Origin of the sequence: Botryobacter ruber (assembly GCF_003347595.2) — a bacterium.
GTDB lineage: Bacteria > Bacteroidota > Bacteroidia > Cytophagales > Hymenobacteraceae > Pontibacter > Pontibacter ruber_A.
The window spans coordinates 1-49,032 of the sequence record NZ_QCZK02000044.1; the positions used below are offsets into that span (position 1 = coordinate 1).

At 51.0% G+C, this 49,032-nt stretch carries 36 protein-coding genes; 19 read left to right on the top strand and 17 right to left on the bottom strand.

Translation table 11 applies throughout. The annotated features are described in order from the left end of the window. Window positions 1–292: 292 nt before the first annotated feature. Together DCW36_RS14425 and gltB are read right to left on the bottom strand one after the other, a co-directional pair. Window positions 293–1,747: a glutamate synthase subunit beta gene (locus tag DCW36_RS14425; RefSeq protein ID WP_114783644.1), complete on the bottom strand. Its 1,455-nt coding sequence runs from the start codon at window positions 1,745–1,747 to the stop codon at window positions 293–295. Next, window positions 1,747–6,264 carry a glutamate synthase large subunit gene (gltB, locus tag DCW36_RS14430; RefSeq protein ID WP_114783646.1) on the bottom strand — a complete coding sequence of 1,506 codons (4,518 nt, stop codon included), beginning with the start codon at window positions 6,262–6,264 and terminating at the stop codon, window positions 1,747–1,749. Before gltB ends, DCW36_RS14425 begins: the two co-directional genes overlap by 1 nt. 405 nt (window positions 6,265–6,669) lie before the next feature. Here gltB and DCW36_RS14435 point away from each other — a divergent pair, with 405 nt between their 5' ends. Next, window positions 6,670–6,957 (top strand): hypothetical protein, encoded by a 288-nt coding sequence (locus DCW36_RS14435; RefSeq protein WP_128396980.1) that lies wholly within the window; start codon window positions 6,670–6,672, stop codon window positions 6,955–6,957. Window positions 6,958–7,028: 71 nt separating this feature from the next. Here DCW36_RS14435 and treZ read toward each other — a convergent pair whose 3' ends face one another. The 4 genes from treZ to DCW36_RS14455 all read right to left on the bottom strand — a co-directional run bounded on the left by treZ (window position 7,029) and on the right by DCW36_RS14455 (window position 13,654). Continuing rightward, window positions 7,029–8,879 (bottom strand): malto-oligosyltrehalose trehalohydrolase, encoded by a 1,851-nt coding sequence (treZ, locus tag DCW36_RS14440; protein ID WP_114783648.1) that lies wholly within the window; start codon window positions 8,877–8,879, stop codon window positions 7,029–7,031. 187 nt (window positions 8,880–9,066) lie between these two features. Then, window positions 9,067–10,680 (bottom strand): alpha-amylase family glycosyl hydrolase, encoded by a 1,614-nt coding sequence (locus DCW36_RS14445; protein ID WP_114783650.1) that lies wholly within the window; start codon window positions 10,678–10,680, stop codon window positions 9,067–9,069. 367 nt (window positions 10,681–11,047) lie between these two features. Then, window positions 11,048–12,019, bottom strand: coding sequence for a Gfo/Idh/MocA family protein (locus DCW36_RS14450; protein WP_114783652.1), 972 nt, complete (start codon window positions 12,017–12,019; stop codon window positions 11,048–11,050). 162 nt (window positions 12,020–12,181) lie between these two features. Beyond that, window positions 12,182–13,654 carry a M48 family metalloprotease gene (locus DCW36_RS14455; RefSeq protein WP_114783653.1) on the bottom strand — a complete coding sequence of 491 codons (1,473 nt, stop codon included), beginning with the start codon at window positions 13,652–13,654 and terminating at the stop codon, window positions 12,182–12,184. Window positions 13,655–14,144: 490 nt separating this feature from the next. On the opposite strand from DCW36_RS14455, the gene DCW36_RS14460 reads away from it, so the two are divergent. Continuing rightward, window positions 14,145–14,945, top strand: coding sequence for a M48 family metallopeptidase (locus DCW36_RS14460; protein WP_449374879.1), 801 nt, complete (start codon window positions 14,145–14,147; stop codon window positions 14,943–14,945). 52 nt (window positions 14,946–14,997) lie between these two features. Continuing rightward, on the top strand, window positions 14,998–15,639 hold the full coding sequence (locus DCW36_RS14465; RefSeq protein ID WP_125185493.1) for a hypothetical protein: 642 nt from the start codon (window positions 14,998–15,000) through the stop codon (window positions 15,637–15,639). Window positions 15,640–15,709: 70 nt separating this feature from the next. Here DCW36_RS14465 and DCW36_RS14470 read toward each other — a convergent pair whose 3' ends face one another. After that, the gene (locus tag DCW36_RS14470) at window positions 15,710–16,522 is read right to left on the bottom strand and encodes a 3'-5' exonuclease (protein WP_114783659.1); all 813 of its coding nucleotides are present in this window, start codon (window positions 16,520–16,522) and stop codon (window positions 15,710–15,712) included. Between the two features lie 8 nt (window positions 16,523–16,530). Next, on the bottom strand, window positions 16,531–17,919 hold the full coding sequence (locus DCW36_RS14475; protein ID WP_114783661.1) for a UDP-N-acetylmuramate--L-alanine ligase: 1,389 nt from the start codon (window positions 17,917–17,919) through the stop codon (window positions 16,531–16,533). Window positions 17,920–18,088: 169 nt separating this feature from the next. Here DCW36_RS14475 and dnaB point away from each other — a divergent pair, with 169 nt between their 5' ends. The 3 genes from dnaB (at window position 18,089) to DCW36_RS14490 (ending at window position 21,543) form a co-directional block, all read left to right on the top strand. Next, window positions 18,089–19,669 (top strand): replicative DNA helicase, encoded by a 1,581-nt coding sequence (dnaB, locus tag DCW36_RS14480; protein ID WP_114783663.1) that lies wholly within the window; start codon window positions 18,089–18,091, stop codon window positions 19,667–19,669. Window positions 19,670–19,847: 178 nt separating this feature from the next. Then, the gene (gene mgrA, locus DCW36_RS14485) at window positions 19,848–20,837 is read left to right on the top strand and encodes an L-glyceraldehyde 3-phosphate reductase (RefSeq protein WP_114783665.1); all 990 of its coding nucleotides are present in this window, start codon (window positions 19,848–19,850) and stop codon (window positions 20,835–20,837) included. Window positions 20,838–20,940: 103 nt separating this feature from the next. Continuing rightward, window positions 20,941–21,543: a DUF1684 domain-containing protein gene (locus tag DCW36_RS14490; protein ID WP_114783667.1), complete on the top strand. Its 603-nt coding sequence runs from the start codon at window positions 20,941–20,943 to the stop codon at window positions 21,541–21,543. A gap of 25 nt (window positions 21,544–21,568) precedes the next feature. Here DCW36_RS14490 and DCW36_RS14495 read toward each other — a convergent pair whose 3' ends face one another. The 6 genes from DCW36_RS14495 to DCW36_RS14520 form a co-directional block, all read right to left on the bottom strand. After that, window positions 21,569–22,537, bottom strand: a complete 969-nt coding sequence (locus DCW36_RS14495) for a fatty acid desaturase family protein (RefSeq protein WP_114783669.1) — start codon at window positions 22,535–22,537, stop codon at window positions 21,569–21,571. Further along, window positions 22,500–23,255 (bottom strand): lysophospholipid acyltransferase family protein, encoded by a 756-nt coding sequence (locus DCW36_RS14500; protein ID WP_114783671.1) that lies wholly within the window; start codon window positions 23,253–23,255, stop codon window positions 22,500–22,502. Before DCW36_RS14500 ends, DCW36_RS14495 begins: the two co-directional genes overlap by 38 nt. Then, window positions 23,240–24,214: a class I SAM-dependent methyltransferase gene (locus DCW36_RS14505; protein ID WP_114783673.1), complete on the bottom strand. Its 975-nt coding sequence runs from the start codon at window positions 24,212–24,214 to the stop codon at window positions 23,240–23,242. Before DCW36_RS14505 ends, DCW36_RS14500 begins: the two co-directional genes overlap by 16 nt. A 90-nt stretch (window positions 24,215–24,304) precedes the next feature. After that, complete coding sequence (locus DCW36_RS14510; RefSeq protein WP_125185494.1) at window positions 24,305–25,312, bottom strand: hypothetical protein; 1,008 nt, start codon at window positions 25,310–25,312, stop codon at window positions 24,305–24,307. After that, complete coding sequence (locus DCW36_RS14515; RefSeq protein WP_114783677.1) at window positions 25,245–27,728, bottom strand: PEP/pyruvate-binding domain-containing protein; 2,484 nt, start codon at window positions 27,726–27,728, stop codon at window positions 25,245–25,247. The genes DCW36_RS14510 and DCW36_RS14515 overlap by 68 nt, the downstream gene beginning before the upstream one ends. Further along, entirely contained in the window at window positions 27,728–28,237 is a 510-nt protein-coding gene (locus tag DCW36_RS14520) for a cytidylyltransferase family protein (RefSeq protein ID WP_114783679.1), read from the bottom strand. The genes DCW36_RS14515 and DCW36_RS14520 overlap by 1 nt, the downstream gene beginning before the upstream one ends. 367 nt (window positions 28,238–28,604) lie before the next feature. On the opposite strand from DCW36_RS14520, the gene DCW36_RS14525 reads away from it, so the two are divergent. From DCW36_RS14525 to DCW36_RS14540, 4 genes are all read left to right on the top strand, one after another. Beyond that, window positions 28,605–29,144, top strand: coding sequence for a TPM domain-containing protein (locus DCW36_RS14525; RefSeq protein ID WP_114783681.1), 540 nt, complete (start codon window positions 28,605–28,607; stop codon window positions 29,142–29,144). 929 nt (window positions 29,145–30,073) lie between these two features. Next, the gene (locus DCW36_RS14530; protein ID WP_114783685.1) at window positions 30,074–32,353 is read left to right on the top strand and encodes a pectate lyase family protein; all 2,280 of its coding nucleotides are present in this window, start codon (window positions 30,074–30,076) and stop codon (window positions 32,351–32,353) included. A 197-nt stretch (window positions 32,354–32,550) separates the two neighbouring features. Next, complete coding sequence (locus tag DCW36_RS14535) at window positions 32,551–33,945, top strand: MATE family efflux transporter (RefSeq protein ID WP_114783687.1); 1,395 nt, start codon at window positions 32,551–32,553, stop codon at window positions 33,943–33,945. Between the two features lie 95 nt (window positions 33,946–34,040). Next, a complete protein-coding gene (locus tag DCW36_RS14540) occupies window positions 34,041–34,958 on the top strand; it encodes a DUF5996 family protein (protein WP_114783705.1) in 918 nt (305 codons plus the stop codon). 69 nt (window positions 34,959–35,027) lie between these two features. Here DCW36_RS14540 and DCW36_RS14545 read toward each other — a convergent pair whose 3' ends face one another. Both DCW36_RS14545 and DCW36_RS14550 read right to left on the bottom strand, forming a co-directional pair. Beyond that, window positions 35,028–35,753 carry a hypothetical protein gene (locus DCW36_RS14545; protein WP_114783689.1) on the bottom strand — a complete coding sequence of 242 codons (726 nt, stop codon included), beginning with the start codon at window positions 35,751–35,753 and terminating at the stop codon, window positions 35,028–35,030. 809 nt (window positions 35,754–36,562) lie between these two features. Beyond that, on the bottom strand, window positions 36,563–37,876 hold the full coding sequence (locus DCW36_RS14550; RefSeq protein WP_114783707.1) for an ammonium transporter: 1,314 nt from the start codon (window positions 37,874–37,876) through the stop codon (window positions 36,563–36,565). Window positions 37,877–38,194: 318 nt separating this feature from the next. Between DCW36_RS14550 and DCW36_RS14555 the strand changes: the two genes are divergently transcribed. Next, window positions 38,195–38,386, top strand: a complete 192-nt coding sequence (locus DCW36_RS14555; protein ID WP_114783691.1) for a cold-shock protein — start codon at window positions 38,195–38,197, stop codon at window positions 38,384–38,386. A gap of 461 nt (window positions 38,387–38,847) precedes the next feature. Here DCW36_RS14555 and DCW36_RS14560 read toward each other — a convergent pair whose 3' ends face one another. Then, window positions 38,848–41,148, bottom strand: a complete 2,301-nt coding sequence (locus DCW36_RS14560) for a nitric-oxide reductase large subunit (protein ID WP_114783709.1) — start codon at window positions 41,146–41,148, stop codon at window positions 38,848–38,850. A gap of 279 nt (window positions 41,149–41,427) precedes the next feature. Between DCW36_RS14560 and DCW36_RS14565 the strand changes: the two genes are divergently transcribed. From DCW36_RS14565 to DCW36_RS14600, 8 genes are all read left to right on the top strand, one after another. Continuing rightward, window positions 41,428–41,970, top strand: coding sequence for a c-type cytochrome (locus DCW36_RS14565; protein WP_240676189.1), 543 nt, complete (start codon window positions 41,428–41,430; stop codon window positions 41,968–41,970). Between the two features lie 23 nt (window positions 41,971–41,993). After that, complete coding sequence (gene nosZ / locus DCW36_RS14570; RefSeq protein WP_114783693.1) at window positions 41,994–44,018, top strand: Sec-dependent nitrous-oxide reductase; 2,025 nt, start codon at window positions 41,994–41,996, stop codon at window positions 44,016–44,018. An 85-nt stretch (window positions 44,019–44,103) separates the two neighbouring features. Further along, the gene (locus DCW36_RS14575) at window positions 44,104–44,736 is read left to right on the top strand and encodes a hypothetical protein (RefSeq protein WP_240676190.1); all 633 of its coding nucleotides are present in this window, start codon (window positions 44,104–44,106) and stop codon (window positions 44,734–44,736) included. A gap of 32 nt (window positions 44,737–44,768) precedes the next feature. Then, window positions 44,769–45,194 (top strand): nitrous oxide reductase accessory protein NosL, encoded by a 426-nt coding sequence (locus tag DCW36_RS14580; protein ID WP_240676191.1) that lies wholly within the window; start codon window positions 44,769–44,771, stop codon window positions 45,192–45,194. Beyond that, window positions 45,178–46,455, top strand: a complete 1,278-nt coding sequence (locus tag DCW36_RS14585) for a nitrous oxide reductase family maturation protein NosD (RefSeq protein WP_114783697.1) — start codon at window positions 45,178–45,180, stop codon at window positions 46,453–46,455. Before DCW36_RS14580 ends, DCW36_RS14585 begins: the two co-directional genes overlap by 17 nt. After that, window positions 46,430–47,137, top strand: a complete 708-nt coding sequence (locus tag DCW36_RS14590; RefSeq protein ID WP_114783699.1) for an ABC transporter ATP-binding protein — start codon at window positions 46,430–46,432, stop codon at window positions 47,135–47,137. Before DCW36_RS14585 ends, DCW36_RS14590 begins: the two co-directional genes overlap by 26 nt. A gap of 2 nt (window positions 47,138–47,139) precedes the next feature. Beyond that, window positions 47,140–47,907 (top strand): ABC transporter permease, encoded by a 768-nt coding sequence (locus DCW36_RS14595; RefSeq protein WP_114783701.1) that lies wholly within the window; start codon window positions 47,140–47,142, stop codon window positions 47,905–47,907. Between the two features lie 417 nt (window positions 47,908–48,324). Continuing rightward, entirely contained in the window at window positions 48,325–48,915 is a 591-nt protein-coding gene (locus DCW36_RS14600) for a hypothetical protein (protein WP_114783703.1), read from the top strand. The last annotated feature ends 117 nt before the right edge of the window (window positions 48,916–49,032 follow it).

A 49,032-nucleotide genomic window follows, 5' to 3' on the forward strand; every position in this document is an offset into this window, starting at 1 on the left:
ATACAGGAAGGAGATTCCTTGTGGTCCATATCACCAAGTGTATGTAGATTCCCTATAGTTACCTTCCTGCATCTGTCTTTTAAAAGTATATAAAATTTGTACTGTATACGCTTGTGGTAAAGGTATGAGATCCCCTACGGGGATGACAAAGGGAGGAATAGTGCTTAAATACTGGCTGGTATAATCATTACCCTCTTAAAATCTTCTGCAGCTGCCTCCATAGCCTCTGCTTTTGTTTTGTATAAAAAAAGGCGGACTTTGCAGCCCGCCTTTTCAAAGGAAGTTATTTTACTTAAACCAGCTTCAGTTTAGAGATGCTCTTGGATGGAAGTTCTGACTCACCCATCAGGTAAATGTCCATGGCACGGGCTGCTTCGCGTCCGTCGGAGATAGACCAAACTACCAAAGACTGACCGCGGTAGCAGTCGCCGGCGGCGAAGATACCTGGTACGCTTGTCTGCCAATCTGTTACTTTAAAGTTACCTCTGTTGTCGAGTTCAAAATCAAAGTTGGCCTGGAAGGCATCATGTACCGGACGCATGTAACCAATGGCGATCAGGGCCAGGTCGCATGGCAGTATCTTTTCGCTGTTTGGCTTTTCGGTGTATTCCAGTGAATTTTTCCACTCCAGTTCCACTACTTTCAGACCTTTTACAAAGCCGTTCTCGTCAGCGATAAACTCTTTGTTCAGCCAGCCCCAGCTACGCTCACAGCCTTCCTCATGCGAAGAAGAAGAGGAGAACGTGGCAGGCCATTCTGGCCATGGGTTGTTCGGGCTGCGCTCCGTAGACGGCATGTTGCGGTACTGCAGCTGCGTAACAGACTTGGCGAACTGACGGTTGGCTGTACCAACACAGTCAGAGCCAGTGTCACCACCGCCGATTACCAGCACATGCTTGTCGCGGGCATCAATGTCGTCAGCATCATCAATAGTTTCGCCTGCTACCTTGCGGTTCTGCAGTGTCAGGTAATCCATGGCAAATTCAATACCTTTCAGGTGGTTACCCGGAATGGTAAGTTCACGTGGCTTGCTGGAGCCGATGCAAAGCAGTACGGCATCATATTTCCGGTGCAGCTTTTTCAGCGTCACCTCTTTGCCAATTTCTACATTGTATTCAAAACGGATACCTTCTTTTTCCAGGATTTCTACGCGGCGTTCGATTACCCACTTCTCCAGTTTGAAATCCGGAATACCGTAACGCAGCAGACCACCCGCTTTGTCGTCTTTTTCGTACACCGTTACCAGGTGTCCTGCCTGGTTCAGCTGAGCCGCAGCGGCAAGACCTGCAGGTCCTGATCCTACTACAGCTACTTTTTTTCCTGTTCTTTTCTTCGGCGGGTTCGGTTTTACAAGACCCAGCTCAAAAGATTTCTCGGCAATAGATTTCTCGATGTGCTCGATCGTTACAGCCGGCTTGTTGATGGACAGCACGCAGCTTGCCTCGCAGGGAGCAGGGCAGATACGGCCGGTAAATTCTGGGAAATTATTGGTGCTGTACAGGATGCTGGCAGCAAGCTCCCATTCGCCCTCGTACACGGCATCGTTAAAATCCGGAATCATGTTGCCCAGCGGACAGCCATTGTGGCAGAAAGGAACACCGCAGTCCATGCAGCGCGCTGCCTGCTGACGTGTTTTTGCTTCCGGGAACTCTAAATATATTTCGTTTGAATCGTGTATTCTTTCTTTCGGATCGCGATATGCAGGTAACTCACGACCGTATATTAAAAAACCATCTAACTTACCCATCAGGCTAATACGTTTAATGTTTCATTCTTTTTTACTTGCATGGCCAGTTTCAGGTCATGTGGCATCACTTTCACAAAAGCAGCTTTGTTTTCGTTCCAGTTAACCAGTATTTCCTGCGCCAATACGCTACCTGTATAAGCATAGTGCTCATTCAGTTTCTGCTCTATCCAGGCCAGATCTTCTTCTTCAGGTTGCTCCAGGTCTACCATTTCGGTATTGCACTGGCCTGCGAATAAGCTTTTGGTATCGTAAATGTAGGCCATACCGCCACTCATACCGGCACCGAAGTTTTTACCAACTTCACCCAGGATCAGCACTTTACCGCCAGTCATGTACTCACAGCCGTGGTCACCGATGCCCTCTACAACGGCCTCGGCACCTGAATTACGCACGCAGAAGCGTTCGCCGGCCATACCGTTGATGAAAGCCTGACCGGAAGTCGCGCCATACAGGGCCACGTTACCGGTAATGATGTGCTCATGCGCTTTGTAAGTACTTTCCTTGAACGGCTGCAGGATAAGCTTACCGCCTGAAAGGCCTTTGCCCAGGTAGTCGTTCGACTCACCTACCAGACGGAAGGTGGCACCCGGCGCCAGGAAGGTACCAAACGACTGACCTGCAGAGCCGTGGAATTCAGCGGTAAAGCTGTTTTCCGGAAGTCCGGCTTTCCCATGCTCTTTCGAAATTTCATAAGAAAGCATAGCGCCAACCGAGCGGTCAATGTTATGGATCTTGTACTGGTTTACACCTTCTTTTCCTTCTTTGAAGTCGCGGATCAGCTGGCGGTCCAGTACATTCTCAATTTCGTGGTCCTGTGAAATCTGGTGGTAAGCACCTACGTTTTTACCAACGGTTTCCTGGTGCAGGATTGGAGACAGGTCCAGGTTGCGCAGTTTCCAGTGGTTCAGGTCGGTACGTACTTTCAGTACATGCGACTGCCCAATCATCTCGTTTATTGTTCTAAAACCAAGCGAGGCCATTACCTGACGCATTTCCTCTGCCATAAAGGTAAAGAAGTTAACCAGGTGATCCGGATCGCCGGTGAACAGCTTGCGCAGTTCAGGGTTCTGCGTGGCAATACCTACAGGGCAGGTGTTTGTATGGCACTTACGCATCATGATACAGCCTTCTACAATCAGGGCAGCTGTGGCAATACCATATTCTTCTGCACCCAGCAAAGTAGCAACAGCCAGGTCGTAACCGGTCATCAGTTTACCGTCTGTCTGCAACACCACACGGCTGCGCAGGTTGTTTTTCATCAGGGTCTGGTGTGCTTCGGCCAGGCCAAGTTCCCAAGGCAAACCAGCGTGGCGGATAGAGCTCAGCGGGCTGGCTCCTGTACCACCGTCGGCACCGGAGATCATGATGGCATCGGCTTTCGCTTTGGCCACACCTGCTGCAATCGTACCTACACCTGCTTCGGCTACCAGTTTCACGTTGATACGTGCGTCCGGGTTTGCATTTTTCAGGTCGTAGATCAGCTGCTTCAGGTCCTCGATCGAGTAAATATCGTGGTGCGGAGGAGGTGAAATAAGACCTACGCCCGGAGTTGAGTGACGCACGCGGGCAATCCAGTGGTCAACTTTATGGCCAGGTAACTGACCACCCTCACCAGGCTTGGCACCCTGCGCTACTTTAATCTGAATTTCATCGGCATTCGCCAGGTAGTGGCTGGTTACCCCGAAACGGCCGGAAGCTACCTGCTTCACAGCTGAGCGCTCGGAGTCGCCGTTTGGTTTTACAATGAAACGTGCTTCGTCTTCGCCACCCTCACCGCTGTTACTCTTACCGCCGATTCTGTTCATGGCGATAGCAAGCGTAGTGTGTGCTTCGTGCGAAATAGAGCCAAATGACATAGCCCCCGTAGCAAAACGCTTCAATATATTTTTGGCTGGTTCAACTTCCTCCAGCGGCACCGACTGGCGCTTGCGGAATTCGAACAGGCTACGCAGCGTGATGTGTGCATCCTGTTGCGCACGTACAGCCTTCGAGTATTCTTTGTACAGCAGGAAGTCGTTCAGGCGGGTAGACTTCTGCAGGTTGTGTATAACCTCTGGCTGCAGTAAGTGAACTTCGCCTCTTCTTTTCCATTGGAAGAAACCGCCGGTTTCCAGCACGCCGTCCAGGTGTCCGGCTTGTTGCGGGAACGCAGCTTCGTGCTTGATCAGGCATTCTTTTTCCAGGTCTTCGAAGTTCAGGCCTTCCAGGCGGCTGAGCGTGCCTTTAAAGCATTTCTGTATTACTTCCTGACCGATACCCAGGATTTCAAAAATCTGTGCTCCCTGGTACGACTGCAGCGTACTGATACCCATCTTCGAGAGGATCTTCAGCAAGCCGTTGCCTACGGCATAGGTGTACTGCTTCACATAGTGTGACAATGGCAACGATGTATCCAGTTTCTCCTGGTCGATCAGGCTCTGGATAGTATCATACACCATGTAAGGATACACGCAGCTGGCGCCAAAACCAATGATCGTGGCATAGTGATGTGTTTCCCAGGCATCTCCGGCTTCTACTACCAGACCGGTTTTGGCGCGAATGCGTTTCTCGATCAGGTGATGGTGAATAGCGCCTACGGCCAGCAGCGATGGAATAGCCGCCTGCTGTGGTCCGATGTTGCGGTTGGAGATAATCAGTATTTTATGTCCTGCTCTGGCTGCTGCTTCGGCGTCGGCACAAATTTCATCCAGTCTTTTCTGTAAGGAGCCCGGTTCTTTCGTAGAGAAAGTAGCATCTATGCGCTTCGGATCATAACCTTCCGCTTTCAGGTTGAAGAGCTTGTGGAAATCTTCGTGGCTCAGTACCGGGTGTGAAATATGGATCTGGCGCGTATGGTAAGGTGTTTCGTCCAGGATGTTCAGCGATTCGCCCAGACGGGTGAACAGCGACATTACCAGTCGCTCCCGGATCGGGTCGATGGGCGGGTTACTTACCTGCGCAAAGTGCTGCTTAAAGTAATAAGAAATATGCTGGCTCTGCTGCGAAAGCACGGCCAGTGGCGTATCAGAACCCATACTTCCTACCGGTTCTTTACCGGTAGTTACCATCGGCTTGATGATCAGTTTCAGGTCTTCGGAGGTATAACCGAACGCTTTCTGCTTCTGACGGAGATCTTCCGGCTTCACCCTTGGCAGCGTTAGCTCAGGCTCAGGGCACAGGTGCAGTTTAATACGGTGCTCCTGTATCCAGTCGAAGTACGGCTTGTCGTTGCAAACAAGCTGCTTTATTTCATCGTCGTCGTAGATTTTGTTCTGCGCAGTATCTGCCAGCAGCATTTTACCTGGCTGCAGACGACCACGCTTGATAACGTCGGCTGGGTCTACGATCAGGGCGCCTGTTTCAGAAGCCATAATCAGACGGCCGGACTTGGTGATGCAGTAACGCACCGGGCGCAGGCCGTTTCGGTCGAGGGTAGCACCAATCTGGGTACCATCTGTAAAGAACAGGGCAGCAGGACCATCCCAAGGCTCCATCAAAGAAGCATGGAATTTATAGAAGGCCTTACGGTAGGTATCCATTTGCTGGTTATCCTGCCAGGCTTCCGGTACCAGCATCATCATTACGTGCGGCAACGGACGACCTGCTAAGGTCAGCAGTTCCACCATCGCATCGAGGTTGGCCGAGTCTGAGTTCTCAGGATTGGTAATAGGCAGAAGCCACTTTAATTCTTCTTCCGTAAAGAAAGGAGAAGTCATCAGGGCCTCTTTCGATTTCATTTTGTTCACGTTCCCCTTAATGGTATTGATCTCACCGTTGTGGGCGATGAAACGGAAAGGCTGCGCCAGTTTCCAGTTCGGGAAGGTGTTGGTGGAGAAGCGTGAGTGCACAATGGCCAGCGCCGACTTAAAGTCAGGGTGGTTCAGGTCGTGGTAGTATTTACCCACCTGGTCTGTTTTCAGCTGTCCTTTATATATAATAGTGCGCGAAGAAAGGCTTACCATAAAATAGGTGCCGTTTTCGCCGCTTACACTCTGCTTTACCTCATGCGAGATCAGGCTGCGCAGCACATAGAGCTTGCGCTCCAGGTCTTCGCCCCTGAGGTTGCTGTCGGTAGGCTTAATAAATACCTGTTCAATATATGGTTCAACAGCCTTGGATTCGTGCCCGGGAACCTGTCCGTTTACAGGCACAAGGCGGTAGCCCAGCAATTCAAATCCTAGCTGTCGTACACAAAGATTTACGGCTTTACGGCATTTTTCCCGCACTTCATAAACCTGTGGGAAGAAAATCATACCCACGCCATAGTTGCCTGGTTCAGGCAGGTCGATCGCAAATTCCTGTAGCTCCTTTTTGAAGAACTCATGGGGTAACTGCACACTAATACCCGCACCATCGCCTGTCTCAGGATCGCTGCCGGTGGCGCCACGATGCTCCATATTGGTAAGCATGGTAAGAGCGTCTTTTACAATACTGTGAGACTTCTTGCCATTTAAATTCACCACACACCCAACTCCACAGGAGTCGTGTTCCATTTCAGGCGAGTAGAGGCCTCTTTGTGGATTATCTCTTTGAATCATGTATTAAACTAGTATTGTGATTTTATGCTTTTTTACTGGGAGAACTCAAAATTTAGGGACATAAATTTACAAAACAAAATGACCTAAATTGCCATTAGAACAGTTGTTAGTCTTCTTTTTTGTAAAAATAGCAAAAAAAATGATAAAAATTTCGCTTGTCGCTAAATGCAAGGTTTTAAAAAAAGTTATTATTAAGAATTTATTAAATTTCTGAAGCAGAAATATTTTAAAAAATTTTTAACAAACTTTTAAAAAAGTAGTCGATTTAATAAGAAGCACCAATACTTTTTAAAACTAAAGAAATAAAAGTGAGCTCCTGTTACAAAGTTTAAACCTTGTTAAATTCCGTAGTTCCACTGCTGTATAGACAGGTTTTTTTTTGTGAAAGTTCATTTCCCCTAAAATTTGACCTGTCCGAACGGCGGAGCAACCTACAAAGATACAAGTATTTCCGGTATTACAGAAATGGGCGCTGAGAAACAGCCGGAGCGGGGGGAGGGAGTGGGGTGGTCGTGCATCGCACCTGTTTATTTATCATCGCTTACGAGCAGTGAATGTGGTGGCAGGGGCAGCAAAACTCAAACAGCAAAAGAAGCTTCGAAGCAGGCAGGTAGAATTGATTTCGTAGAATGGCTGGCACTCCGGAAAATAGCTCTGCACCTGCCACCACTCCCGCTGCTCCTTCATTTTTAACATGCAGGTGCTGGAACATCAGCCCGGCAAGCAAAGCCAGTGCGTTGACTTTACTTTCCGGGCTGATGATATCAGCTTTTTTCTTCAGAAGCGTATACTGCCACACTGAGCGGCGGAATTTCCTGTGCTGCTGCGGCCTTTACCTTATCGGGCATCAGTTTCCGGATGGTGCTCTTTTTGGGTAACCAGTTTTCTTCTTTAGAGTCCAGGATCTTCTGCCAGTTCACATCCCACTCCGGAAAGGTATAGCTGATGCGCTTCTGGGAGAGGTTAAAGAGGCAGATCAGGTGCTGGTCTTCGTTTTCGCTGCGCCTGATGAGCACAAAGCCTTTTTGCCCGAGCGTGTGTACCTGCACCGCATCTTTATTGAAGTTCTGCAGCACCGGATTGGAGCGCCGCAACCGGATCAGTTCCCGGTACCATTTCAGCATGATGCAGTACTTTCCTTTTTTTCGCTTTTCCCAGGCCAGTTTCGAATTGTTAAATGTTTCTTCGGCCTGCGGATCGGGCGGGTCGGTTGGCCAGTTAAATTTGGAAAACTCTCTTTTCCGGCCTTCCTGCACCGATTTGATCAGGTTTTCGTCGGAATGGCTTACAAAATAATAGAAGGGCGCATCTTCGGCATATTCTTCGCCCATAAAAAGCATGGGTACATAGGGTGCCAACAGTATAGCTGCTGCACCAATTTTCAGCTGCTCAAAGTTTACCAGCGACGATAACCGCACGCTGCCGACGTGGTTGCCTACCTGGTCGTGGTTCTGTGTGAACACGATAAACTTATCGCCGGGAACTCCTGCAGAGGAAGCCCCATGTTTCCGGCACCGGAACGACACGAATTCGCCGCTGTGCACAAACCCGTCGGTGTAGCCTTTTGCCAGCTGCTCCATCTGCCCGAAATCGGTGTAATATTTTTTGCCTTTGTCGTGCAGCAGCACATACAGGGCATGGTGGAAATCGTCGAGCCATTGCGCATCAAAACCGTAGCCGCCTATTTCCGGCGATTTGGTAACCCGGGGGCTGTTGAAATCGCTTTCTGCGGTCATGTAAAGCGCGCGGCCCAGTTTCTGTTCCAGCAGTTTTATTTTGCCGTAGGTCAGTTCCCAGAAACTGATGGCGCCTTTATCGTACAGGGTGTGGATGGCATCGAGCCGAAGCCCGTCTATGTGGTAATGCTCGAACCAGTGGAGCGGGTTGTTGGAATAATATTCCCGCACGCCATCCGACCAATCGGCGTCGAAATTGATGGCATCGCCCCAGGGGGTGGAGTATTTATCGGTGAAGTAAGGGCCAAACATGCTGAAATAATTGCCTTCCGGCCCCTGGTGGTTATACACCACATCCAGGAACACCGCAATGCCGCGCATGTGGCAGGCATCTACCAGCGCTTTCAGTCCGTCGGGGCCGCCATAGGAGTTTTGAACGGCATAAGGATAGGTGCCATCGTAGCCCCAGTTGCGGCTGCCCGGAAACTGGCTGACAGGCATCAGTTCGATGGCGTTTATGCCGGTTTCGGCCAGTTCGTCGAGCCGCGGGATAATGGCTTTGAAGGTGCCTTCCGGCGTAAAAGTGCCGACGTGAATTTCGTACAGGATCAGGTCTTTGAAAGGCAGGCCGTGCCAGTGCTCGTCGTGCCACACATAAGCGCTGTGGTCCACCACCTGCGACGGCCCGTGTACCCCCTCCGGTTGAAAATGCGAAGCCGGATCCGGAAAATCTTTTTCGCCATCGGGCATAAAATAATACAGGGAGCCGGGCGCGACTTTATCAACTTCTGCCCTGTAAAAGCCCAGTTTATCTTTTTTCATTTTTACCTTCTGCTTCCGGGGCGACACCAGGTGCACATACATGCTGTCTTTTTCGGGTGCCCAAACAGTAAAGGCGCAACGGTTATTACCCCGGTACTCCGCACCTAAAGTATTCATCAATAAGAGTGATTAGTTTTATATAAGGGAATTGATTTTTCTGGCACAGCAAACGCTATTGATGCTGACGGATGCAGTATTGCGCTCCAGCACGTTACTGCTTTGTGAGCGGGACATCCGTCAGCATGTTTGCTGTGTTAAGCTGGCATTAATGCGTAATGTTTCCTTTGAAAATGGCTATGGTTTTTTAGGTCCCCTCTTCCAGTCGTACGATGATGCCTTCATCACCCCCCAGGCTGAAATAGTCTTCCACGGTATTGCCTTCGCGTTCCGGAGCCGTAGCCAGGATGACCGTGCCTTTCAGCGTCATGTTTTTCACCCGGAAATAGCTGGGCCTGTGGGTCAGGTTCAGGACTACCAGCAGGCGCTGCTCGTGGTACTGCCGGATAAAGGCCAGCACCTGCTTGTCGGAATACACCGGCACATAGTCGCCTACGTTCAGGGCTTTTTCTTCGTGCCGGAGCTGGATGAGCCGCCTGTACAGGGTCAGCATCGAATAGGGGTCGTTTTGCTGTACTTTTACATTTTTCCGCCTGTAGTACTCTGGCAGCCGGAGCCAGGGTTTCGCATCTGAGAAACCGGCATTTGTTGCGTCTTCCCACTGCATGGGGGTGCGGGCGGGGTCGCGGCTCAGGTTGAGGTCGGGCATGTTGAGGCCCTGTGGGTCCTGTACTTCATCCGGGGGAATGGGCACATCGCGCATGCCAATCTCATCGCCGTAGTAAATGGTGGGCGTGCCGCGGAGGGTCAGGAGCAGGATGGCTGCAATTCTGGCCTGTGCTTCGCCGACCCGGCTGGTAATGCGGGGCTGGTCGTGGTTGCTCAGTACCCAGTTTGGCCATCCACCGTCGGGCAGGGCGCCTTCGTAAATCGCTATTTCGCTGGCTATGTGCTCCGAGTTCCACGGAATAGACAACAGCAGGAAGTTGAAAGGCAGGTGTGCCCCATCGTTTTCTGAACCATAGTAGGTCATGAGCTTGTGGATGGGGAGGTAAATTTCGCCAATCATCATCCGCTCGTCGTACGAATCGAGCACCCGCCGCATTTCACGCACAATGTCGTGCACCTCGGGCTGGTCGGTTGAAAAAACAGGCATTAACTGCTCGTAGGTAGCCATGTGCGGCTCGTAGTTCGGGTTGGGCGGGTTGTCGCGGAACTGTTCATCCTGCACCATGTGCCACATCACATCTACCCGGAAACCATCTACGCCTTTGTCGAGCCAGTAGCGCATTACGTCGTACATGGCCTCATGCACTTCGGGGTTGCGCCAGTTCAGGTCGGGTTGCTCTTTCAGGAAAGCGTGGAAATAATATTGCTGTGTGGTTTCGTCCCACTCCCAGCCGCTTCCGCCGAAAACGCTCAGCCAGTTGTTTGGGGGTGAGCCGTCGGGTTTGGCATCTTTCCAGATGTACCAGTCGCGTTTGGGATTGTCTTTGGAAGATTTCGATTCAAGAAACCAGGGGTGCTGGTCGGATGTGTGATTCGGTACCAGGTCCAGGATGAGTTTCATGCCGCGGGCGTGCACTTCTTTCAGCAGTTCGTCAAAATCATCCATGTTGCCAAAAAGCGGATGGATGCCTGTGTAATCTGCGATATCATATCCATAATCAGCCATGGGCGACGGATATATAGGTGAAATCCAGACGGCATTGATGCCAAGCCATTTGAGGTAATCCAGTCTTTTAATGATACCTCGCAAATCGCCTACGCCATCGCTGTTGCTGTCCTGGTACGACCTGGGGTAAATCTGGTAAAAAACTCCTTCCTGCCACCACAGGTGTTTTGTCTGTTCTTCTTTCATAGTTTGTTAAGTTTTAGAAGGGCTGTGTAGCACAGCACATAACTACTATATAGGGATGTAGTATGTACGGAGAAAAAGGGCAGGGGATAGTATTTTTCTTGTTTTTACAAGAGTGGAGGTGCAGGCGCTGCACCAGTGGCGGATGCGGTGCTTACTTTTAACTGTTTTCGGCAGCAGGAGAGGCTTTGGAGGGAGCTGCAGTTAACCTGGAAACGGAGGTTTTATTTCAGCGCAACTTCCGTCGGCTCGGGCTAGCAATACTAACTGCCGTTGCACACAGTTGTACAGCAGAAGGAAAAGTCCCTGCCATCGAAAGAGGACAATAAATCGCTTGCGAAACAGCAGATAATAAAAATGACTTCGGCTGTTACCCGACAATCTGGTCCATTACCCAGGCGGTGCGTGCTGCCGAAATGCCGGTGCTGGGGCAGGTGCCGTGGCCGGTGAGGTCGTCTACTACCGTCTGGATGAGGGGTTGCTGCACGTGAGCCGGCGGGGGCAGCAGGAATTCCTGCACGCCGTCTGCTGTGTACAGTTTTACAGGATCGTTGCTAAAAGTGGGGTAGGTGATCTTGCCCCGGCTTCCGATAATGGTTGTTTCGTCAGTTTGCTGTTCTGCTGCTACACTAAAGCACCAGGTACCACTGCCCAGCACGCCACTTTCGAACCGGAACTGCGCTGTCACAATATCTTCGGCAGGATATAAGCCGGCCTGGTTTTCTTTCTGACCGGAGGCTGCCGTAATCGGTCCCAGGAAGTAATCGAGCAGGTCGAGCTGGTGGGCGGCCAGATCAAAAAACAAACCGCCGCCTGCAATTTCGGGCTGAACGCGCCAGGGCAGGTTCTGCTGGTCGAGCTCAGGGTGTGGTGGCTGGTAGAGCTGAATGTTTACCAGGCGCACATCGCCGATGGCGCCGGCATCGAGCAGTTCTTTTACTTTCAGGAAAGCAGGAAGGCAGCGGCGGTAATAGGCAACATACAGCGGCACCTGTGCCTGCTGGCAGGCTTCCAGCATCTGGCGGCTCTGGGCGTAATTCAGTGCCATGGGTTTTTCCACATAAACCGGTTTGCCTGCCGCAGCAACGGCCATCGCATAGTAGGCATGCGAATCGGGGGGAGTGGCAATGTACACGGCATCCACTTCCGGGTCCAGGATGAGGTCCTGGGCTTTGCTGTGCCACTTGGGCACGCCGTGCCGTTGGGCGTAGTCGCGGGCTTTTTCGCTGTTGCGGCGCATCACCGCTACCAGCCGGGAGTTGCTGCACTTGTTAAAGGCAGGGCCGCTTTTAATTTCGGTTACGTCGCCGCAGCCAATAATGCCCCATCGTACTTCCTGCATGCCTGTGGTTAGTGTGATGTTTAATTTTTACCTGTTGTGCCTCCGCCAGACCGGAGCGCGTAGCAAAGGTGGTAAATATTTTCTTTTTGTGCCCAAAAAAAGTCTGCTGCTGCTGCCTCCATAGCCTCAGTTCCTGCTCCCGACCTGGGGTTACCGGGTTGCTTATTGGCCTATAATTTTGATGAGTGTTCCCTGCTGCAGCTGGTCGGTGAGTTGCATGCCATTTAACATGGCCAGTTCTTCGAGCCTGTTGTCGGGCATGTTGTTGGCCCGGAGTGCCTGTGCCAGCGTACTGTTTCGTGCTACCGTTACGATTCTGATGCGTTCGGCCTGTTTGTTGAGTTTGGAGGCATCGGTTAAGTTCTGGAAGCTTTGCATGGAGTTGGTAAACAAAGGCATGTAGGAATTAAAATCGTTGACGGCAGTTACGCCTACCAGGTTGTAGATGTAGTTGCCGTGCTGAATAAAGTACAGGAGTGCTCGTATCTGCTGCTGTTGCTGTTGCTGTTGCTGTTGCTGCTGCTGCTGCTGCTGCGGATCTGCTACCACGGCCAGGGCAGGCAGGCCATTTACGGTCACGCTTTTAGAGTCTACAGCCTGCAGCCCGTAGTTCTGCAGCGACTGCTGGGCAGCAGCCTGCAACGATTCTCCTTTTGCCAGCATCAGCACCATCATGGCTTTGCCATCTTTGGAAGCCATCTGGAACTGCGAGGGGCTGTTCTGGTGCTGCCAGTTGGCAGGAATCTGGAACTGAAACCGGAGCTCCGGGTGGTAAAAAATGCTGTTCTCTACAAAGCCTTGCCTGGGGTCTTCGCCATACACGAGGCCATCGATCATTTTAAGATAGGAGTTCCGGTTTACCTGCGGATTGTTCAGGTTCGTTTTCTGCTTCCACTCTGCCGCCAGCTGGTGCACAGTTTCGTAGCGGTCTTCGGGGTTCGGGTGGGTAGACAGGAAGTCCGGAAGCGCCGCGTTTCCGCTGCTTTGCTGCTCCCGCTGCAGCGTGATAAAGAAATCGGCCATTTCTTTGGCATCGTACCCAATCTTAGTGGAGTATTCCACGCCCAGCCTGTCGGATTCCCGTTCATCGTCGCGCCCGAATTTCAGGAAGAGCAGGCCCAGCCCCTGCGAAGCGGCCTCACCAAACTGCGCCAGCTCCGGCGATATCACCATGGTGGCGATCAATCCCACCTGTGCCAGTATGGATTTGCTTTGCTGCTGTGCCGAGTGGCGGGCGGTAATGTGCCCGATCTCGTGGCCCAGCACCCCGGCAAACTGCGCTTCGTTGTTAAAGTGCGCCATAATGCCCCGCGTAAAGTAAACATAGCCGCCCGGCACGGCAAAGGCGTTTATCACCGGGGAGTCTACAATTTTAAACTCGTATTTCAGGTTGCTGCGGTGCGAGATAGCCGCCATTTGCTGGCCCTTCTCGCTGATGAAGCGTTGCAGGGCCGGGTCCTGGTATAACCCGTACTGGGCTACAATCTCCGGGTCGGCCTGCTGCCCCATGGCAATTTCCTGTTCTTCAGACATAAATATAATGTCCTTTTTACCGGTTACCGGATTGGTCGCGCAGGAGTTGAAAAGGAGCACAACAGCCACTATAAAGCTGGAGAGGATGCTTTTTTCCATCATATTATCAGTTAATTTTAAAGCTAAGGAGTATTATGCATTATTCAGATGCAACGGTAATGCAGGTGAATGGTTGCGAAAGCAGTGTTGAGCTGTCTGCACCTGTCACCACAGCCACTGCTGCGCTTAGTTGCCTGAGCTGCAGCAGGAATGGAGGCAATGGCAGCAAAGTAATATTTTTCGGCCTTTCGTGCTGTGCCGCCTGATTATTTGGGATATTTTGTATGCTGCCGCAGCCACCACTCCCTTACCTGCCGGTGCGCCAATGCTTTACCCTTTGTGGGCTCTGCCGTATACTATAACATTTTATATCTGGTAAGACGTATACTGTTGTGTTTATTGCACTCTGTCCGGCGGATTGTACAGTTACTTGCGCTGTTCCGGTTACCGCTGGTCATAAATAAGTTTTTAATTAAAGTCGGACACATGAAAAAAATAATTTAAGTTTGGTCCGAATTTTGAAATATTCAAAAAAGGAAATTTAATATTCAGGATGATGTATAAAAAAGTAATTACCGTTTTGATGGCTGTCGTGATGCTGGCAGCCTGTACTACCGTGCCAATTACAGGTCGCAGGCAGCTGAGCCTGGTGTCGGATGCGCAGATGATGGCGCTCAGTTACGATGCTTATGACCAGTTTTTAAAAGAACACAAACTCTCGAACGATGCCCAGGCTACTGCCATGGTAAAAAGAGTAGGCCAACGTATTCAGGGTGCCGTGGAGCGGTATATGGCCCAGAATAATATGTCGGGTGAGCTCGAAGGCTACCAGTGGGAATTTAACCTGATCCAGGATCCACAGGTAAATGCCTGGGCGATGGCCGGCGGTAAAACCGTCGTATATACCGGCCTGCTGCCCGTAGCGCAGAACGAAACCGGACTGGCCGTGGTAATGGGCCACGAGATTGCCCACGCTATTGCCAAACACAGCAGCGAACGCATGAGCCAGCAGCTGGTGCAGCAGTACGGCGGACAAACCCTCTCTGCGTTGGCCGGCTCGCAGCCGCAGGCAGCCCAGGCCCTGATCAATACCATTTATGGCGTTGGTTCCGGTTTAGGCATGTTAAAGTATGGCCGTACGCAGGAGTCGGAGGCCGACCGCCTGGGGCTGATCTTTATGGCCATGGCTGGTTATAATCCGCAGGAAGCTATCCCGTTCTGGCAGCGCATGCAGGCCAAGGCCGAAGGACCGGGAACGCCTGAATTCCTGTCAACGCACCCAAGCCCCGACACCCGTATCAGCGACTTGCAGCGCTGGATGCCGGAGGCCATGAAGTATTACAAAGCCCGCTAATTCCGGGAAGCGAATTTCTCTCATCTAAAGCGACAAACTTAATAACAACCAAATGACCATTAAGCTGCTTTCAACCTGCTTCAGCACTACGAATGGTGGCAGGAAAGTTTATTTTATCATGTTGCTGCTGCTGTTGCTCTCCAGTGCCTGTGCCCGGCGCGATACGCTCCGGGATGAGAACACGTCAGACCCAGTAGCAGATCCGGGAATGGTGGGAGAATCTACACCGGCGCCACCTGTCTATGACGGGGTGCTGCTGGGCCAGATCGTGTTCGACACCGTGGATTACATTGTGCCGCGGGAGCAGCTGCTGCAGCCCTTTATCCGGGAGTTTGGCGATGGCACGGTGGTGGACCGGGTGATGATCCATAAGGTGCAGGAAGATAAAAAAGTGAAGCCGGCCTATTACCTGGTGGGCATGGGACTGTTCAACGGGTCATCGCGCATCATGGCCCTGGAGCTGGATGTCGCCAAAGACAACAGCCTCTACCTCTCTACCCGGAGCATGAAGTATATCTGCAAGGGAAGTGCCGGTTGCTCGTTCTGCGTGTTTACGTTTAAAGGAAATAAAATTGTGAGCTGCGTGTGCGATTCCGGCTCGTCGCAAAACATCTGTAAGCAGGAGATCAGCGAATCCAATTCGCTGCTGCGAGGGGTAAAGCTGAAACAGAGCCGACAATTGGGAACATATTAAAGCCTCAGAAAACGAAAAAGCGGCTGCCGGTATTTGCTGACAGCCGCTTTTTCGTTTTCTGAAGTTTTGTCTAAGATACGCTGCTGCGCATGTTGCGGAGCCTGATACGTGTCAGGATTTTTTTGGTGTAAAGCGGAAATTCGCCTTTCATCATCCAGTCGTAATAGCTTGGTTCTTTCTGGAGCACTTCCTCTACGGGCACATTGCGGTGCTTGCCGAAGTTGAAAACTTCCTGCCCGGCGTTGTTGTACACGATGCGACCGGATAAGTCGGCTGTTTTCTGAAACGTGAATTTGTGGAGCTGCGCCATGTCGTTCTGCACCGGGTATTCTTCCGCACCTTCTTTGGTTTCGAGGGGCGTGTGCTGGTAACGGTCCAGCTGCGACATCAGGATGTGATAGGTAGCGACAGTGTCGGCCTCGGCACTGTGCGCGTTTTCGAGGCTTTTATCGCAGTAAAATTTATAGGCAGCAGACAGCGTACGCTGTTCCATCAAATGAAACACCCGGCACACATCCACGATATTCCTGTTCTCAATGTCGAAATCCACACCTGCCCGCAGAAACTCTTCGGCCAGCAACGGAATATCAAACCGGATTAAATTATAACCTCCCAGGTCGCAACCTTTCAGGAACTGCTCCAGGTCGCGGGCTACCTGGTTAAAGGTAGGGCAGTCTTTTACATCTTCGTCGTAAATTTTATGAATCAGGCTCGACTCCAGCGGAATAGGAATGGTCGGGTTGATCTTCCGGGTTTTCAGTATCTCTTCGCCATCCGGTTTTATTTTAAGGACACTGATTTCCACAATGCGGTCTTTGCAGATGTCGGTGCCGGTGGTTTCGAGGTCGAAAAAAACGATCGGGCGCTTCAGGTGAAGTTTCATGGGGAAGCTTATTTAGATGGTTTAAGGATGGCCGTGATAAGCTCCTTCAGGTTAATGTTATTGAAGTTACCTGAGCTCATGAGCAGCAGGTTCGTATTGGTCCAGTTCCGGGTTTTCAGGTACTCCAGAAGCGCGTCAGAATCGGTGTAGACTTTCAGGCCGGGTTTTCCGAACTGGGTTTGCACCTCCTCCGGCGTTAGCGGCTGCAGGCGTTTGTGCTCCACCGTTTTCGGGTTGAAATACACAATGGCCTCGTCGGCACTGTCCAGGGTGCTTTCGTACTGGGGCAGAAATTCTTTGTTCAGGCTGCTGAAGGTGTGCAGCTCCAGGCAGGCCACCAACTGGCGTTTCGGGAATTGCGCTTTTAGTGCGGCCGTAGTTGCTTTTACTTTTGAAGGCGAATGGGCAAAGTCGCGGAAAACCGCAGTCTGCTCCTGCTCGCCCAGGTTTTCGAGGCGACGGGCTGCGCCTTTAAAGCTGGCAAGTGCTTCATAAAAGTCGTGCGCTTTTATCCCCAACTTCTTGCAGACCTCCTTAGCAGCGCTGATGTTGCGGAGGTTGTGCTCTCCGAACAGCTGGATAGATACATCGCCTTCTTTTTTGGTATGCAGGATCGTCTGGCCGTTCCGGATAGTATGTTCGTGCACGCCATAGCCGATGTAGGTAACGTCGGGGTTGCGCGGAATGCTGACCAGCTGCGCCTGCTCGTCGTCTTTGTCGTAAATGAGGGTGCCTGCTTTGGGCGTCATCTCGGCAAAAATCCGGAACTGGTCGCGGTACACTTCCGGGTTCGGGAAAACATTCATGTGGTCCCAGCTGATGCCGCTGATCACCCCAATGTGGTGGTGGTAGAGGTGGAACTTCGGAATACGCTTGATCGGGTCGGAAAGGTATTCGTCTCCTTCAATGATGATCACCGGGGCATCGTCGGTTAGTTTTACCATCCGGTCGAAACCTTCTACCTGGGCGCCAACGGCATAATCGAAAAGCCGGTTGTGGTAGCGCAGCACATGCATGATGATGGCCGTGATGGACGTTTTGCCGTGGCTGCCGCCAATGACCACCCGCTGCTTGTCTTTGGACTGCTCGTAGATAAACTCCGGGAAAGAGAAAACCGGGATGTTGAGTTCCTGCGCCCGCTTCAGTTCCGGGTTATCGGCACGGGCGTGCATGCCCAGGATAACGGCATCCGGGTTGGTGTCCAGTTTTTCCGGAAACCAGCCTTCCTGCGCAGGCAGCAAACCGGCAGCGGCGAGCCTGCTTTTGGCCGGTTCGAATATTTCGTCGTCGGAGCCGGTAACTGTCAGCCCCTTGTCGTGTAGCGCCAGTGCCAGGTTGTGCATGATGCTACCCCCGATGGCAATCAGGTGTATGTGCTTGAATTCCTTTCTCTCCATAAGCCTTTCAATACGGTTGGTGCATAAATCAGCAGCCTCACAAATTTATAATTCCAAAGCTAAATAAAAATACCTGTATGCTAATATGTTGATATCTTATACTAAATTGTGGAATACTCGATCGTGATTGTGGATTACTTGGGCGCCAACATTTTTAAATTTGTAAGCTATGGAGGAAATGAAAATGAATGTGCGGACTGCGCCAAACCGGAATGGTTGGGGCAAAAAGGCTCCTGCTGTATCAGAATTAGGGAAAAAACCACCGCAGGCACTGGATCTGGAAGAGGCCGTTTTAGGCGCTCTGATGCTGGAAAAAGATGCCCTGACCACGGTTATCGACATTTTGCGCCCGCAAAGTTTTTACAAAGAGGCGCACCAGCGTATTTTTAAGGCCATCCTGGCGCTGTTTGATAAATCAGAACCGATAGACATCCTGACGGTAACGCATGAGCTGCGGGAGGCCGGGGAACTGGAACTGGCAGGCGGCGCTTTTTATGTAACGCAGCTGACCACGCGCGTCAACTCGGCGGCCAACATCGAGTACCACGCCCGTATCATTACGGAAAACTCAATCAAACGCGACCTGATCTCTATTTCTTCTGAAGTACTTACAAGAGCTTTTGAAGACACCACCGACGTATTCGACCTGCTCGACACAACCGAAGCAAAGCTGTATGAAGTGTCGGAATCGAACATCCGCAAGAACTTCGACGACATGCGCTCGCTCATGCACCAGGCTATTAAAGAACTGGAAGAGAAGCGCAAGCAGACGGATGGTTTAACCGGTGTACCGAGCGGCTTAACGGCGCTGGACCGCGTAACCTCCGGCTGGCAGAAATCGGACCTGATCATTTTGGCGGCTCGTCCTGCGATGGGTAAAACTGCTTTCGTGCTTTCGTGCCTGCGCAATGCCGCTGTAGACTTTAAAAAAGGAGTGGCAATTTTCTCGCTTGAGATGTCGTCGCTGCAGCTGGTGAATCGTCTGATTTCGTCGGAGGCGGAGCTGGAGTCGGAGAAGATCAAGAAGGGCAGCCTCGAAGATTACGAGTGGGCGCAGCTCAACCACAAGATTTCAAAACTCACCGAAGCGCCTATTTTTATTGACGATACGCCGGGCCTTTCGATCCGGGAGCTGCGCACCAAGTGCCGCCGCCTCAAGGCCCAGTTTGATATCCAGATGATCATCATCGACTACCTGCAGCTGATGAGCGGCAACGCCGACGGCAAGGGGGGAGGTAACCGGGAGCAGGAAATCGCGTCTATCTCGCGGGCTCTCAAAATGCTGGCTAAGGAGCTGAACGTGCCGGTAATTGCGCTCTCGCAGCTAAGCCGTGCCGTGGAAACCCGCGGTGGCGACAAACGCCCGATGCTTTCCGACTTACGTGAATCCGGTTCCATCGAGCAGGACGCCGACATGGTGCTCTTCCTCTACCGCCCGGAATATTACGGCCTGACGGAAGACGAAATGGGCAACCCGACAGCCGGGGTTGGCGAGGTAATCATTGCCAAGCACCGGAACGGTTCACTCGAAAACGTGCAGCTCAAGTTCATTGGCAAGTACACCAAGTTCACCAACCTCGATAACGACTTCGGAGGCGACGGTGGCGGCTTCAATGCACTGCCCAACAGCACCTTCGATACCGAAACACCCGGCGCCATTCGCCTGGGCAGCCGCATGAACGATGGCGGGGGCAATAGCGGAGGAGGCTTCCCGGCCTCTAATTTTGACGACGAGCCACCACCGTTTTAAGAAATTTATGATATACGATAGCCACAAAAGCCGCCGCACACCTGCAGCGGCTTTTTTTGTGCAGCAGAGGCTATGGTGGCAGCTGCAGTGCATATTTTTGCAGGCTGGAGATACAACAAAAGGCTGCTTTATATGCAATTTATGCTATCTTAGCAGACGCACATAAACCGAAACAGCTATGACTTATATACCTTCCCCGGAACGCTACCAGCACATGCAATACCGCCGCTGCGGCAACAGCGGTCTGAAACTGCCGGCCATCTCCCTTGGCCTGTGGCACAATTTCGGGTATGTGAATAACTTCGAGAACAGTCGCAACCTGCTTAAAACCGCCTTCGACCACGGTATCACCCATTTCGATTTGGCGAATAATTACGGACCGCCTCCCGGTTCGGCAGAGGAAAACTTCGGCAGAATTCTGAAAATGGATTTCCGGGGCTACCGCGATGAACTGGTTGTTTCTTCCAAAGCCGGCTACACCATGTGGGACGGCCCTTATGGCGACTGGGGTTCCAAAAAATACCTCGTCTCCAGCCTCGACCAAAGCCTAAAGCGGATGCAGCTGGACTATGTCGATATCTTTTACCACCACCGTCCGGACCCCGAAACGCCGCTCGAAGAAACCATGGCCGCCCTCGACCTGCTCGTGCGGCAGGGCAAAGCGCTGTACGTGGGCATCTCCAATTACCGGCCAACCGAGGCGGCAAAAGCATTTGAACTCCTCCGGCAACTGGGCACGCCCTGCCTCATTCATCAACCCAAATATTCCATGTTTGAACGCTGGGTGGAAGATGGTCTGCTGGATTTGCTGGGAAGGGAAGGCGTAGGCTGTATCCCGTTCTCGCCGCTGGCCCAGGGCCTGCTCACCGATAAGTACCTGCAGGGTATCCCCGCCGACTCGCGTGTGATGACCAGTGGTGTGTTCCTGAAGGAAAGCCATCTTACGCCCGAAAAGATAGAGCAGGTTCGCTTACTCAACATCCTGGCGCAGCAGCGCGGGCAGAAACTGGCGCACATGGCCCTGTCGTGGATATTAAAGGATAAACGGGTAACGTCGGTGCTGGTTGGCGCCAGCAAACCTGAACAGATCACGGATGCGCTGGAGAGCCTGAAGAATACCCAGTTCAGCGAAGAGGAGCTGAAAACGATTGATGAGATTCTGGGGTAGGCGGAGCAAAGTTGGCTTCTGCTAACGTATGTCATCGGTACACAGTTTGGAAGCTGGTAAAGAAAAGATTAATCATCCGCTCATTTGAAAAACTTATTCTTTCATGAAACACATTTTACTCACTTTCTTTTTAATTGCTATAGTAGCAGGGCAGGCGGTAGCACAATCTTACAAAGCAGAAATAGCTAAATTTCAGCAGGAAATGAATGATGAATTTTTAAATTCGGAGAAGTCGCCACTCACACCGAGTCAAAAGAAAAAGTTTACCGGGCACAGCTTCTTTCCAATCGATTCCGCTTATCGTGTAGTGGCGAAGTTTGTGAAAGCAGAAGCTTCACAACCTTTCAGGATGAAGACAACCACATCACGTCTGCCGGTATATGAAAAGTACGGAGAGGCTGTTTTCGAACTGGATGGGAAGTTCATTACGTTGGGTATTTACCAGAGCCATCAGCTTAGAGAAACAGAGGAGTACAGAAATTATTTGTTCCTGCCTTTTACAGATTTGACAAACGGGAAAGAAACCTATGGGGGCGGCAGGTACATTGATTTGTCCATACCGGAAGGAGATACTATCGTTATTGATTTCAATAAAGCCTATAGTCCTTCCTGCGCCTATAATTCCAATTACTCCTGTCCTATACCTCCCAAAGAAAATGCGCTGGATATTCCAATTACAGCTGGCACAAAATTTTTGGGCAAATAAATACGATATCGATGGACAACATGCCTTAAACCTCCACCCCCGTCTTCTTACTCGTATTAAATACAAAATCCACTCCACTCATTTTCTTCGCTTTAAACAAATACCGCCAGAAACCTTTGCTGTTCGGTGTGTCCTGGTCCAGTTTGCTGAGGTAGTAGGCCGGAACGCCAGGGTAGGCATGGTGCAGCTCGTGCAGGTTGAAGTTGAACAGGATAAAACGGGCTACGAATGCATTCAACCGCAGGCTGCGCGTGTAGGGCACCTGGCTGCTGTAGCTGATGGGTTTCACCTCCTGACCTGCCGCTACCGGCATATCGATGTGTGAGTGCTGGCTCAGGATGATGAGGTCTGAGAGGGCCATGCTCAGCAAATAAGCCAATCCAAAGCTTTTCAAAATCCAGCCACCCCAGAAGTAAAATGCCAGGCCATAGACCAACAGCAGGAGCGCCTGGTTCAGGTATATCGCGTTTAGTTTCTGCTGTGGGAGGTACCTCTGCAGTTTTTTAGGGCTCCAGTAGTTGCCGAGCCGGTAGCCGATGGTGAAGAGCGGCAGCCCGAGTTTCCAGCAGAGGTTGACCAGTGCCCGCACTGGTTGACTGAATTTTGGCGCGACGGTTCCTTCGGTGGTTGGGTCTTTGTCGCGCCAGCCAGTCCAGCGGTGGTGGAGGTGGTGGATGGGTGCCCAGCTCTCGTAGGGGATGAAGGAGAGGAAACCGAAGAGGTGTCCGAAAAATTTATTCAGACTTTTGCTTTTGAAGTAGCTCAGGTGCCCCGTTTCGTGCAGCAGCACAAAGCACTGGAAAAAGAATACCGCCAGCAGCAGTTGTCCCGCCAGCCAGGACAGCACCCCGTTAAACGCAGTACTTAACCAGGTGCCGGTAAATGCCAGCGCCAGGGGCAGCAGCAGGTGTGCCAGTGCCAGCTGGTTACTGGCAGGCAACGCTTTGAAGTCAGGCTTACGAAGCGACTTCTTTCTGTCGGATACCGTGTGCATCGTTGTATTTCTTGATAAAGCGTTGTCTTACTTCGTTAACATGCTGCCGCAGTTGCAGCACTTCCCAGTTTCGCGTGTCAATCGGCTCCAGCACCTCAACCCGAACTGTTCCTTTCCGGAAACTGAATTGCTCGAGTGGGTTTATTTCTTCCGGCACATGAAAGTACACCGGCACAACAGGCAACCCGCAGGTTAGAGCCAGGTGGTAAATGCCTTTGTTGAATGGCGCAATGCCATGCACAAATTCGTGCACCCCTTCCGAGGAAGCAAACACAGAACAACCTTCTGTTCTTACGCGTCCGGCAGCTGCCTGGAAAAATCTTCTGCGCCGCCTTCGGGATTTTTTCATCGGGATGTAGAGCGTGCCGATAGCCAGGGCCGATATGGTAAGCGGAATAATTTTCCGTGTTTTTTCGGAGAGGAAGAAACGCGTATTCTGCAGGCCCAGTGCCGTGATGATGAGCACATCCAGGTAATAGTTGTGGTTGAAGGTATACAGCACCTGCTCTTTCGGAAAGGCGGACGGTGGTGGTAAAATTAGCTTGATACCGAGCAGCCGCAGAATTAACCTGGAAGAGTTGGCGATGACCACGCTACGGCAGAAATCGGTAAGGAGGCCAAAGGATAGCAGCCGTAGCAGTAGCGCCAGCGTGCCTGACAGGCTCATAAGCGTCATGGCCATGATGCCGTTGTAGATGTCTCTTACTTTTTGCTGCATATAACGGTCTGCATCGAAAGGTTGAGGTATTTCTGGAAGAGCAGCACAGGCGTGAGCAGGAACTGACCTGCAAAGTAGGGCGCCACAATACGGTCGAGGTTCAGGCCTTTGCCAACCAGCCGGAAATAGGTGCCGGTGAAGAGGTAGAAGTAAGGCGGGAATGCCCCATATGGCAGGTATTCTTCCACGGTAAAGCCGTTTTTCTGCAGCAGTTCCAGGAAGGTCTTTTTAGAGTACATGGCTGTATGCTGCGGCGCCTGCACCCCCGGCCACTTATTGCCAAACAGCCGGAAGCTAACGGAGTCGAGGCGGGGCACTTCGATGATGAGTTTGCCATCGTCTTTTAGCACTTGGCGGGCCATCTGCAGCGAGCGGTTCGGGTCGTAGCAGTGCTCCAGGAAATGCCACATCGTTACCAAATCATACGAGGCTTCCGGGATGGGGCTTTCGTAAAACAGGCCCTGGTAAAAGTTGATGCGGTCGAAGCCGGGGTAACTTAAATCTTCTTTAAAATCAACGCCGCTGATGTCGCAGCCATACTTATCCTGCAGGTACAGCAGAAACGTACCGACGGCACAGCCAACGTCCAGCACCTGTGTAGCGCTGCTGATGGATATGTAGTTGCTCACCAGCTTTTCCTTGTCGCGGTCGTGTTTCTGCATGGCCCATTCGTACAGCGGCTTCAGCACACCCCAGTCTTTTTTCTTGCGATGGGCGATGTATTCGCTGTCGTAGAACTCTTTTATCTGGTGCACCGGCAGGCGTGGGTTCTGGTAAACCAGCTCACAGTGCCGGCATTTCACGTACAGGAAGTTACCTTCTTTGCCCGTCAGGTCGTCTTCCCCAACCAGGAACTTATCGTAGTCGGTAGAGCCGCAGTTGTAGCAGCTGACTTCTTCGAAGTTAAACCGTTTCGGGTTATCGAGGGTGCGCAGGTAGGTGCTGGCGTTAAAGTTCATAGGCGGAGATTATTTTCTGATGTTCTTATAAAAACACTGTTGAAACTATACTGATTCTGAAAGGAAAAATTATTGTGACATCTACCAAAATTATAACTTTCGAAAGTTGCTAAAAACGCTGTCAGATGAGTAGTAGTCTAATCCCCCTTGGCGAAGGGGGTAGGGGGATTGGAAGATACTGCAGGTAAACGTTGCTGTTTCCGGGAATTGCTCTCGCTCCAACTTGTCTGCTTTTATTTCTTCTGCCTTCCCGGTCAATCCCCCTGCCCCCTTCTCCAAGGGGGATTGGCGCTCATCCATTAACGTTAAAGAACTAGAATAGCCGGAGCTTATCAACCGAACCATCAGGAAATAAAGCAGCAGGAGGTAAGGCGCATAGGGTATGGCTGCGGTTCTTTTCAGGTGCCGCCACAGCAAAAAGAGTACCGCCAGCGCCACTACCGGCAGATATATTCCCCAGGCAGGATAGGCAAACCACAGGAGCAGATGCGCAGCCACAAAAAGCAAAACGACCTGGAATAGGGACAGCCTGAACTCGGGGTCTGACAGGCTTTCGAAGAGCAGGAAAACCGGCAGCAACGATAAACAACTCAGCGCTTGTGCAGAGGCTATGGTGGCTGGTGCAGAAGCCATATATAGCATCAGAAAACAGAGGAACGGGTACTTGAGCAGGGGCAGCACGAAGCGCCATTGCCCTTTGTGGAACAGGACGTAATAAGCAGCTGCATTAAGCAACAGGAAGCCCAGCAGCAGGAGCCCTGCCTGCAGGTGGTACATCCCCAGCAACAGTAGCAATACTAGGGCATAGCCCAGGCAAAACCGCAGCAACTGCCGGTAAGGAGCATCCAGTGTGTAGATGCGGTTCGTCTTGGCGGCGTCTACCTCTCTGCTGGCTAAATCGTCGAAGAGGCGGAACAGGTACAGGATGGCCAGGAGCAGGACGAACAGGTAAATATGCTGCAGGTGCATAGCTGTTTGACCTACGGCGTGGAGCAGCAGGAACAGGGCCAGCAGCGGGAACTTGACGGGGCTAAACCGCTGCTTCGTATACAGGAGTAGCGACTGCAGCATGTTGGTAGATTTCGCCTTTGTCGGCATCCAATTCAATTTCTTCTCCGTCCGTAATGCGTGTGGTGGCATCGGGTACGCCTACAATGGCCGGTATCCCGAACTCCCGGGCTACAATCGCACCATGCGACAGCATCCCGCCACGCTCCACCACCAGTCCGCTGATGAGCGGGAAGATGCTGGCCCAGCCCGGGTCGGTCTGCCGGGTAACGAGGATGTCGCCTTGCTGTATTTTGTGCAGCTCCATGATGCTCTCCAGCACCCGGGCCCGTCCCCGCACATAACCGCCGCAGGCCGACAGGCCTTTGATGCCGGAGCCATCTGCCGCCGTTACTTTGCGGGCCGGTTGCACCTGCTCGGGTGTCGGATAGGTGCCGGCTCTGGAGCTGAAGTCGTCGGGGTACACCAGTTGGCGGTTCTGCTCAAACTGCGCTTTGCGGGCCTGCACGATGGTTTGCAGCTGCTGCGGGAGCATATCCGAAACGGTGAGGTTTTCCGCTATTTCCTGGTACTTCAGGAAAAAGATGTCCTGTTCGTGCGCCAGCCATCCCTTCCGCTGGAAATTTTTCCCGATTTTGAGCAGGACGGTTTTAAAACGTGCATAGAGCAGCGCCTGCTTCAGCCGTACCCGCTCCCGGGCGGCAATACCTTTGGTGCAAAGCTTCACCAGTTTTTCAAACAGAGCCGCTTCGGCCAGCCCGAGCGGAAACAGCAGGCCCCGGCGCTTCACCAGCTGCTTTTTTAGCTTTTTCAGAAGTTTCAGCCGCTCCCTGTTTTTCAGTTCGATTAATTCAATAGGAGAGGTGTGGGCCTGGTCGAGGTAGCTCTTGAGGAGTTGGATAAACTTTTTGGGCTCCTCGGAAAAATTTGTTTCGGTCAGCATCAGTTCGCCGGAGCAGCGGAAGCCCCAGTGGTGGAGGTAAGTGTCGATGGCGGTTTGGATGGGGCGCAGCTTATCGTCCTGCTGCAGCACGGCCAGGAACTGGGCGGGCGAACAGGTTTGCAGCAGTTCCAGCGCCTCCGGGTTTTGCCGCAGCAACTGCACAATTTTCCAGGTTTCAGTAACAGGCTTGCTGCTCACCAAATCAGGAATGGCCTGCAGGAGCGTGTTCTGAATGCCCTGGTGCTTTTCGGGAAAATACCGTTGGCAAAACCGGCCCAGCAGACCATGAAAAATCATCGCAAAAAAATCGGCCAGCGACGCTTTGTACCAGCTGTGCATCCTGATTTGTAGGAAGCCATGGAAGAGGTCGCGGAGTTGGGCAGGACTGGTAGCGGTGCGGGTCTGGGTGTGGTAAGCATCCGCTTCCTGCTCGAAAAGGCGCACGTTTTTCTCCAGTTGCCGGAGCAGCCCGGTAAAGCTCCTCAAAAACCGCAAGCTGCTGCCCAGGCTGCTTTTTTGCCTGCCGCCTTTGTTGTCGTCCTGGTAGCCTACAAAGTTGTCGAAGGATTGCTGCAGCAGTTTTGCAAAAGGCGAGAAGCCGATGATGCGGTGGATGCTGCTCATGTTGTAATACATCTTACAGCCAAAAATACCGATAATGTTGCTGTAGTCCGGTTCCAGTTGCTTCACGGCCGCATCCGGCACCTGCAGCAGGCGCGACAGGTTCTTGAAGTAATGGTAGTAGGCATCGCGGGCAATGGAGTAGAGCAGCGGACTGATAGCAGTCGGGTAGTTTTCGTTTACGTTGGTGTTAGACCAATGCACCTGCTGCTGCGTGGCAGGCGCCGTGATAGGCCGCGCCTGCACCAGCCAAATCTGTCCGTCCTTCGCCACCCATTCAATATCCAGCGGCTGCTGGTAGAGCTGTTCCAGCTGCAGGGCCTGCCCGTAAAGCGCCTCAAACGGAAACGGGACGGCAAAGGAGATTTTACCGACAGCACGGGAACAGGAGAAGCGTTCCGGGTTTTCCTGCCCCGAAACCAGCTTTTCGCCGTGCCCCTGCACATATTCGCACAGCATCACCGGCTCCCCACCGGGCGCCTGTGTAAACAGCACGCCCGCGTAATCGGGTTCGATAAGCTGCTGCACCACCACACCCATGCCCTGCAGCTGTACCCCCGCGTGTTGCTGGTATACCTGCACGTTATCGCTGTGATACGACTGCCAGCACTTTACGATATGCTGCAGGATGTTTTGGGTATCGGCGGAGCAACAGAAGGACTGCAGCTGCCCGGCAAAAGAACCCTGTTCCGAATCCTCGCCCACGCCTGAGCTCCGCACCATATAGGCTGCCGCTCCGACTTGGGACAGGTGGTGTTCCAGTTCCGCTTCCAGCCAGTGCAAATCGGTGCTGCCGGTGGCGGTAAAATGTTCGAAAGCGCCGTTTTCTATAACAAAGCCTGCAGGAACAGGAAAACCATGTCGGGCCATCAGCGAGAGGCTGCAGGCTTTGCCGCCGGCTTCCTGTAAGGTAAGCGGGTGTTGTAGGGGGAGGATGTACATCAGAAGCTTTTCTTTAGATGAAGGGATACCAGCAACAACGAGAAAAATATGTGTGTGCCGCTACTCAGCAGGAACAGCACCACCACCTCGAACAGGGCAATGTCGCGCAGGAAGTAATACAGCAGGCAAACTCCGAAAGCAGAATCTGTTTTGTCGAGCAGCCTGAACAGCAGTTTGTTCCGGTCAGCGCTTTCGCCCGGCGCAATGCCCCTGCTGCGCTTCAGGAAAGAGTTGGGCAGTTCGGCCAGCATATACGCCAAGCCCAAAGCGGCTCCCAACCAGAAAGCTGTATCGGCAGGAATGGCTTTGGTAACAGCAACAACCAGCACCAGCACAGCCCCGTTTAACACGGGCAGCAACAAAAAGCCGCGCCAGGTTTTATGCCCGCCAAACAGCTGCCCCGATACCGGTTGTGCCAGCACCTGCAGCCAGTTTTTCTTCACCACCACCATGTGCAGGACGTTCGAAACTACCAGCGGTACTATAAGCAGGAGCAGGTGTGTTGCCATAGCGCTATTAAGGCTTTTTTTAGGTACCGTTGGTTTAGCTTAGTCGATTTATGATACTAATGTTTGTTCGTGAATAAAGGATTAAATGTAGTAATATTTTGCTTAAATCCAGTGTGTTGCGTGGTTATAAATATAGACCATTCTTTTGGCAGGGCAGCAGAGGGTATGGTGGGAGGTGCAGTAGACTTAGTTGGTGTTAAATTTTATTTTTTTGATTGTGTTGGAATTGGGAAACAGCTATATTGAATACTGAAATAAATGTAGAAGCACCTTTTTTTATAGGGAAAATCTTTTCCATACATAGTGCAGATAAGCGTATGTTTAAGAAGGTATTACTGCTATACTACCGTTGTACAATATACGAAGCATGAAAAATAAAAGACTACTAACCCTGTTAGGGCTGACTTTAAGTCTTGTCACCTATAGTTGCTCAGCACAAGAAACAGAATCTAAAAAACAGAATCTCGAATTTGTATCTTCTGATTTGAAAGAAGTCGATTTTCCAAAACCAATCGGTTATGTGAACGACTTTGAAAATCTATTTACCGCTGAGCAAGTAAAGAAGTTGACAGAAGTTATAACTCTTTATGAGCAGAAAACAACAAATGAGATAGCGGTAATAACAATCGACTCTATTGAACCATACTCTGATTTCAACCAGTATGCGGTTGATTTATCAAAAAGCTGGGGAGTAGGTAAGTCAGGGAAGAACAATGGACTTACCATCGTTTTCAGTAGCTCATTAAAAAACATACGGATTTCAACAGGAACTGGAACTGAAAAAATCTTGACGGATGAATTATGCAAAAGTATCATTGACCAATTCATGGTTCCTAAGTTCAAAGAAGGTCAATACTATGAAGGGATTGCTATCGGTCTGGCTGAACTGATGAAACAATGGAAGTAAAAGTGCATTGTACAACCACACCTTTACGGTAGCTATGCCACCGCAAAGCCCAATCCGTTAAAGTTTTTGAATCGTACCGTACCACCTTAACCATTAAAAATGAAGGGCCGCACCTCGATGTGTACGACTGGAAAGGGCATGAGTCAGGCTGGTTACCGGTAGCCAGAACTGGAGATACCAGTTTCAAGACCAGAACCATTACCGAGAAAGAAAGCGAGCAGTTCCCCAAATTTACCAGGGCTGAACTGATAACAGCGGCTAATAACTACGGGGAAGGAAACTGGGGCGAGTTAATCAGGAAACCTGAGTATGGCACCTGGACTGATGCATTTTGGATTGGTGTTGGGCTGCGGCGCTTGAAAATAGAGCTATATGCTGCCGGTGAAAAACAAACTCGTGTGCTGTTAGTATACATACCCATGGGGTGCTGAAGCCAAGTTTAGATTCAAAAAAATAACTTAACACCTTAGCATTCGAATGCCCAAACCCACCACCACCGAGTACATAGTGTTTCAAACTGCCTTCGAAAAAAGCTGACTGCACCTGCCTCCAAAGCTACAGCACCTCCTGTAATACTTTCAAGCCCAAACCTGTCTGTACCAACCAACAGCAGAACTTCCTGGAAAACAATGAAAGATGCTAAAAGAAGTGGTGGCAACTTTACACCTGCACAGCCTCCACAGCAGCGGCATCATGTATCCAGTCCGGGTGGCATGAACCAACCACAATAGCCAGACTAGTGCGCTCAAAAAAATAATTTCAGGAAGTTGTTATAAATTGAAAAAACAAACTTACATTTACTAGCGAAATCGATTGCGCAAACGGGACTGTAGAAAGGTGTTGCTTAGGTGGTTAACGTGTAAATAAGAGTCGATTGGTTACAGGAAAAAGTTTCAAAGATAAATAGTCCTCATTTTCATAAAACCATTATGCTAAAACCTTTACTTTTCCTTATCCTGTTGCTGACTCCTGTTGTTTCCCGGGCACAGGCTTTAGCTGTTATCGAATCAGGGGGCTGGCTGGAGTCGGCCTATGTGAAGTGGCAGCCCGTTGAAAATGCAGAAAGCTACAACGTGTACTACAGCGGCGAAGGTATTACCAACCAGAAAATTGACGATCAGCTTATCCGGAGCTACGGCTCCTATTTCCGTGCCGATGTGCCGGGCCTGAAAGCAGGTTCCTATACCCTGATAATCGTACCTGTAATAGCAGGTACAGAAGGTACAGCGACAGTGACCGGTTCCCTTTCGGTGCTGGCGCATGACCGAACCGGGTTTGCTTTCAGCAACGGGCGCGTTCCGGGTGCTTACAAGGCCGATGGTACCGTGAAGAGCAATGCCGTTATCCTCTACATCACGCAGAACACCAAAAACACGGTTTCGCTTGATGTGACAGGGGCCAATGCGAACCCCTGTGTGGGCTTGCAGAAAATACTGGATGGCTATAAGAAAGGGAAAGAAACGCGTCCGCTGATCGTTCGCCTTGTCGGGCAAATCACCGACATGGACAATATGCTGAATGGGGATATCGTGATCGAGAACAACAATTTTGCCTCCAGTTACATTACCCTGGAAGGCATTGGGGACGATGCCGTGGCCGATGGCTGGGGTATCCGGATAAAAAATGCTTCCAATATCGAGGTCCGTAACATAGGGTCGATGAACTGCAACAGCGATGAAGGCGATAACATTGGCCTGCAGCAGGACAATGACTACATCTGGGTGCACCATGTCGATTTCTTTTATGGGGATGCCGGAAGTGATGCCGACCAGGCCAAAGGCGACGGGTCGCTGGATGCTAAAAAATCTACCTATGTCACCTTCTCCTACAATCACTTCTGGGATTCAGGAAAATGCAACCTCTTAGGCCTGAGCGAAGGAACCACCGAGGGCTTGTACATCACCTACCACCATAACTGGTACGACCATTCCGACTCCCGCCACCCGCGTGTTCGTTACTACTCGGCGCACGTGTACAACAACTACTACGATGGCAATGCAAAATATGGTGTCGGCTCTACGCTGGGTTCGTCGGTATTTGTGGAAGCGAACTATTACCGCAACTGCAAATATCCCATGCTAACCTCCATGCAAGGCTCGGATGTTTACGATGAAAGCAAGCAGGCAAATGACTATTCCAACATGCCAACCTTCTCAAAAGAGAATGGGGGCAACATTAAAGCTTTCAATAATTACATGACCGGGCAGCGCCGCTTTGTACCGTATGGCGCTTCAGGCTATACCAATTCCACGCGCGATTTTGATGCTTATGTTGTTGCTACCCGGAACGAAAGGATAGCCGGTATAGTCGTTTCAGCCTATGGCTCCAACACCTACAACAACTTCGATACAAACCCGGCGGTTATGTATGCCTATACGCCTGATAGCCCGGAAGAAGCCAGGGAAAAGGTGATGCAGTATGCCGGACGCGTAAAGGGCGGCGATTTTAAATGGACGTTCAATAATACAGTGGACGATGCCTCTGATGCTGTGAATGCTGCCTTAAAAGCTGCGCTCGTGAATTACCGGACCAGCCTCGTAGCTGTTCAGGGTGACGGCGCACCGGTTACAGGCGGCGATGAAGGTGAAGGCGACGGTGGCAGTACTGGCGGCGTTACGGAAGGAGCTATGGTGCACAACTTTACGGTAGCAGGCAAAACCAGCACGTTCTATACCATTACCGGCAACCTTTCCGATTCCAAAGGAACGGTAGCCTATAATGGCCTTACCCTCACGCAGTGTCTGAAACTGGAGTCGTCTACGGTTATCTCCTTTACCACCACCCAGGAAGCTACCTTAACACTGGTGCTTAACGATGATTACAACGGAACAATTAAGATCAACGGAACGGACCATACTGTTAGTGCCGGAAAACTGACTAAGACGCTTCCGGCGGGTTCACACCAGATCACGAAAGGTGGTACAGCAAATCTTTTCTTTATGAGTGCTGTATATGCAGGCGCTCCTCTGGGAATAAAAAATTCAAAAGAACAGGTTATTAAGGTTTACCCAAATCCTGCGGTAAATGAAGTGATGGTGCCATGGGAGAAGCAAACCCTGTTTTTACTGTACAGCGCCACGGGAAGCCTGCTGAAAACCGGCCTTACCAACCAGTTCTTCGATATGAGCGCATTTAAAGCAGGCTTGTATTTCGTCGTGATTCAGGGGGAGAGCGGGCGCCGGTGGACGAGCCGGTTGGTGAAGCAATAGGACACTGGCTGGCCGTACTTTATTGCTGACGCCAGAGGCTGCTTTGAGTTTATATTTTGCACTGCAAAAGTAGATTCAGAGCAGCCTCTTTTTTTTCGCCTGCCTTTTTACTTCGTTTCCGGTAACAACTCCCTGACCAGAACGTAGAGAGTAAACCTTCTCCATTGCCAGCCTATTGACCAACCAGCACGACAATTATGAAAGATTTCAAAGCGCTTCTTCAGCTTGTATGGTCTGCGGTGAAAGGGAAGGAACAGGATTATACCACCCTTGGCATCAAGCGCAGCATTGTGCTGCTGGCTATTCCCATGATCCTGGAAATGCTTATGGAATCGCTGTTTGCCGTTGTCGATATTTTCTTTGTCGGGAAGCTGGGGCCGAATGCGCTGGCTACGGTAGGTCTGGTAGAGGCTGTGCTCATGATCATTTATTCGGTTGGCATGGGGATCAGCATTGCAGCCACAGCGCTTGTTTCGCGGCGGGTAGGGGAGAAGAACTACCTGGAAGCAGGCAGCATCACGTTTCAACTGATCGTGACAGGTTTGATATTTGCGCTGCTGATGAGCGTGCTGGCTACGTACTTTGCCCGGGAGCTGCTGGAGCTGTTGGGAGCGGACCCAGCTGTAGTGGTGATTGGGGTTACCTATTCCAGGGTTATTTATGCCGGAAACATCGCCATCATCATGCTATTCCTGATTAACGGTGCTTTCCGGGGAGCCGGGCAGCCACACCTGGCCATGCGCGCCCTCTGGATTGCCAACGGCGCCAACATCCTGCTCGACCCGCTCCTGATCTTCGGAGCAGGCAGCATTCCTGGTCTGGGCCTGGATGGGGCAGCCTGGGCAACGACAATCGGGCGTAGCCTGGGCGTGGTGTACCAGGCCTACCACCTGCTCAATGGCAAAAACCTGCTCCGCATTGTGCGGCAAAATCTTATGCTCAGTTTGGCGGTGGTGCTGCGTATCATCAAAGTATCTTCGGGAGGCGTAGGGCAGTACCTGATCGACTCGGCCAGCTGGATTTTCCTGACACGTTTAATTGCCGAATTTGGCAGCAATGCCCTGGCGGGTTATACCATTGCCTTCCGGGTTATCATTTTTACACTCTTGCCTGCCTGGGGACTTTCTTCTGCTGCCGCTACGCTGGTAGGGCAGAACCTGGGGGCGCAGAAAGGGAAAAGGGCGGAGCTGGCTGTCTGGCTTACGGCCCGCTATAATGTCATCTTTATGGCGGTCGTCACGCTGGTGTTTTTAGTTTTCGGAAGCCGCCTTTCCGGCTTTTTTACCGCTGAACCCGAAGTGGTTGCTATCGCTACGCAGGCACTGAAGATCATTACCCTGGGCTATATTTTTTTCGGGTTGGGTATGGTGATGGTGCAGGCGTTTAACGGGGCCGGCGATACCCGTACGCCGGCCATCATCAACATCATGGTGCTCTGGATCATAGAAATACCGGTCGCTTACCTGCTGGCAATGGCAACGGGCCTGGAAGCAACAGGGGTATTTGTTGCCATTGCCATCTGCCATTCTTTCCACGCGCTGGTGAGCTGGTGGCTGTTCAGGAAAGGGAAATGGAAGCAGGTGCAGGTGTGAGATAACATTATCTTCTTCCGGATGGCGAGACAAAATCGTGCTGCATGCGTAGCAGTAAGGGCAACAAAAACCAACTGCCCACAAAAAACTACAGCATGAGAACAGCCTGGCCCGTACTTTCTTTTCCCGAAGCAAAAGCTACCTACGAAACCCTGCACCTCTGGACACAAATCGTAGGAAAAATTAAGCTTACCAAACTACCCTGGATCAATCATTCCTGGCACGTAACGCAACTCGTGACACCTGTCGGACTGACGACGGCTGTTATGCCGGACAGGAGCTGCTACTTTGAAATTGAATTCGACCTGGTGCACCACCAACTTCTGGTAAAGACGAGTACCGGGCAAATCCGTTCTTTTGCTTTGGAAGCGATGGCGGTAGCAGACTTTTATTTCAACCTGAAGCAGCTGCTCCAGGAACTGGATATCGAGCTGAATATCAACCTGGTGCCGAATGAGCTGGAAGATGCCATCCCTTTTGACCAGGACTACATACATGCTACGTATGAGCCGGAACATGCCGAAGCGTTGCACCAGGCGCTGCTGCGGGTGCAGGATGTTTTTACCACCTTCCGGTCCGGGTTCAGGGGGAAGTGTAGCCCGGTGCATTTTTACTGGGGAGGCCTTGATTTAGCTGTTTCACGTTTTTCGGGGCGCACTGCACCCAGGCATCCGGGTGGCGTTCCCAACCTGCCCGATTGGGTAGCGCAGGAAGCTTATTCGCATGAGGTATGCAGCGGCGGCTTCTGGCCCGGCAGCGAAGGCTTCCCGCTTGCGGCTTTTTACAGCTACATCTACCCGGAGCCGGAAGGCTACAAAGACTATCCTGTGCTGCCGGAGCAGGCTTATTATGATGACACGTTGCGGGAGTTTATTCTTCCGTACGAAGTGGTGCAGCAGGCAGAAAATCCGTCAGCCACCTTGCTGGCTTTTCTGCAAAGTACTTACAACGCCGCCGCTGACCTGGCGCAGTGGGACAGGCAGGCGCTGGAGATAAATTTTAATGGCGCCTAAAGCTTCCTCTTCATAAAAAAACGCCTGCCTCTTTTGCAGAAGCAGGCGTTCTATTTGTCTTATCAAAAATCAATAATGAGAGTTCCAGTCGTTGGTGCCACGGTCGGTGTTGCCGGAAGAAGGGCCGGAACTGCTGCGGCCTGAACCATAGGTACCGCTGCGCATAGAGCCGGAGCCGCCGTAGTTACCCGAGGACGAGCCGTAGGAGCTATCGCCGAAGGTGCTGCCCCGGTGGCCGCTCGTATAGCCGGTGCCGCCGCCATAGTTTGATCCGCCGTAGGTACTGCCCATGCCGGTGCCGTAGTTACTGCTGAAGTTGCGGGTACCGTAGTTGGGAATGCCCCTGTCGGAGTGGAAAGAGGAGTCGCCGAAACCGCTGCCGTAGTGCGCGCTGGTGTTGCCGAACCCTTCGTTCATATCGCTGTTTTGGGGGTAGTACTGCTGCTGTGCATTTCGTTCCCGCTCCATGTCCTTTGCCGAACTGTAGCGGTCGGAGGTGCCGCCGAAGTCCGATATACCGTATCCCTGCCGGATGTTATCCATCCTGTTCTGGTCATTTCTCAGGTTATCGTAATAGTCGTGCTCCATGTCGTAATCCTGCTCACGGTAATCACGGAAGCGGTTGCTATTCATAAAACGATCCTCATCGGAGTGGCGGCGGTCGTTTCTATGGTTCTGATAATCTCTTTCAAACCGTTGTTTCATTTCATGATCGCGGTTGAACCGGCGGTCATCGTGGTCCCTGTCGTGCTCGTATCTGCCGTAATAGTTACGGTCGTTGTCATATCTTTCCATAGCTGTTTTAGTTAATGAATTTAATTTGTACTTGATAACATTCGTTATGCTATATCTTTTAAACGGCAGACTTTGGTCTCGGTTTTCATCATTTCACCGCTGGAGCACTTCTGCAGCGTTTTTCACGCTTTGTGTAAGTCCGAGGAATACATATCGGAGGTGCTGTCGGTAAGTCGGGCTTCTGCAAACAGGTGCTTTGGTTATGGCAGGGAAGGGAGGAGGAGCAGAGGGAGTGGTGGCTGCAGCAGTAAGTTTTTTACCTGCCACCACAGTCACTGCTGTAGTTTACAGGGGAAGTAAATCACTGGTATTACGTAGAAAGTTTATTGTCCCCCTTTGAAGGCTAATCTTGTAGGGAAAATTTTGTACTATTTTAAATGCCTATTGGCTTTTTTATCTTTATATACCGCAAGTTTGAGCGCAGCGGTAACTTGTGGTTATTTATGGTGCCAGTTTGTAACTGGCGTGGCTGAATATTTGTGCTTTTGTGCACACGCCAGTTACAAACTGGCCCTATTTAGTACCACAAGTTACCGCTGCGCTCAAACTTGCGGCAGAAATCGATTAATAGTACCTTTTTTTCCCTACAAGATTAGCTTTGAAGGGGGTAGGGGGATGATTAATCTCTGTTAACAAAGTAGCGCTATACTGGCTGCAGGTTCTGTATTTGCTCGCAGTCCGTACGTCATCCCCCTTACCCCCTTCAAAGGGGGACTTTTCCTTCTAAAGTAAATTTGTGCGTAACATCATTAAACCAAATAAAAAAGGAGCCTTATGAGCTCCTTTTCCAGTATGGTGTGTTGTATGAATTATAAACTTTCGTCGTGCTGGCTGATGTCCAGGCCGGCAAGTTCTTCCTGCTCCGTTACGCGCAGCGGCGAAATCATGTCGGTTATTTTCAACAATATCCAAGAGCCGAAAAAGGCAAAGATCGATACAATGACCAGGGCGGCAGACTGCACCAGGAATAGTTTGGCTTCGCCGTACACCAGGCCGTTGCTTACTTCTACCACCGGGTTGATTGCGTTCGTGGCAAAAACACCTGTCAGCACCATGCCTACCATACCGCCCACACCGTGGCAGGGGAACACGTCCAGGGTATCGTCGAGGGTGGTTCTGGTGCGCCACTCCACTACCAGGTTACTGATAACAGCTGCAATTACACCAATGGCAATGGAATGCGGAATGGTAACAAAGCCTGCTGCCGGCGTAATAGCCACCAAGCCAACCACAGCCCCGATACAGGTGCCCATCGCAGAAGGTTTCTTGCCCCTGGCGGCATCAAAAAATATCCAGGCAAGTGCAGCCGCTCCCGATGCGGTAGTAGTGGTGGCAAGTGCAACTACGGCCAGTTCGCCAGAGCCAAGCGCCGACCCCGCATTAAAACCGAACCAGCCGAACCAGAGCAGGCCGGTACCCAGCATCACGTACGGGATATGGGCAGGATTATGATTGGCATCGTAACGGCGTTTCAGGAACAACGCTGAGGCCAGCGCAGCCCATCCTGCCGACATGTGTACCACGGTTCCGCCGGCGAAATCGAGCACGCCAAAACGCATCAGCAGGCCGTCGGGGTGCCAGGTGGCGTGGGCCAGCGGCGCATAGATAAAGGCGAAAAACAGGCAGATAAACAGGATATAGGATGTAAAGCGGATACGCTCGGCAAAGGCGCCGGTAATAAGGGCAGGTGCAATAATGGCAAATTTCAGCTGGAACATGGCAAACAGCAGCAGCGGAATGGTTGGCGCTCCTGGCCATGGTGCGCCGTCGATCACGCCACGCATCATAAAAAACGTAAGCGGGTTACCCACAAAGCCCCCGATCGATTCGCCGAAAGCCAGGCTGAAACCGAATACTACCCAGATCACGGCCACAATGGCCATACAGATAAAGCTCTGCAGCATGGTCGAGAGTACGTTCTTCCGGCTTACCATACCACCATAGAAGAAAGCGAGCCCGGGCGTCATGATCAGTACAAGCGCTGTTGAAGTCAGCATCCAGGCGGTGTCGGCGGCACTTATTTCGTGTGCTCCCATGGCGGAAGGCACAGAAGGCAGTATAAACGTCGCAATCACGACCAGTATTAATAACACAAAGGGGATGGGGGATAATTTACCCGCCATCGCGGCGGATTTGATTTTCAGATCTCTGCTCTCCTCCTGTAGCTCTTCTAAAATATTTCTGACCATGGTGATGATAAGTAAAACGGCTGCAAAGGTAATGCTAATTTTTAAAAAATAAAGCGTTTGATGTTTTTGGTGTTAAAAAAACAGGGGCAATTGTTCGATAAAAGGTAAAAATTTGCCTGATGCCCCCTGTTAAATAAACTCTCTTCGAGACAACCTTTGGTAAACAAAAGTTCAGAAAAGAAAAAATCTATAAATGAACATATAAATTTTTACAGCGTATGTAGGAAAAAGTTAATTTAAAATATTAAAGCTGTGAGTAAAGGAAAAGTAAAGTTTTTTAATGAGTCAAAAGGGTTTGGTTTCATTAAAGATGAGCAAACAGGACAGGAATATTTTGTTCATGTCACTGGCCTTGTTGATCAGATCAAGGAAAACGACGAAGTTACCTATGATGTGCAGGAAGGCAGAAAAGGTTTAAATGCTGTAAATGTAAAACTGGCGTAAGCTGACAAAGGTTGCAGGATGAATCTTTGGAGCCCCATGTAGCGTGGGGCTTTTTTTATGCACTTATTTTCGGGTAGTAAAGCTGCCTGTACAGAAGGAATAATTTGCAGGAGCAGTGGCTATGGTGACAGCTGCTGCAATCTAAATTTGGCTGAAGAAATGCGCTCGGGTATATCCGGATTGGTTTATTTCCTGTTTACAAGAAGATTTTTAGGTACAAAAACTTTGCTGCTCCTGCCACCACAGCCACTGCTCCTCCTGGTGCCGGAGCAAAGCGGCAAACAGCTCAATTTGCTTCCTGTACAACAAAAGAGCCCCCGAAGTCGAAACTCCAGAGGCTCCTGCTAAAGTGGTAATAAGAACTAAATCTGTCGGCCTATTTCAGGGCGAGATATGCTGAGCATGTTTGGTAGGAAAGCTTTACAGTGATTTCCATCCCCGGTCTTTCACAGCGATGCAGCTTATTTAGCGCTTTCTTTTGATTTCACACTCGGGTAATCTTCAACTGAAAGGTCCTCGTCCTGCTCCAGCGACCAGCCGGTTTTCAGGCCAAGCACGAACCAGGCCAGCGCTACCACGCCACCGGCAAAAATGGTGTCGCCTACCACGCGCAGCCAGCGCAGCACTTCCATGGTGTCGGTTTGCATGAATTCCATGGAGCGGGCGTACCAGAGGCCGTATTCCACACTCGCCCAGGTCTGCATCAGGCCGATGGGTAGCACGCTGATCAGTACCATCAGCAGCAGCCCCACATTAATAGACCAGAACGCGAAGCTGATGACGCCATCTTTCCAGCGGCGGCGGGCCGAGAGGCCTTTGAGCACGAACAGCATCAGGCCGATGCCCAGCATGCCGTACACGCCAAACAAAGCGGTGTGCCCGTGCACCGGGGTGGTGTTGAGCCCCTGCATGTAGTAAAGCGCGATGGGCGGGTTAATCACAAAACCAAACACCCCGGCACCCACCAGGTTCCAGAAGGCCACAGCCACGAACGAATAAATCGGCCATTTGTAGGCTTTAATCCAGACGGTAAGTTTGCTGATCTGCAGGTTGTGGTACGCCTCGAACCCAATAAGCACCAGCGGCACCACTTCCAGCGCACTAAAGGTAGCTCCCAGGGCCATGACAGCCGTAGGCGTGCCGCTGAAGTAGAGGTGGTGGAAGGTACCGATAATGCCGCCGAACAAAAAGATGATGGTGGAGAACAGTACCGTAGCCGTGGCAAGTTTGGTGTCGAGCAGGCCCATGCGCACGAACAGGAACGCAATCACCACGGTGGCAAAAACTTCAAAGAAGCCTTCTACCCACAGGTGCACCACCCACCAGCGCCAGTACTCGGCAATGGCCAGGTTGGTGTGCTGTCCCCACATCAGGCCCGAAGCGTAGAAAATGGCAATGGCAGCCGACGAAATCAGGAACATGCCCAGCAGGTGTCGTCCGGCCGCATCGTTACGGAAGGCAGGAATAATGGCGCGTACCATCAGGGCCAGCCACACAAACAGCCCCACCAGCAGGAACACCTGCCAGAAACGGCCCAAATCTACGTACTCATAGCCCTGGTGCCCGAACCAGAAGTTTTCGGTGTAGCCCAGCTTCTGCATCACGCCGTACCACTGCCCTGCCAGCGAACCGGCCACAATAATGAGCAGGCAGATAAACAGGAAGTTCACGCCCAGCTTCTGAAACTTAGGCTCGTGCCCCGACACGGCGGGGGCAATGTACAGGCCGGTGGCCAGCCAGGAAGTGGCAATCCAGAAGATGGCCAACTGCACGTGCCAGGTACGGGTAATGGAGTAGGGGAGGTATTCGGCCAGCGGGAACCCGTAGAGCGCCTGCCCTTCCACGCCGTAGTGGGCTGTTACCACGCCCAGCGTTACCTGCACCAGGATGAGCGCCGTTACAATCCAGAAGTACTTCAGCGTAGCCTTCATACTTGGCGTGGCTTTCAGGCCCAGCAGCGGGTCCTGCTTCGGTAGCCTGGAGTGGTCTATTTCTTCTTCTTTGTTGGAGGCATAGTAATAAGCCAGCAGCCCCACGCCGGCAATAAGTACGATTACGCTAAAGCCGGTCCAGATGATGAGGTCGCTGCTGGGTTCGTTGGCCACCAGTTTCTCCGAAGGCCAGTTGTTGGTGTAGGTAATTTTTTTGCCCGGACGCTCGGTTACGCAGGCCCAGGAGGTCCAGAAGAAGAAAGCGTTCAGTTTCTCCATCCGCTCCGGGTCACTAACGGTATTTTCTTTCATGGCGTAGGCATCGCGGTGCCTGGCAAAGGCCGGGTCGTTGGTGAAGACGCCGGTGTAGTGTTTGCTTACATCTGCAATGGCTGCTGCGCGCAGGTCGGAAATGGTGAGGGTGCCGGTGGCGGGGTCGTAGGTGTTGGCGCGGAGCTGTTTCTGCAGCCGTGCCTCCAGTTGTGCCTGCTGCTCCTCGTCCAGTTGCTCATACCTTACGCCCGCTGCTTCCTGCGCCCAGGTGTCGAGGAAGAACACGGCTTCTTTGTGCAGCCACTCGGCGCTCCAGTCGGGGGCAACGTAGGCGCCGTGTCCCCAGATAGAACCCAGTTGCTGCCCGCCCGTCGACTGCCATACATTCTGACCGTTTTTAATGTCCTGCTCTGTAAAAAGTACTTTCCCCGAAGTGGTTACTACCTGTTTCGGAATGGGCGGTGCTTCCCTGTAAATTTCGATGCCGTAGTAACCCAGCACGGCAAACGAACCGACAATTACGGCAATAAAGCCGAACCATAGATTTCTGTATTTCATGATCGCTTGTTTTTTTATTTGAATGAAAAAAATGGGTGGCAATCCATTTACAAGCGGGTGCTCTGGCACTGGGTGCCGCGTAATTTTCCGGAACACACAGGTAAAACCTGAACATCTCCGGTTTTCAGCTTCAAAGTTCTCATGCTGGCGCTTCTGAAAAAATGATTAATGTCATTAATAAAGGAGATGTATGTCTTTTATTTGCTGCACGTGTCAGCTTAAATTTGTTTCGTAAATGATCCGCCAAAATTCAACTTCATTCACTTAAACATTTTTAACATGAAAATCATGAAGAACAAGAAATTACGAGAGCGAGCCAGTTGGTCGGCTGTAACAAATGTTAGTTATGGGTTGCTGCTGGGAGCTTTATTTCTCTTTGGCTGCTCGTCAGGAGATAGCAACAGCTATGACGAATACAGAAAAGAACAGGCTGAAACGGAAGCAGTAGAAAAGACCCCGGAAGAACTGGCTATGAAAGAAGGTAAAGGAATAGGTCCGGTTAAAGAAGTGCTGCTGGAAGGAGGCGTGATTAATGAAGAACTGGCTGTTGCGGGTGAGCAGATTTATGAAGGAAAGTGTTCCGCCTGTCACCAGTTATCAGATCAGAAAGTGGTAGGTCCGGGCCTGGCCGGTGTAACAAAGCGCCGCAAGCCGGAGTGGGTGATGAACATGATTGTGAACCCGGAAGAAATGACCAAGAAAGACCCTACTGCTAAAAGGCTGCTGGCCGAGCACCTGACGCAAATGACGAATCAGAATGTAAACGAAGAAGACGCGAGAGCTATCCTGGAATACCTCCGAAAAAACGATGCCGCGAGCTAACCTAAACTTATTCTATAACCATTATGAAATCAATAGCAGATAAATTTACAAAAACGGCCCCCAAGGCAGCCATGTTGCTGACGTTGGCTGCCGGCCTTATGCTGCAGGGCTGTGGCGGCGTAGAAGGATCGTCCGCGAATGCAGTTGGTTCAGCGCAGGCCGATGCTGATGCTGCCTCTAAGGTGTATGTGGCGCCGGGCAAGCACGACGAGTTGTACACGTTTATGTCGGGTGGCTTCAGCGGACAGGTTTCTGTTTATGGTCTGCCTTCGGGCCGCCAGCTGAAGGTGATACCTGTGTTCTCGCAAAACCCGGAGAACGGTTATGGCTACAACGAAGAAACAAAAGCCATGCTCAACACCTCTTTCGGCTTTGTGCCCTGGGACGACCTGCACCACCCCAAGCTCTCCCGCACCGACGGCATGACCGACGGCCGCTGGCTTTTTGTGAACGCCAATAACACCCCGCGTGTGGCCCGCCTCGACCTGAAAACATTCGAGACCGTGGAGATTATGGAGATCCCGAACAGTGCCGGTAACCACTGCTCTCCTTATCCTACGAACGACAACGAATACGTGGTGGCAGGTACCCGTTTCAGTGTGCCGGTAAACCCCGGAGGCGAGTACGAAGACATCAGCTTCGACCAGTACAAAGAGAAGTTTAAAGGCACCATCTCCTTTATTAAAGTAGACAAAGAGCATGGCGACATGAACCTGGACTTTCAGATACTGGTGCCGGGCTTCGACTACGACCTGGCCAACGGCGGCAAAGGCCCTTCTTCCGACTGGATTTTCTTTACCACCTACAACACCGAACAAGCCAGCACCCTGAAAGAAATCGGCGCTTCGCAGAACGACAAAGACTTCCTGGCTGCCATTAACTGGAAGCTGGCTGCCAAGTATGCCAACGAGGGCAAAGCAAAGGAATTCCCTGCGCATTATTACCACAACAAGCTGGACGAAAAGTCGCACATTGCCAAGTCTGAAATCAAGAAAAAAGTACGCGTGCTGCTGCCAGAGGAGTGCCCTGGCCTGATTTACCTGATTCCGGTACCAAAATCTCCTCACGGCATCGACGTAGACCCAACAGGTGAATTCATGACCGTAAGCGGAAAGCTGGCTTCCATCATCCCTGTTCACTCTTTCTCCAAGATGCTGAAAGCCATTGAGAAGAAAGACTACATTGGCGAGATAGAAGGTATTCCGGTGCTGCGTTACGAATCTGTGCTGGCCGGTGAAGTGAAAGAGCCGGGCCTCGGACCACTGCACACCGAGTTCGACGGAAAAGGCAATGCCTACACTTCCATGTTTGTGTCTTCGGAAGTAGTGAAATGGCGCATCAAAGACTTCCAGGTGCTCGACCGGATTCCGGTTTACTACTCCATCGGTCACCTGGTAATTCCGGGCGGCGATACCAAGAAGCCCTATGGCAAATACCTGGTGGCGATGAATAAAATCACCAAAGACCGTTACCTGCCAACCGGACCTGAACTGGCACAGTCTGCCCAACTTATCGACATCAGCGGCGACAAAATGAAACTCCTGCTCGACTTCCCGACCATTGGCGAACCGCACTATGCGCAGGCCATCGAAGCGAAGAAGGTTGCCGATAAGAGCGTGAAGATGTATAGCCTGGAAGAAAACACCCATCCGTATGCTGCCAAAAATGAAAAAGAAGCAAGGGTAGAGCGCAAAGGCAACGAAGTGCACGTGTACATGACCGCTATCCGAAGCCACTTAACACCGGATAACATTGAAGGCATAAACGTAGGGGACGAAGTTTATTTCCACGTAACCAACCTGGAACAGGACTGGGATGTGCCACACGGATTTGCCATCATGGGCGCCAACAATGCCGAACTGCTGATTATGCCGGGCGCTACGCAAACGCTCAAGTGGGTGCCGCAGAAAGCCGGTATCGTTCCAATGTACTGCACCGACTTCTGCTCGGCACTGCACCAGGAAATGCAGGGGTATATTAAAGTTTCGCCAAAAGGTACTAAGGCGCCGCTTGCATTCTCCACCGGAGCTAAAAAGCCCCGAAGTTAAAAAGGCCTGAACAGGCACTGTGGCAGGGGGAGCGCAGGCAACCCCTGCTGCAGGTTTTAATTGTTTAACCTAAACCACTACCAGCATGAAGACTACCAGCACTATACTTTTATTGATAGCGGCAGCATCGCTGGGGTTGTTGTTTCTCTTCCCGATGTGGAAGATTTACCTCCAGGCCCCGCAGTACCCCGAAGGGTTGGAGATGCACATCTGGGTAAATAAAATCTCCGGCAACACCGAATTTACATTGCAGAATTTCAACATTCTGAACCACTACATCGGCATGGCAAAAATAGAGGCCGACTCTTTTAAAGAGCTGGTATACATGCCCTACTTTGTTTACTTTTTTATTGGCTCAGCCGTGCTTATTGCCCTGTTCAGGTTAAGAAAGCTTGTGCTGCCCTGGGTAGGATTACTGGCTGTGGCAAGCCTGGTTGGCCTGGCCGATTTTTACATGTGGCTGCACAAATTCGGTACAAACCTGGACCCGCAGGCGCCCATCAAAATACCGGGCATGACCTACATTCCGCCTTTTATCGGCAGTAAAGACCTCCTCAATTTCCATGCGTTGTCGTTGCCGGCCATCGGCGGACTGGGCATCGGCTTAGCCATCCTGTTAGGTTTGCTTGTGTACCTGCTGGAACGAAAAGCCGGCAGGTTGGAGAGGGAGCGCAACAACAATACGCCATACTATACATTAAAAAATATTCAGGCATGAAGTTATACAGAGTCATAATACCGGTCTTGCTTGTGGCATCGCTAGTACTGGGTTGTGAAGTTACCCCGCAACAAATTGCCTATGGCGAAACCAACTGTGTGCATTGCCAGATGACGGTGTCAGACAGTCGTTTTGGCGCTGAGGTAGTCACAACCAAAGGCAAAGCTTATTTCTTCGATTCGGCAGAGTGCCTGGCGTCGTACCTGCAGGCCAATCCTGAAAAACAGCAGGATGCGGAGTTGGTGTTGGTGACGGACTTTAGTAAGCCCAACCAGTTAATAGATGTGAAACGTGCTGCTTTCCTGCAAAGCAAAAACCTGCCAAGCCCCATGGGTATGTTCCTCTCTGCTTTTCCTGACAAAGCCAAAGCAGAAGAGTATCAGCAGAAACTTGACGGGCGGGTGCTTACCTGGGAGCAAGCCATGCTAGCCGTAGAGAAAAATGACAGACCATATTAAACATAGCACTACATACATTGGCATTGCCTTTTTGCTCCTGTTGTGCAGCATAGCACAGGCAGGAACCATTAAGGTGTGCCCGACCTGTCCCGAAAAATCTGTCAGCAAGGCTGTTGCCAACGCAAAAGCCGGCGATAAAATTCTGGTGGATGGCGGCGTGTACAAGGAGAATACAATTGAAATAAACAAACCCGTAAGCCTGATCGGTATCAATAACCCGGTGCTCGACGGGCAGTACAAAGGCGAGATCTTAACCATCCGGTCGAGCCATGTGTTTGTTAAAGGCTTCACCTTCCGCAATGTGGAGGTAAGTTACCTTAGCGATTTTGCAGCTATTCGGGTGGCCGAAGCCAGCCATGTAAAAATCATTAACAACAAAGTACAGGATGCCTTCTTCGGCATCTACCTGCAACGCGCCGACAGCTGTGTGGTGCAGGGGAACCGGGTAAAGGGCAACGGCAAAACAGAAACATCTGCCGGCAATGCCATCCACCTCTGGTACTGCAACGCCATAACTGTGAAGGACAACAAGGTGTCCGGGCACCGCGATGGCATTTACTTTGAGTTTGCGACCAACAGCCATATAGAAAACAACCTGAGCCAGAACAACCTGCGTTACGGGCTACACTTTATGTTTTCCGACGGTAACGTGTACAAGCACAATACCTTCCGGCAGAATGGTGCCGGGGTGGCCGTGATGTACACCAAAAACATCCTGATGGAAAACAACCTCTTTGAGAACAACTGGGGCGCGGCCGCCTATGGGTTGCTCCTGAAGGACATCTCCCGAAGTGTGATCCGCAACAACACCTTTAAGCGCAACACCACCGGCATTTACCTGGAAGGATCGAGCAAACTGGATGTGGAGCAGAACGATTTTCTGAACAATGGCTGGGCAATCCGGCTGCTGGCCAACTGCACCGAAGATACGTTCCGGCTGAACAATTTTATCGCGAATTCCTTTGACGTAGCTACCAATGGCAATGTGATGCTCAACCAGTTTTCGGGCAATCACTGGGACAAGTACCACGGCTACGACATCAACAAAGACCAAGTAGGCGATGTGCCGTACCGGCCTGTGAGCCTGTACTCTATGCTGGTAGAGCGGGTGCCTTCGTCGGTGATGTTTATGCGCAGTTTTATTGTAAACCTGATGGACAGGATCGAAAAAGTTATTCCGTCGGTAATTCCGGAGCAACTCGTCGATGCAAGCCCATCCATGAAAAAGATTAGCTATGATAGAGATAAAAAATCTGTGTAAGTCCTATGGCAAACTGAAAGTGCTGCAGGACGTGAGCGTAAAGTTCGAGCGGGGCATGGTGGTGTCGGTGATTGGCCCGAACGGCTCCGGGAAAACTACCATGAGCAAATGCATTCTGGGCATGGCCCTGCCCGACAGCGGCGATATCCTGCTGAACGGGAAAAGTGTGCTGAAGCAGCACGATTACCGCAGCCAGATCGGGTATATGCCGCAGATTGGACGCTACCCCGAAAATATGAAAATCCGGCAGGTGATCTCCATGATGAAAGACATCCGCAAAGAAGTGAAACAGCTTGACGAGGAACTGGTGGGGCTGTACGGGCTGGAGCAGATGTACGACAAGCGCATGGGCACCCTTTCCGGCGGCACCAAGCAGAAGGTAAGCGCGGCCCTGGCGTTCATGTTCAACCCCGGCATCCTGATCCTCGACGAACCAACAGCAGGGCTCGACCCGATTTCAGCGGAAATTCTGAAAAGCAAAATTCTGAAGGAAAAGAAAAAAGGCAAGCTGATCCTGATTACCTCCCACATCATGAGCGAGATAGAAGAGGTAGCAGACGAAGTGATGTGCCTGGTAGACGGAAACCTGAAGTTCTTTGAAAGCATCAGCGCCATAAAAGAGCACGCCAACGAAGAGCGCCTGAGCAAGGCCATTGCCAAAATAATGAACGAGGAGGACTAGCCATGAAGACAATCATAAAACACGTACTTTACGATATCCTGCGCAGCCGCATTGTGCTGGCCTATACGGTTTTTATGCTGGTGCTGGCGTTCGGACTCTTCAACCTGGAAGGCGACCCCGCAAAATCGCTGCTTAGTTTGCTGAACGTGGTGCTGCTGGTGGTGCCGCTGATCAGCATTGTTTTTGCCACCACCCACTTCTACAACTCCTACGAGTTTATGGAGCTGCTGATGGCGCAGCCTGTGAACCGCAAAAAGATTTTCCTGAGCGAGTACCTGGCGGTGGCGCTGTCGTTGTCGGCGGCGTATGTGGTGGGCATTGGCGTACCGGTGCTGCTCTATGGAGCCAACGCCACGGCGCTTTTTCTGCTGGCAGTAGGCGTCGGGATTACCTTTGTGTTTGTGGCGCTTGCTTTCCTGGCTTCCGTTGTTACCCGCGACAAAGCCAAAGGCATAGGCGTGGCGCTGCTGCTGTGGGTGTACTTTGCCCTGATCTACGACGGCATCGTTATCTTCATTCTCTATTTTTTCAGCGAATACCCCCTGGAAAAAGCTTCGCTTGCCATGATCGCCCTGAACCCGATTGACCTGGGCCGTATTGTAGTCATGCTGAACCTAGATGTGTCGGCGCTGATGGGCTATACCGGCGCCTTGTACAAGAGCATGTTTGGCAGCGGAACAGGTGTGGCCATTTCGTTTGGTATCCTGCTGCTGTGGGTGCTGTTCCCGCTGCTTACTTCCAAAAGAATTTTCAGTAAAAAAGATATTTAGTGTGTTTAAGTGCCTGCCCCGGCAGGTTTTAATTTAGTGTTTTGGCGTTTGATTAAGGGTGCAGGCGGTGAGTCTGCACTTTTTTTGTTGCTGCACCAGCCACCATAGCCTCTGAAGATGCTCCATCAAACTGGCACACCTGCATTTGCTGCAGAAAGGTTCTGGTATTTCATTTTGGGTGCTTTATGTTGAAGCGTAACAGGATTTTATCGTCTTAAAATAGTATTTTGTTTTAATTTGCTAGCACTCGGACGTTTAGTGATTATTTCTTACCTTAGGTAAGCTAATAGCACGCCTACAAAGATTTTTATAGCACAACCTCCGCACATAGTGCAGATAAGCGTATGTTTGTAAACCGTAGGTTTGGTGGTATTACGTTTATTCTACCTTTATGCGGTATTTTAGGATAATAAAAACATGAGTTTAGATATAAATGTCTATACAAGAGACTTAACAGACGATTTGATTCCTAAAATTGTCAAAAGATTAAATGACTATGAAATGGTTGTTGAAGCACATCCTGACTTTTCCTTCGGCAACCAGACAGGGTTTCTTCCATTCAAATTTCGATTACAAAAACCTCCTCTAGATATTCTTAAGAATAAGAATTTAATAAGTGGGTTTGAACTATACATTGACGACTTCAATTTGCAAGAAGAGAAGCAAAAACTAAAACCAAAACTTAGTTTTTTTGATAAATTGAAAGGTAAAAAAATAACAGAAGTTCAATTTGCAAGCCCTGAAATTGAAGGTAAACTTAAAAATTATGATAAGGTAGTTACTTTCGTTTGGCACTCAAGCGATAGCTTTGAGTTAAGGTTCGCTTCGCTAACAAGTGCGATTTTAACTGAATTGACAAATGGCATTTGTTCCTATCCAGCGGATAATATATGGTATGATACAGAAAGCATTGTTGAGAAAGCATATAAAGAAATCAAAGAATATGAGCAGTCTCTTAATAAAAAAGAGATAAAGTATCATGAATTTGAAGATTGGGAAAAAGAATAACGCCGCATAATCGAGTAGACGGGAGGCTGTAAACGGAACTGTGTCAAAGCAAGAAAATAATTAACTTAGCTTAAGCACAGTCACCATGGAAAAGAAATTTGATTTTGAGGCTTTTGA

What these genes read in the sequence shown, in the direction of transcription:
- DCW36_RS14515 (WP_114783677.1), bottom strand. Translation starts at nt 27,728, where the DNA reads ATGTACATCCTCCCCCTACAACACCCGCTTACCTTACAGGAAGCCGGC.
- DCW36_RS14500 (WP_114783671.1), bottom strand. Translation starts at nt 23,255, where the DNA reads ATGCAGCAAAAAGTAAGAGACATCTACAACGGCATCATGGCCATGACG.
- DCW36_RS14560 (WP_114783709.1), bottom strand. Translation starts at nt 41,148, where the DNA reads ATGAAATACAGAAATCTATGGTTCGGCTTTATTGCCGTAATTGTCGGT.
- DCW36_RS14450 (WP_114783652.1), bottom strand. Translation starts at nt 12,019, where the DNA reads ATGCAGGAAGTACGATGGGGCATTATTGGCTGCGGCGACGTAACCGAA.
- DCW36_RS14445 (WP_114783650.1), bottom strand. Translation starts at nt 10,680, where the DNA reads ATGAAAGAAGAACAGACAAAACACCTGTGGTGGCAGGAAGGAGTTTTT.
- DCW36_RS14470 (WP_114783659.1), bottom strand. Translation starts at nt 16,522, where the DNA reads ATGAAACTTCACCTGAAGCGCCCGATCGTTTTTTTCGACCTCGAAACC.
- DCW36_RS14595 (WP_114783701.1), top strand. Translation starts at nt 47,140, where the DNA reads ATGAAGACAATCATAAAACACGTACTTTACGATATCCTGCGCAGCCGC.
- DCW36_RS14590 (WP_114783699.1), top strand. Translation starts at nt 46,430, where the DNA reads ATGATAGAGATAAAAAATCTGTGTAAGTCCTATGGCAAACTGAAAGTG.
- dnaB (WP_114783663.1), top strand. Translation starts at nt 18,089, where the DNA reads ATGGAGGAAATGAAAATGAATGTGCGGACTGCGCCAAACCGGAATGGT.
- DCW36_RS14545 (WP_114783689.1), bottom strand. Translation starts at nt 35,753, where the DNA reads ATGGAAAGATATGACAACGACCGTAACTATTACGGCAGATACGAGCAC.
- DCW36_RS14425 (WP_114783644.1), bottom strand. Translation starts at nt 1,747, where the DNA reads ATGGGTAAGTTAGATGGTTTTTTAATATACGGTCGTGAGTTACCTGCA.
- DCW36_RS14520 (WP_114783679.1), bottom strand. Translation starts at nt 28,237, where the DNA reads ATGGCAACACACCTGCTCCTGCTTATAGTACCGCTGGTAGTTTCGAAC.
- DCW36_RS14600 (WP_114783703.1), top strand. Translation starts at nt 48,325, where the DNA reads ATGAGTTTAGATATAAATGTCTATACAAGAGACTTAACAGACGATTTG.
- DCW36_RS14565 (WP_240676189.1), top strand. Translation starts at nt 41,428, where the DNA reads ATGAAAATCATGAAGAACAAGAAATTACGAGAGCGAGCCAGTTGGTCG.
- DCW36_RS14510 (WP_125185494.1), bottom strand. Translation starts at nt 25,312, where the DNA reads ATGCCGACAAAGGCGAAATCTACCAACATGCTGCAGTCGCTACTCCTG.
- DCW36_RS14490 (WP_114783667.1), top strand. Translation starts at nt 20,941, where the DNA reads ATGAAACACATTTTACTCACTTTCTTTTTAATTGCTATAGTAGCAGGG.
- DCW36_RS14550 (WP_114783707.1), bottom strand. Translation starts at nt 37,876, where the DNA reads ATGGCGGGTAAATTATCCCCCATCCCCTTTGTGTTATTAATACTGGTC.
- nosZ (WP_114783693.1), top strand. Translation starts at nt 41,994, where the DNA reads ATGAAATCAATAGCAGATAAATTTACAAAAACGGCCCCCAAGGCAGCC.
- DCW36_RS14505 (WP_114783673.1), bottom strand. Translation starts at nt 24,214, where the DNA reads ATGAACTTTAACGCCAGCACCTACCTGCGCACCCTCGATAACCCGAAA.
- DCW36_RS14460 (WP_449374879.1), top strand. Translation starts at nt 14,145, where the DNA reads ATGATGTATAAAAAAGTAATTACCGTTTTGATGGCTGTCGTGATGCTG.
- mgrA (WP_114783665.1), top strand. Translation starts at nt 19,848, where the DNA reads ATGACTTATATACCTTCCCCGGAACGCTACCAGCACATGCAATACCGC.
- DCW36_RS14530 (WP_114783685.1), top strand. Translation starts at nt 30,074, where the DNA reads ATGCTAAAACCTTTACTTTTCCTTATCCTGTTGCTGACTCCTGTTGTT.
- DCW36_RS14575 (WP_240676190.1), top strand. Translation starts at nt 44,104, where the DNA reads ATGAAGACTACCAGCACTATACTTTTATTGATAGCGGCAGCATCGCTG.
- treZ (WP_114783648.1), bottom strand. Translation starts at nt 8,879, where the DNA reads ATGAATACTTTAGGTGCGGAGTACCGGGGTAATAACCGTTGCGCCTTT.
- DCW36_RS14585 (WP_114783697.1), top strand. Translation starts at nt 45,178, where the DNA reads ATGACAGACCATATTAAACATAGCACTACATACATTGGCATTGCCTTT.
- gltB (WP_114783646.1), bottom strand. Translation starts at nt 6,264, where the DNA reads ATGATTCAAAGAGATAATCCACAAAGAGGCCTCTACTCGCCTGAAATG.
- DCW36_RS14455 (WP_114783653.1), bottom strand. Translation starts at nt 13,654, where the DNA reads ATGATGGAAAAAAGCATCCTCTCCAGCTTTATAGTGGCTGTTGTGCTC.
- DCW36_RS14495 (WP_114783669.1), bottom strand. Translation starts at nt 22,537, where the DNA reads ATGCACACGGTATCCGACAGAAAGAAGTCGCTTCGTAAGCCTGACTTC.
- DCW36_RS14475 (WP_114783661.1), bottom strand. Translation starts at nt 17,919, where the DNA reads ATGGAGAGAAAGGAATTCAAGCACATACACCTGATTGCCATCGGGGGT.
- DCW36_RS14525 (WP_114783681.1), top strand. Translation starts at nt 28,605, where the DNA reads ATGAAAAATAAAAGACTACTAACCCTGTTAGGGCTGACTTTAAGTCTT.
- DCW36_RS14535 (WP_114783687.1), top strand. Translation starts at nt 32,551, where the DNA reads ATGAAAGATTTCAAAGCGCTTCTTCAGCTTGTATGGTCTGCGGTGAAA.
- DCW36_RS14540 (WP_114783705.1), top strand. Translation starts at nt 34,041, where the DNA reads ATGAGAACAGCCTGGCCCGTACTTTCTTTTCCCGAAGCAAAAGCTACC.
- DCW36_RS14465 (WP_125185493.1), top strand. Translation starts at nt 14,998, where the DNA reads ATGACCATTAAGCTGCTTTCAACCTGCTTCAGCACTACGAATGGTGGC.